The organism is Salipiger sp. PrR002 (assembly GCF_010500775.1).
In the GTDB taxonomy this organism is placed as follows: Bacteria; Pseudomonadota; Alphaproteobacteria; order Rhodobacterales; family Rhodobacteraceae; genus Salipiger.
Genome location: NZ_JAAGOU010000001.1, coordinates 335,154 through 389,439, shown reverse-complemented (window position 1 = coordinate 389,439; position 54,286 = coordinate 335,154). Strand labels below are relative to the sequence as shown.

The 54,286-nt window shown below is 66.2% G+C and carries 59 protein-coding genes (2 of these 59 only partly in view); 35 read left to right on the top strand and 24 right to left on the bottom strand.

Annotated features, from left to right (window positions below; all coding sequences use genetic code 11):
• The 3 genes in view from G0A00_RS01915 to G0A00_RS01905 are tightly spaced (at most 8 nt apart) and all read left to right on the top strand, a layout consistent with a single transcriptional unit that may run on beyond the window.
• Positions 1-1,123, top strand: partial view of a bifunctional 2-C-methyl-D-erythritol 4-phosphate cytidylyltransferase/2-C-methyl-D-erythritol 2,4-cyclodiphosphate synthase gene (locus G0A00_RS01915; protein WP_164181619.1) — the 3' portion only. It extends 59 nt beyond the left edge of the window; 1,123 of the gene's 1,182 nt are visible here — the last part of the coding sequence; the start codon falls outside the window, past its left edge; its stop codon occupies positions 1,121-1,123.
• Positions 1,120-1,605: a phosphatidylglycerophosphatase A gene (locus G0A00_RS01910; RefSeq protein ID WP_164181617.1), complete on the top strand. Its 486-nt coding sequence runs from the start codon at positions 1,120-1,122 to the stop codon at positions 1,603-1,605. Before G0A00_RS01915 ends, G0A00_RS01910 begins: the two co-directional genes overlap by 4 nt.
• Positions 1,606-1,613: 8 nt before the next feature.
• Positions 1,614-2,087 (top strand): CinA family protein, encoded by a 474-nt coding sequence (locus G0A00_RS01905; RefSeq protein ID WP_164181615.1) that lies wholly within the window; start codon positions 1,614-1,616, stop codon positions 2,085-2,087.
• A gap of 28 nt (positions 2,088-2,115) precedes the next feature.
• Here G0A00_RS01905 and G0A00_RS01900 read toward each other — a convergent pair whose 3' ends face one another.
• Positions 2,116-2,562 carry a type II toxin-antitoxin system RatA family toxin gene (locus G0A00_RS01900; RefSeq protein WP_066100406.1) on the bottom strand — a complete coding sequence of 149 codons (447 nt, stop codon included), beginning with the start codon at positions 2,560-2,562 and terminating at the stop codon, positions 2,116-2,118.
• Between the two features lie 70 nt (positions 2,563-2,632).
• Here G0A00_RS01900 and hpt point away from each other — a divergent pair, with 70 nt between their 5' ends.
• The 4 genes from hpt (at position 2,633) to G0A00_RS01880 (ending at position 4,982) form a co-directional block, all read left to right on the top strand.
• Positions 2,633-3,199: a hypoxanthine phosphoribosyltransferase gene (hpt, locus tag G0A00_RS01895; protein ID WP_164181613.1), complete on the top strand. Its 567-nt coding sequence runs from the start codon at positions 2,633-2,635 to the stop codon at positions 3,197-3,199.
• Positions 3,196-3,381 carry a hypothetical protein gene (locus tag G0A00_RS01890; protein WP_164181611.1) on the top strand — a complete coding sequence of 62 codons (186 nt, stop codon included), beginning with the start codon at positions 3,196-3,198 and terminating at the stop codon, positions 3,379-3,381. The genes hpt and G0A00_RS01890 overlap by 4 nt, the downstream gene beginning before the upstream one ends.
• 242 nt (positions 3,382-3,623) lie before the next feature.
• Complete coding sequence (locus tag G0A00_RS01885; protein ID WP_164181609.1) at positions 3,624-4,082, top strand: cytochrome c; 459 nt, start codon at positions 3,624-3,626, stop codon at positions 4,080-4,082.
• A gap of 3 nt (positions 4,083-4,085) precedes the next feature.
• Complete coding sequence (locus tag G0A00_RS01880; RefSeq protein WP_164181607.1) at positions 4,086-4,982, top strand: cytochrome c; 897 nt, start codon at positions 4,086-4,088, stop codon at positions 4,980-4,982.
• A gap of 102 nt (positions 4,983-5,084) precedes the next feature.
• Here G0A00_RS01880 and G0A00_RS01875 read toward each other — a convergent pair whose 3' ends face one another.
• The 4 genes from G0A00_RS01875 to G0A00_RS01860 form a co-directional block, all read right to left on the bottom strand.
• Positions 5,085-6,041 carry an MBL fold metallo-hydrolase gene (locus G0A00_RS01875; RefSeq protein WP_164181605.1) on the bottom strand — a complete coding sequence of 319 codons (957 nt, stop codon included), beginning with the start codon at positions 6,039-6,041 and terminating at the stop codon, positions 5,085-5,087.
• Between the two features lie 169 nt (positions 6,042-6,210).
• A complete protein-coding gene (locus G0A00_RS01870) occupies positions 6,211-7,248 on the bottom strand; it encodes a YeeE/YedE family protein (protein ID WP_164181603.1) in 1,038 nt (345 codons plus the stop codon).
• A 42-nt stretch (positions 7,249-7,290) separates the two neighbouring features.
• Positions 7,291-7,638 carry a helix-turn-helix transcriptional regulator gene (locus tag G0A00_RS01865; RefSeq protein WP_235953040.1) on the bottom strand — a complete coding sequence of 116 codons (348 nt, stop codon included), beginning with the start codon at positions 7,636-7,638 and terminating at the stop codon, positions 7,291-7,293.
• A 5-nt stretch (positions 7,639-7,643) separates the two neighbouring features.
• Positions 7,644-8,003: a hypothetical protein gene (locus G0A00_RS01860; RefSeq protein ID WP_164181599.1), complete on the bottom strand. Its 360-nt coding sequence runs from the start codon at positions 8,001-8,003 to the stop codon at positions 7,644-7,646.
• 86 nt (positions 8,004-8,089) lie between these two features.
• On the opposite strand from G0A00_RS01860, the gene G0A00_RS01855 reads away from it, so the two are divergent.
• The 14 genes from G0A00_RS01855 (at position 8,090) to gluQRS (ending at position 20,478) form a co-directional block, all read left to right on the top strand.
• On the top strand, positions 8,090-8,824 hold the full coding sequence (locus G0A00_RS01855) for a cytochrome c biogenesis CcdA family protein (protein WP_164181597.1): 735 nt from the start codon (positions 8,090-8,092) through the stop codon (positions 8,822-8,824).
• A 71-nt stretch (positions 8,825-8,895) separates the two neighbouring features.
• The gene (locus tag G0A00_RS01850) at positions 8,896-9,456 is read left to right on the top strand and encodes a thioredoxin family protein (protein ID WP_235953046.1); all 561 of its coding nucleotides are present in this window, start codon (positions 8,896-8,898) and stop codon (positions 9,454-9,456) included.
• Positions 9,457-9,657: 201 nt separating this feature from the next.
• On the top strand, positions 9,658-10,137 hold the full coding sequence (gene soxX, locus G0A00_RS01845; RefSeq protein ID WP_164181594.1) for a sulfur oxidation c-type cytochrome SoxX: 480 nt from the start codon (positions 9,658-9,660) through the stop codon (positions 10,135-10,137).
• Positions 10,138-10,150: 13 nt separating this feature from the next.
• On the top strand, positions 10,151-10,567 hold the full coding sequence (soxY, locus tag G0A00_RS01840; RefSeq protein ID WP_066100438.1) for a thiosulfate oxidation carrier protein SoxY: 417 nt from the start codon (positions 10,151-10,153) through the stop codon (positions 10,565-10,567).
• 15 nt (positions 10,568-10,582) lie between these two features.
• Positions 10,583-10,912, top strand: a complete 330-nt coding sequence (soxZ, locus tag G0A00_RS01835) for a thiosulfate oxidation carrier complex protein SoxZ (protein WP_066100441.1) — start codon at positions 10,583-10,585, stop codon at positions 10,910-10,912.
• Positions 10,913-10,999: 87 nt separating this feature from the next.
• Positions 11,000-11,854: a sulfur oxidation c-type cytochrome SoxA gene (soxA, locus tag G0A00_RS01830; RefSeq protein WP_164181593.1), complete on the top strand. Its 855-nt coding sequence runs from the start codon at positions 11,000-11,002 to the stop codon at positions 11,852-11,854.
• A gap of 82 nt (positions 11,855-11,936) precedes the next feature.
• The gene (soxB, locus tag G0A00_RS01825; protein ID WP_164181592.1) at positions 11,937-13,634 is read left to right on the top strand and encodes a thiosulfohydrolase SoxB; all 1,698 of its coding nucleotides are present in this window, start codon (positions 11,937-11,939) and stop codon (positions 13,632-13,634) included.
• Positions 13,635-13,666: 32 nt separating this feature from the next.
• The gene (gene soxC / locus G0A00_RS01820; RefSeq protein ID WP_066100447.1) at positions 13,667-14,923 is read left to right on the top strand and encodes a sulfite dehydrogenase; all 1,257 of its coding nucleotides are present in this window, start codon (positions 13,667-13,669) and stop codon (positions 14,921-14,923) included.
• Positions 14,907-16,136, top strand: a complete 1,230-nt coding sequence (locus G0A00_RS01815; RefSeq protein WP_164181591.1) for a c-type cytochrome — start codon at positions 14,907-14,909, stop codon at positions 16,134-16,136. The genes soxC and G0A00_RS01815 overlap by 17 nt, the downstream gene beginning before the upstream one ends.
• 172 nt (positions 16,137-16,308) lie before the next feature.
• On the top strand, positions 16,309-16,740 hold the full coding sequence (locus G0A00_RS01810) for a DUF302 domain-containing protein (protein WP_203595230.1): 432 nt from the start codon (positions 16,309-16,311) through the stop codon (positions 16,738-16,740).
• 2 nt (positions 16,741-16,742) lie between these two features.
• Entirely contained in the window at positions 16,743-17,957 is a 1,215-nt protein-coding gene (gene hemA / locus G0A00_RS01805; protein WP_164181590.1) for a 5-aminolevulinate synthase, read from the top strand.
• A 73-nt stretch (positions 17,958-18,030) separates the two neighbouring features.
• A complete protein-coding gene (gene trmFO / locus G0A00_RS01800; RefSeq protein ID WP_164181589.1) occupies positions 18,031-19,383 on the top strand; it encodes a methylenetetrahydrofolate--tRNA-(uracil(54)-C(5))-methyltransferase (FADH(2)-oxidizing) TrmFO in 1,353 nt (450 codons plus the stop codon).
• Entirely contained in the window at positions 19,380-19,601 is a 222-nt protein-coding gene (locus G0A00_RS01795; protein WP_066100458.1) for a hypothetical protein, read from the top strand. Before trmFO ends, G0A00_RS01795 begins: the two co-directional genes overlap by 4 nt.
• A 1-nt stretch (position 19,602) precedes the next feature.
• Complete coding sequence (gene gluQRS / locus G0A00_RS01790; protein WP_164181588.1) at positions 19,603-20,478, top strand: tRNA glutamyl-Q(34) synthetase GluQRS; 876 nt, start codon at positions 19,603-19,605, stop codon at positions 20,476-20,478.
• A gap of 153 nt (positions 20,479-20,631) precedes the next feature.
• Here the strand turns inward: gluQRS and hisI are convergent, their stop codons facing one another.
• Complete coding sequence (gene hisI, locus G0A00_RS01785; protein ID WP_164181587.1) at positions 20,632-20,997, bottom strand: phosphoribosyl-AMP cyclohydrolase; 366 nt, start codon at positions 20,995-20,997, stop codon at positions 20,632-20,634.
• 69 nt (positions 20,998-21,066) lie between these two features.
• Between hisI and G0A00_RS01780 the strand changes: the two genes are divergently transcribed.
• A complete protein-coding gene (locus tag G0A00_RS01780) occupies positions 21,067-21,531 on the top strand; it encodes an iron-sulfur cluster assembly scaffold protein (RefSeq protein WP_164181585.1) in 465 nt (154 codons plus the stop codon).
• Positions 21,532-21,766: 235 nt separating this feature from the next.
• Here the strand turns inward: G0A00_RS01780 and G0A00_RS01775 are convergent, their stop codons facing one another.
• From G0A00_RS01775 to G0A00_RS01755, 5 genes are all read right to left on the bottom strand, one after another.
• Positions 21,767-21,907, bottom strand: a complete 141-nt coding sequence (locus G0A00_RS01775; protein WP_157373905.1) for a hypothetical protein — start codon at positions 21,905-21,907, stop codon at positions 21,767-21,769.
• A 207-nt stretch (positions 21,908-22,114) separates the two neighbouring features.
• Positions 22,115-24,205 carry an ATP-dependent DNA helicase RecG gene (recG, locus tag G0A00_RS01770; RefSeq protein WP_164181582.1) on the bottom strand — a complete coding sequence of 697 codons (2,091 nt, stop codon included), beginning with the start codon at positions 24,203-24,205 and terminating at the stop codon, positions 22,115-22,117.
• Between the two features lie 22 nt (positions 24,206-24,227).
• Positions 24,228-26,513, bottom strand: a complete 2,286-nt coding sequence (gene ligA, locus G0A00_RS01765; protein ID WP_164181580.1) for an NAD-dependent DNA ligase LigA — start codon at positions 26,511-26,513, stop codon at positions 24,228-24,230.
• 63 nt (positions 26,514-26,576) lie between these two features.
• Positions 26,577-27,284, bottom strand: coding sequence for a response regulator transcription factor CtrA (gene ctrA, locus G0A00_RS01760; RefSeq protein WP_066100474.1), 708 nt, complete (start codon positions 27,282-27,284; stop codon positions 26,577-26,579).
• 223 nt (positions 27,285-27,507) lie between these two features.
• The gene (locus G0A00_RS01755; RefSeq protein ID WP_066100477.1) at positions 27,508-27,783 is read right to left on the bottom strand and encodes a DUF1153 domain-containing protein; all 276 of its coding nucleotides are present in this window, start codon (positions 27,781-27,783) and stop codon (positions 27,508-27,510) included.
• A 230-nt stretch (positions 27,784-28,013) separates the two neighbouring features.
• On the opposite strand from G0A00_RS01755, the gene mnmA reads away from it, so the two are divergent.
• Together mnmA and G0A00_RS01745 are read left to right on the top strand one after the other, a co-directional pair.
• The gene (gene mnmA / locus G0A00_RS01750; RefSeq protein ID WP_066100480.1) at positions 28,014-29,156 is read left to right on the top strand and encodes a tRNA 2-thiouridine(34) synthase MnmA; all 1,143 of its coding nucleotides are present in this window, start codon (positions 28,014-28,016) and stop codon (positions 29,154-29,156) included.
• Positions 29,157-29,228: 72 nt separating this feature from the next.
• Positions 29,229-29,561, top strand: a complete 333-nt coding sequence (locus tag G0A00_RS01745; protein WP_164181579.1) for a DUF1992 domain-containing protein — start codon at positions 29,229-29,231, stop codon at positions 29,559-29,561.
• Between the two features lie 45 nt (positions 29,562-29,606).
• Here the strand turns inward: G0A00_RS01745 and G0A00_RS01740 are convergent, their stop codons facing one another.
• The 5 genes from G0A00_RS01740 to G0A00_RS01720 form a co-directional block, all read right to left on the bottom strand.
• Positions 29,607-31,463 carry a bifunctional diguanylate cyclase/phosphodiesterase gene (locus G0A00_RS01740; RefSeq protein WP_164181577.1) on the bottom strand — a complete coding sequence of 619 codons (1,857 nt, stop codon included), beginning with the start codon at positions 31,461-31,463 and terminating at the stop codon, positions 29,607-29,609.
• Positions 31,464-31,676: 213 nt separating this feature from the next.
• Complete coding sequence (locus tag G0A00_RS01735) at positions 31,677-33,011, bottom strand: sigma-54 dependent transcriptional regulator (RefSeq protein WP_066100488.1); 1,335 nt, start codon at positions 33,009-33,011, stop codon at positions 31,677-31,679.
• A 70-nt stretch (positions 33,012-33,081) separates the two neighbouring features.
• Positions 33,082-34,845, bottom strand: a complete 1,764-nt coding sequence (locus G0A00_RS01730) for an ATP-binding protein (RefSeq protein ID WP_164181575.1) — start codon at positions 34,843-34,845, stop codon at positions 33,082-33,084.
• 46 nt (positions 34,846-34,891) lie between these two features.
• Complete coding sequence (purQ, locus tag G0A00_RS01725; RefSeq protein WP_164181573.1) at positions 34,892-35,560, bottom strand: phosphoribosylformylglycinamidine synthase subunit PurQ; 669 nt, start codon at positions 35,558-35,560, stop codon at positions 34,892-34,894.
• A 49-nt stretch (positions 35,561-35,609) separates the two neighbouring features.
• Positions 35,610-36,647 (bottom strand): alcohol dehydrogenase catalytic domain-containing protein, encoded by a 1,038-nt coding sequence (locus G0A00_RS01720; protein WP_164181571.1) that lies wholly within the window; start codon positions 36,645-36,647, stop codon positions 35,610-35,612.
• A gap of 282 nt (positions 36,648-36,929) precedes the next feature.
• On the opposite strand from G0A00_RS01720, the gene metA reads away from it, so the two are divergent.
• The 4 genes from metA to G0A00_RS01700 are packed head-to-tail and all read left to right on the top strand — an operon-like array spanning position 36,930 to position 40,371.
• Positions 36,930-37,889: a homoserine O-succinyltransferase gene (metA, locus tag G0A00_RS01715; RefSeq protein ID WP_066100497.1), complete on the top strand. Its 960-nt coding sequence runs from the start codon at positions 36,930-36,932 to the stop codon at positions 37,887-37,889.
• A gap of 3 nt (positions 37,890-37,892) precedes the next feature.
• Complete coding sequence (locus tag G0A00_RS01710; RefSeq protein ID WP_164181569.1) at positions 37,893-38,837, top strand: alpha/beta fold hydrolase; 945 nt, start codon at positions 37,893-37,895, stop codon at positions 38,835-38,837.
• Positions 38,838-38,891: 54 nt separating this feature from the next.
• Positions 38,892-39,761, top strand: coding sequence for a polyphosphate kinase 2 (gene ppk2 / locus G0A00_RS01705; protein ID WP_164181567.1), 870 nt, complete (start codon positions 38,892-38,894; stop codon positions 39,759-39,761).
• A complete protein-coding gene (locus tag G0A00_RS01700) occupies positions 39,754-40,371 on the top strand; it encodes a TetR/AcrR family transcriptional regulator (protein WP_164181565.1) in 618 nt (205 codons plus the stop codon). Before ppk2 ends, G0A00_RS01700 begins: the two co-directional genes overlap by 8 nt.
• A 31-nt stretch (positions 40,372-40,402) precedes the next feature.
• Here the strand turns inward: G0A00_RS01700 and G0A00_RS01695 are convergent, their stop codons facing one another.
• The 5 genes from G0A00_RS01695 to G0A00_RS01675 form a co-directional block, all read right to left on the bottom strand.
• A complete protein-coding gene (locus G0A00_RS01695) occupies positions 40,403-41,548 on the bottom strand; it encodes a glycosyltransferase (RefSeq protein ID WP_164181563.1) in 1,146 nt (381 codons plus the stop codon).
• 35 nt (positions 41,549-41,583) lie between these two features.
• Positions 41,584-42,504: a hypothetical protein gene (locus G0A00_RS01690; RefSeq protein ID WP_164181561.1), complete on the bottom strand. Its 921-nt coding sequence runs from the start codon at positions 42,502-42,504 to the stop codon at positions 41,584-41,586.
• An 87-nt stretch (positions 42,505-42,591) separates the two neighbouring features.
• Positions 42,592-43,080 (bottom strand): 30S ribosomal protein S9, encoded by a 489-nt coding sequence (rpsI, locus tag G0A00_RS01685; protein WP_066100516.1) that lies wholly within the window; start codon positions 43,078-43,080, stop codon positions 42,592-42,594.
• 2 nt (positions 43,081-43,082) lie between these two features.
• Positions 43,083-43,541, bottom strand: a complete 459-nt coding sequence (gene rplM, locus G0A00_RS01680) for a 50S ribosomal protein L13 (RefSeq protein WP_066100519.1) — start codon at positions 43,539-43,541, stop codon at positions 43,083-43,085.
• Positions 43,542-43,720: 179 nt separating this feature from the next.
• Positions 43,721-45,148: a PLP-dependent aminotransferase family protein gene (locus G0A00_RS01675; protein WP_164181559.1), complete on the bottom strand. Its 1,428-nt coding sequence runs from the start codon at positions 45,146-45,148 to the stop codon at positions 43,721-43,723.
• 70 nt (positions 45,149-45,218) lie between these two features.
• On the opposite strand from G0A00_RS01675, the gene G0A00_RS01670 reads away from it, so the two are divergent.
• The gene (locus G0A00_RS01670; RefSeq protein WP_066100525.1) at positions 45,219-45,446 is read left to right on the top strand and encodes a DUF1127 domain-containing protein; all 228 of its coding nucleotides are present in this window, start codon (positions 45,219-45,221) and stop codon (positions 45,444-45,446) included.
• A 202-nt stretch (positions 45,447-45,648) separates the two neighbouring features.
• On the opposite strand, the gene aroB is transcribed toward G0A00_RS01670, so the two are convergent.
• Both aroB and G0A00_RS01660 read right to left on the bottom strand, forming a co-directional pair.
• A complete protein-coding gene (aroB, locus tag G0A00_RS01665) occupies positions 45,649-46,779 on the bottom strand; it encodes a 3-dehydroquinate synthase (RefSeq protein WP_164181558.1) in 1,131 nt (376 codons plus the stop codon).
• Positions 46,776-47,351 carry a shikimate kinase gene (locus tag G0A00_RS01660; protein ID WP_066106534.1) on the bottom strand — a complete coding sequence of 192 codons (576 nt, stop codon included), beginning with the start codon at positions 47,349-47,351 and terminating at the stop codon, positions 46,776-46,778. Before G0A00_RS01660 ends, aroB begins: the two co-directional genes overlap by 4 nt.
• Positions 47,352-47,445: 94 nt before the next feature.
• On the opposite strand from G0A00_RS01660, the gene G0A00_RS26320 reads away from it, so the two are divergent.
• The 3 genes from G0A00_RS26320 to G0A00_RS01650 are packed head-to-tail and all read left to right on the top strand — an operon-like array spanning position 47,446 to position 50,175.
• Positions 47,446-47,595: a hypothetical protein gene (locus G0A00_RS26320; RefSeq protein ID WP_193789503.1), complete on the top strand. Its 150-nt coding sequence runs from the start codon at positions 47,446-47,448 to the stop codon at positions 47,593-47,595.
• The gene (locus G0A00_RS01655; protein ID WP_164181557.1) at positions 47,585-49,252 is read left to right on the top strand and encodes a hypothetical protein; all 1,668 of its coding nucleotides are present in this window, start codon (positions 47,585-47,587) and stop codon (positions 49,250-49,252) included. Before G0A00_RS26320 ends, G0A00_RS01655 begins: the two co-directional genes overlap by 11 nt.
• Positions 49,249-50,175 (top strand): site-specific tyrosine recombinase XerD, encoded by a 927-nt coding sequence (locus tag G0A00_RS01650; protein ID WP_164181556.1) that lies wholly within the window; start codon positions 49,249-49,251, stop codon positions 50,173-50,175. The genes G0A00_RS01655 and G0A00_RS01650 overlap by 4 nt, the downstream gene beginning before the upstream one ends.
• 72 nt (positions 50,176-50,247) lie before the next feature.
• Here G0A00_RS01650 and pyrH read toward each other — a convergent pair whose 3' ends face one another.
• On the bottom strand, positions 50,248-50,973 hold the full coding sequence (gene pyrH / locus G0A00_RS01645) for a UMP kinase (RefSeq protein ID WP_066100535.1): 726 nt from the start codon (positions 50,971-50,973) through the stop codon (positions 50,248-50,250).
• A 99-nt stretch (positions 50,974-51,072) separates the two neighbouring features.
• On the opposite strand from pyrH, the gene miaA reads away from it, so the two are divergent.
• From miaA to G0A00_RS01630, 3 genes are all read left to right on the top strand, one after another.
• On the top strand, positions 51,073-51,966 hold the full coding sequence (miaA, locus tag G0A00_RS01640) for a tRNA (adenosine(37)-N6)-dimethylallyltransferase MiaA (protein ID WP_164181554.1): 894 nt from the start codon (positions 51,073-51,075) through the stop codon (positions 51,964-51,966).
• Positions 51,963-52,829 (top strand): helix-turn-helix domain-containing protein, encoded by an 867-nt coding sequence (locus tag G0A00_RS01635; RefSeq protein WP_164181553.1) that lies wholly within the window; start codon positions 51,963-51,965, stop codon positions 52,827-52,829. The genes miaA and G0A00_RS01635 overlap by 4 nt, the downstream gene beginning before the upstream one ends.
• Positions 52,830-52,940: 111 nt before the next feature.
• On the top strand, positions 52,941-54,286 hold the 5' portion of the coding sequence (locus G0A00_RS01630) for an ABC transporter substrate-binding protein (RefSeq protein ID WP_164181552.1). The gene runs 325 nt beyond the window's last position; only the first 1,346 of its 1,671 coding nucleotides appear in the window; it begins with the start codon at positions 52,941-52,943; its stop codon lies beyond the right edge, outside the window.

The following is a 54,286-nucleotide window of genomic DNA, read 5'->3' as shown; positions in this document are numbered from 1 at the left end:
CGGTGGCGGGCTGCCAAAGCAATGGCGCGACATTGCGGCGCGCCCGGTTGCGCGCTGGACGCTCGAGGCCTTTGCCGCGCGCTGCCCGATCGTGCTCGTGGTGCACCCCGACGACCGCGCGCGGGCCGAGTCGGTCTGCGAAGGCCTGCCGGTCACATTGGTGAGTGGCGCTGCGGACCGCGCGGGCTCTGTGCGCGCCGGGCTCGAGGCGCTGGCCGCCGCCCCGCCGCGCAAAGTCCTCATCCACGATGTCGCCCGGCCCTGCGTCTCGCCGCAGATCATCGACGCCGTGCTGGCCGCGCTCGACAGCGCCCCGGGCGCCGCGCCCGCGCTGCCGGTCACCGATGCGCTTTGGACCGGCGCGGGCGGCGAAGTCACCGGCACGCAGGACCGCAGCGGCCTTTTCCGCGCTCAGACCCCGCAGGGCTTTCACTACGCCGCCATCCGCGCCGCGCATGCGGCGCATCCCGGCGGTGCCGCCGATGACGTCGAGGTGGCGCGCGCTACCGGTATGGCGGTGCGCATCGTTCCCGGCGAAGAGCGCAACCTCAAGATCACCGGCCCCGAGGATTTTGCCCGGGCCGAAACCTATCTGCTGTCCGCCACGGACAGCGCCAAAGACCCCCTCAAGCAGGAGACCGCCATGGATATCCGCCTCGGCAATGGCTACGACGTGCACCGTTTCGGCGAGGGAGACCATGTGGTGCTCTGCGGTGTGAAAGTGCCGCATGGGCGCGGCCTGCAGGGTCATTCCGACGCCGACGTCGGCATGCATGCGGTCACCGATGCGCTTTACGGCGCGCTCGCCGAGGGCGACATCGGCCGTCACTTCCCGCCCAGCGATCCGCAGTGGAAAGGCGCCGCGTCAGAGATTTTCCTGCGCCATGCGGTCGATCTGGCGCGCGCCAAGGGCTACACAATCTCCAACATCGACCTGACGCTGATCTGCGAGCGCCCCAAGATCGGCCCCCATGCCGCCGCCATGATGGCCGAGATGGGCCGGATCATGGAGCTTTCGCAGGACCGCGTCTCGGTCAAGGCGACCACCTCCGAACGGCTGGGCTTCACCGGCCGCGAGGAAGGCATCGCCGCCATCGCAACCGCTACGCTGGTGAAGCCATGAGACTGATCGCAACCTTCTTCTACACCGGGCTACTGCGCCCCGCGCCGGGCACTTGGGGCTCGCTTGCCGCCCTGCCCGCCGCCTATCTTCTGCTGGTGCTGGGCGGCTTCTGGCTGCTGCTCGCCGCCACGGTGCTGGCCTTTGTGCTGGGCTATATCGCCACGCAAAAGCTGACCGCAGGCGGCGAGGATGAGGATCCGTCGTGGATCGTCATCGACGAGGTGGTCGGCCAGTGGATCGCGCTCTATCCCGTGGCCTATGGCGCCATGATGATGGGCGCGGAGTTCTGGCGGCTCTGGCCGGGCTGGGTCTCGGCGTTTTTCCTGTTCCGCCTGTTCGACATCTGGAAGCCTTCGCTGGTGGGCTGGGCTGACCGTCGCGGCGACGCCATGGGCGTGATGCTCGACGATGTGATCGCCGGGATCTTCGCCGCCATCGTCACCATCATCCTTGCCGGCATCGCGCACGGCTTTCTGATGTGAGGCCGCCCATGACCGAAGACCTGTCCAAAGACATCCTCGCCCGCGCCATGGCCGCCGGCCAGCGCGTCACCGCCGCCGAAAGCTGCACCGGCGGCATGGTCGCTGCGGCGATCACTGATATCGCGGGCTCTTCGAACATCTTCGACCGGGGATTCGTGACCTATTCCAACGCCGCAAAGCAGGACATGCTGGGCGTTCAGGCGGCCACGCTCGAAGCGCATGGGGCCGTGTCGGAAGAGGTTGCTGCCGAAATGGCGAAAGGCGCGCGCAGCGCCGCAGGGGCCGATCTGGCGGTGGCGATCTCGGGCATCGCGGGCCCCGGCGGGTCCGAGCATAAGCCCGAGGGCCGCGTCTGCTTTGGCCTTGCCAGCGCGGGCGGTGTCAGCACCGAGACGGTGGAGTTCGGCGCACTTGGCCGCGCGGGCGTGCGCGCCGCCGCCACGCGCCACGCGCTGCAGCTGCTGCTGGACGCCCTGCCCTGAAGCGCGCACGCCCTGATCGCCGGGCGGCTCAGCCGTAAAGCTCTGCCGCCCGCCGCTCGAAGGCACGCACGATGCGCTGCATCGCCTCATAGAAGAACATCCCGGCGGCGCTCTGCAGCAGCCGGTTCTTGAACTCGAAATCCACGAAGAAATGCACGTCGACGCCGCCCTCAGGCGCGTCCTCGAAATGCCATTTCGAGATCATGTGCTTGAACGGACCGTCGAGATACTCGGTGTCGATCTTCTTGTCGTCGGGCCAGAGCGTCACACGGCTGCCAAAGCGTTCGCGGAACACTTTGAAGCTGATCACCAGATCGGCCAGCATCACCTCATGATCACCCATATCGTCGCGCGAACGGATCCGCGCCGCTGCCGTCCAAGGCAGAAACTTCGGATAGTTCGCGACATCCGCCACGAGGTCATACATCTGCTGCGCCGTGTACGGCAGGCGCTTCGTCTCGGAGTGGGTCGGCATGTCGCCCCTTTATCGCGTGACAATGTCCGCACATTTCCTATGCTGCGCGCGGATTTTCAAGGGGAGAACCATGGCAGAGAAGCCATATGTCGTAGACCAGATGATTTCGGCCAAAACCATCGCGGCGCGGATCGAAGATCTGGCACGCGAAATCGAAGCCGAATTTTCCGACACCGAAAAGCTGGTGGTCGTGGGCCTGCTGCGCGGCAGCTTCGTGTTCATCGCCGATCTGGTGCGCGAGCTTGATCTGGCGGTGGAAGTGGATTTCCTCGAAGCCTCCTCTTACGGCGACGGCATGGAATCGAGCCGCGAGGTGCGCATCCTCAAGGACCTGCGCTCGCCGATCGAGGGGCGCGACGTTCTGGTGGTCGAGGACATCGTCGACACCGGCTTTACGCTCAGCCATGTGATCCAGCTGATGCAGAGCCGCAAGCCGCGCAAACTGCGCACCATCGCGCTGCTCGACAAACCCGCACGGCGCGAGGTGCAGCTGACCGCAGATTGGATAGGATTTGAGATTCCTGACGAATTTATCGTGGGTTACGGCATCGACTTCGCGCAAAGGAATAGGAACCTTCCGTTCATCGGCAAGGTGCGGTTCCCCGAAGACGGCGACGCGGACACAAACGGCGCATGAACCAGATGTGGCTCTTGCGGATGGCGCGCTGGCTGCGCCATCCTCCCTCACCGAAACGGGTGAAACTGGTGCTTGCCGTGCTCGCCGCATGTCTTGCGCTTTACGCCGTCGAGCGGTGGATCGGCTGGCCCGACGCATTGACCGCCGAGCGGATGCGGGCGCCCATGCGGGTCAGCCAGTAACAGCGCGCGATAAAGTTACCTAGGGTAAGCTATGCTCTTTCACCAAGCGAGCTTCGCCAAACAAGTCACTATAATTATACGGAAAACACTCACCGCACCCCACCTCCTGATGCAGGCGGATCGCGGTTGCCCGGCACCTCCCCGGAACCTGACAAGGCTTGATCGCACCCGGCGCTCCGCTACCCTCTGACGCGCAAGTGTTTTGAAGGACAGCCCGCTTTCGGGAGGAAAGGGAGTATCCAATGAAGACCACGATTGCCGCCCTCGCCGCGCTCGCCACTTTGGGCAGCGCCGCCGCCGCCACCGCGCAGGATTTGCCCGGGCCGGTCAAGGCACGTCAGGGCCAGTTCCGGATCATGGCGATCAATCTCGGCATGCTTGGCGACATGGCCCAAGGCAAGACCGCCTATGACGCCGATGCCGCGCAGAAGGCCGCCGACTCGCTGGTCGGCGTGTCGATGATTGACGAAGCGCCGCTCTTCGCCGAGGGCACCTCGGAGATGGACATCGACGGCACCCGCGCCAAGGCGGAGATCTGGGACAGCTGGGACGATTTCGCCAGCAAGTGGAGCGGCTTCGGCGAAGCAGCCGCCAATATGCAGCAGGTCGCGGCGACAGGTCAGGAGGCGCTCGGCCCTGCGATGGGGCAACTTGGCGGCGCCTGCAAGGCGTGCCACGACACTTACCGCGCGCCCGAGTAAGCCATGCGCCGCCTTCTGGGCTTTTCCGCTCTGGCAGCGCTGGTCGCCGCCGGAGCCCTCTGGCTGATCAGCGCCCCCGATGTCCTCCCCGAGGGCGAATTTGCTGGCGACGCCGCCGGTGATCCCGCGCGCGGCGAGAGTATCTTCACCGCCGCGGGCTGCGCCTCGTGCCACCATGCGCCCGAGAGCGAGGACAAGCTCGTTCTGGCGGGCGGCCAGCGTTTCGCGTCAGACTTCGGCACGTTCATCGCGCCGAACATTTCCCCCGACCCGGTGCAGGGCATCGGCGCGTGGTCGCTGCACGACTTTGCCAACGCGTTGCTGCGCGGTGTCTCGCCCGAGGGTCAGCATTATTACCCCGCGTTTCCCTATGGCGCCTACATCCGCATGCAGCCGCAGGACGTGGCGAACCTCTGGAGCTACATCCAATCCCTGCCCGCCTCGCAGGAACCGAGCCAGCCACATGAGGTGGGCTTTCCCTTCAATATCCGGCGCGGGCTTGGACTGTGGAAGCAGCTTTACCTCGATCCCTCTTGGGTGATGGCCGATGCTGGGACCGAGGAGCTTGCGCGCGGGCGCTATCTGGTCGAGGCACTGGCCCATTGCGGCGAATGCCACACGCCGCGCGATGGCTTTGGCGGGCTGCAGCGCGAGGCTTGGCTGACCGGCGCACCGAACCCCTCTGGCGAGGGCTCGATCCCCGCGCTGACGCCGGACGAGCTGAGCTGGGATGCCGCGTCCATCGCCTACTACCTCGAAACCGGCTTCACCCCCGATTACGACAGCGCCGGCGGCCATATGGTCGCGGTGGTGGAGAATTTCGCCAAGCTGCCCGCCGAGGACCGCGCGGCGGTGGCGGCCTATGTGAAGGCGCTGCCGGAGGGCGGCGCGATGGAGTGAGCCTTTGGCCCTCTTCTGCGGCGCGGCGCCCTGTGTGGGGCGCGGCGCCATGCGTATTTGGAAAGAGAAGAAGCGGGGGACGGCGCGCTTTTTCCCCCGGCGTCAGGCAGGGATGAAGCGGTAGCCGTCCTGCGTTTTCTCGGCGCGCCCCATGCCGCCCTGCGACAGGTGGAAGCCGATCAGCAGCATCTGCTCCTGCGCCAGCCGGTCCATCAGCGCGCTGCGGGTCTGCGCACCGCGCGCCGGGTCCTGATCTGAGTTGGCCTCCCAGCCGGGCCGCGCAAAGGCGACATGATCATTGCCGATGGCATCGCCGATGACCATCGCCGCCTCGCTGCCCGATCTTAGCTCGAAACTCATATGACCCGGCGTGTGGCCCGGCGTCAGCATCGCACCTACGCCGGGCAGGATTTCCTCGCCGTCGCCGAAGCGTTCGATACGGTCCTCGATCACCTCCATGCGGCGCCGGGCGCCGACGGCGAAGGCCTGCCGCTCGGTGCCGATGGTGCGCGCGGTCTCGGGGTCCCACCAGTAGTCCCATTCCTGCTGCCCCATGAGGTAGCGCGCCTGCGGGAACACCAGATCGTCAAAATCGTCGAGCAGCCCCCAGAGGTGATCCGGATGGGCGTGGGTGAAGACGACGGCGGTCACCTCTTCCGGGGCCACGCCCGCGGCGTCGAGACTGTCGAGCAGAAGGCCCGCGCTCTCCATGAAGGTGGAGCCGGACCCCACGTCGAAGAGCACGGTCTGCGTCTCGTCCTGCCAGAGGGTGACATTGCATTCGGGCGTCACCCGCACCGGGTCAACCTGATGCGCCGCGAGGATCTGCGCCAGTTCCTCCTCGGGCATCCCGGCAAAGAGGAACGACCCCGGCAGCACGAGATTGCCGTCGCTCACCGTGGTCAGCCGGGCCGATCCTATGGCGGTTTCGGCGACGAGCCGCTGCGGCAGCAAAGGCGCGAGGCTGGCGGCGGCGGCGCCGCGTAGCAGCTGCCTGCGCGACAAGGCGTCGGGCAGCCTGTAAGGCGACGATAGGGGGCGGGCTGGTGAGCGGAACATGTGATCTCCTCCAATTCACATATTCGCATTCTATGGTGCGACTGCCCGCCCGTGAAGAGAAGACTTTCATTGCGGCCAACGGCACCGCACCCGCAGCTTCTTCTCTTTAAAAATACGCATGTCGCAGCGCCTGCCACGGATCGCCGCGCCCGAGGGACAGCCCGCCCGCTCACTCGGCGGGTGCGAATCCGACGATGAGTTGCCGCAGCCCGAAGGCCGCTCCGGCGAAGATCGACAGCAGCGCCACCGGCGCGCTGAAGGTGAGCAGGGAGAAGGCACTGAGCCCCTGCCCGACGCTGCAGCCCGCCGCGAGCACCGCGCCCGGCCCCATCAGTGCCGCGCCAAGGATCTGCCGCTTCAGCTCGCGCGGGTCCTCGCAGGCCTCCCAGCGGAAGTGGCCCTTGCGCCATGAGCCGAGGAAGGCGCCAAGCAGCACTCCGGTGACCGAGCCCACGGCAAAGCCCGGCGCCGCTGCCGAGGCGGTCATCAGCCACAGCAGGCTCTCTCCCAAGGGCCGGGCAAAGGAGTGGCTCTCGACGCGCAGCGCGCCAAAGCTTGCGGTGGCGGCCCATTGCGTGCCGAGCCAGCCGGAGGTGATCGCAAGGCCGACCAGCACGCCCCAGCCGATGAACCGCGGCGCGCGGGTCATGCCGCCGCCGCTGAGTGCCGCGGCAATCAACGCGCTGCCGACCAGCCCCCCGGTCAGCAGCGGCGCGCCGGTCAGTTGGAACAGCGCCTGCGGGCCTTCGGGCGGATATTCGGGAAAGACCGCGACGCGCAGGAAGGCCAGCGGCCCGGAGATGGTGATATAGGCGGTGAGCCCCATCACCACGACAATGACCAACGAACGCAGATCGCCGCCGCCCAGCCGGGCCAGCGCGCCGTAGCCGCAGTTGCCCGAAAGCGCCATGCCGTAGCCGAAGACCAGCCCGCCGATCACCGTCGCGGGCAAGGACCATTGGCGTGACAGAAAGAAGGTTTGCGCAGGATCGATCCAGCCTGCCGCCAGCGCCACATGCGCGCAAAGGATGGCCGTGCCGATGGCCACACCCCACATGCGCAGGCGCCGACTGTCCGAGGAATAGAGCGCGTCCTCGATCGCGCCGAGGGTGCAGAACCGCCCCAGCCGGGCCGCGAGCCCGAGGACGATTCCCCCAAATAGGCCAGCAAGCGCCGCAATCGCGGCGCCATCACCAAAGTCGAACATGCCGTCCGCCGCTCCCTTCCGACCGGCGGCAGTCGCCCCCGGTTACTCCTCTCGACAGAACAGGTCGTATATGACCTCCATGATCTTCTTCGGCCGATCGTCCGTCAAGGAGTAGTAGATCGTCTTGCCCTCCCGGCGCGGCGTGACCAGCCCCTCGAGCCGCAGCCGCGACAGCTGCTGCGACACCGCCGACTGGCGGGCGGAGAGCAGGTCTTCGAGTTCTGTCACCGATTTCTCGCCCGAGGCCAAATGACACAGGATCATCATCCGCCCCCCGTGGCTCATCGCCTTGAGAAGGTTCGAGGCCGCTTCGGCCTTTTCCATGAACCGGTCCATTTCCGGCTCGCTCATACCCTCGTCAAACACGGGGAGCGGGGCTGCATTCGACATCGGCGTCATCCGTCTATCGTCGGGGAGGATGGGAGGTCCTCTAGGAGGCGGCCCAGAAGGGCCCAGAAAAAGTCTTCACCAGGATAGCCTTCGATTCGCCCAGTTTCCATCCCGTCGCGCAGCAAGACGAAGGTCGGGGTGAAGACCACCGGCCGTTTGAGCGCAACGTCATCCGGGATCGCGCGAAACTCGACACGGGCCAGCGGCGCGACCCGAGATTCCTGCGTTTTCGGGTAGATCGGGCCAATCTGCGCCTCCCACGCCTCGCAATAGGCACATCCATCCTGCCGCACCATCATCAGCACGGTCTCGGCGGAGACGCGCATTGGCAGCAGCAAAAGAGCGAGGATCACGAGATAGCGCATCGAAACCTTTCCAGCATGATTGACGGGCAGCATATCACATACGTAACGTAATATGCGAATATGTACTTTGGGAGGGGTGCAGCCGAATGTTCGATGTCACATTTCTGGGCGCTTTTGTGGCCGGGCTGCTGTCTTTCCTGTCCCCCTGCATCCTGCCGATGGTGCCGTTCTACCTGTCCTATCTCGCCGGACAGGGCGTGCATGTGGTGGCGGAGACGGGAAAGGTGCCCGAGGGGCTTCGGCGGCGGGCGATCACCGGCGCGCTGTTCTTTGCGCTGGGGGTGATCACGGTTTTTGTCGGCCTTGGTGCCACGGCAACGCTCTTTGGGCAGCTGGTACGCGAATGGTTCGGCGTGCTGCGCTGGATCGCGGCGGGGATTATCATTCTGATGGGGCTGCATTTTCTTGGCGTGCTGAAGATCGGCTTTCTCTACCGTCAGGTGCGGGCCGACGCGCAGAATGCCACCGGGCTCTTCGGAGCTTTCGTGATCGGCCTCGCCTTCGCCTTCGGCTGGACGCCCTGTGTCGGCCCGGTGCTGGCGGCGATTCTGTTCACCGCCGCCGGGCAGGACACCGCCCAACATGGCGCTCTGCTGCTGCTGACCTATGGCGCCGGGATGACCCTGCCCTTCGTGCTGGCGGCGGCCTTCATCGGGCCGTTCCTGCGCTTCATGGCGCGATTCAGGCGCCACCTTGGCCGCGTCGAAAAGGCGATGGGCCTGCTGCTGATCCTGTTCGGCGTGCTGATCGCCACGGGCAGCCTCAACCTCATCGCCGCTTGGATGATCGAACATATTCCCTGGTTCACCAGCATCGGCTGAAACGCCGCTGACCCAGGGCCAACATCGGAAGGAGGAGACCGATGAGACGACCACGATCCCTACCCGCGCTCATGACCGCCGCGCTGCTGGCCTGCGGCGCCGCCCTGCCCGGCCTCGCCGCCGAACTTGGCGACGACGGGCTGCATAAGGCGCCTTGGATGCATGACACCTTCAAGGATCTGTCCGACGATCTTGCCGAGGCCAATGCCGAGGGCAAGCGGCTGATGATTCTCGTCGAGCAGCGCGGCTGCATCTATTGCACCAAGATGCACGCTGAGGTGTTTCCGCAGCCGGATATCGAGAAGATGCTGAGCGAGGATTACTTCGTCATCCAGATCAACATGTTCGGCGACGTCGAAGTGACCGATTTCGACGGCACCACCCTGCCCGAGAAAGACATGGTGCGGCGCTGGAGCCTGCTCTTCACCCCGACGCTGATGTTCCTGCCCGAAGAGGTCGAGGGCACCCCGGCGAACGAAGCTGCCGTGGCCACACTGCCCGGTGCCTTCTCTACGGGGACCACGGGCGATCTGCTCACATGGGTGCTGGAGAAAGGCTATGACGGCGACGAGCCCTTCCAGAAATACCACGCCCGGATGATCGAAGAGCGGCGCCCGCAAGCCTCTGACTAGACGCGGAAACTGCGCCAGAGCGAGGCGAACGGTCAGAGGGGCAGTCAGGCGCAATTAGGGCCAACCTCTTGATTTTTCTGCGTTGCGGCGATCGCAATGGCGGGAACGCTTAATCATATCTTAAAATTCACGGCTATGAATTTGTTGTTGCGTATCCCCCACAGTGTGCCGTAGCATTCAACCCATGGAAGGGGAGGAGACATGAAAACCACGGTCGCAATCGCGTCCGTCATCGGGATAGTTGCATCTGCCGCATTGGCAGACCCCACGGCCCCCGCTGACGTGAGTTTCACAGACTACGGCGAAATCGAAAGCTCGCTGACCGGCACCCCCGGAGACCCGGCAAACGGTGCGGTGGTCATGACCACACGGTCGAAGGGCAATTGCGTCGCCTGCCACGAGATCACCGCGCTCAACGACGCGCCGTTCCACGGCGAGGTCGGCCCGGTGCTCGACGGTGTCGGCGGATACCGCTCCGAGGCGGAGCTGCGCGGCATCGTGGCGAACGCCAAGAAGATGTTCGAGGGCACGGTTATGCCCGCATTCTACAAAAGCAGTGGCTTCATCCGGCCCGGCGACGGCTACACCGGCAAGGCTGCACAGGGTGACCTGCCCCCGATCCTGTCCGCGCAGGAGATCGAGGACGTGGTGGCCTTCCTGATGACCCTGCAGGACAGCTGAGAGAGGAGACAGCATGCAGCTGACACGAAGAGACACTCTGGGCCTTGCCCTCGGCGCGCTGGCGCTGAGCGTTCTGCCCTACCGCGCCAACGCCTCGGTCGACGACATGATCGCCGAGTTCACCGGCGGCGCCGACATGGCCGACAGCGGCATCGATCTCACCGCGCCTGAAATCGCAGAGAACGGCAACACCGTGCCGATCACCGTCGATGCTCCCGGCGCGTCCGAGATCCTCGTGCTGGCGGCCGGCAACCCGACGCCCGCCGTCGCCACCTTCGCCTTCGGCCCGCTCGCGGCCTCGCGCATGGCCTCCACCCGCATCCGGCTTGCCGGCACGCAGGATGTGATCGCCATCGCGAAAATGGAGGATGGAAGCTTTGCCCGCGCCGCCAAGACCGTGAAGGTCACCATCGGCGGCTGCGGCGGATAAGGAGGAGCAAGAGTTATGGCATCCGGAGTCAGACCCCGCGTCAAAGTGCCGAAGACCGCATCGGCGGGCGAGGCGATCACCATCAAGGTGCTGATCAGCCACCCGATGGAAAGCGGCCAGCGCAAAGACAGCGACGGCAACATCATCCCGCGCTCGATCATCAATCGCTTCACCTGCGATTTCAACGGCCAGAACGTCATCGACGTGACGATGGAACCGGCGATCTCGACCAACCCGTATTTCGAGTTCGAGGCCACCGTGCCCGAGGCTGGCGAGTTCACCTTCACATGGCTCGACGACGACGGCTCGACCTACACCGAGACCAAGGCGATCGCCATCGAATGACGCGCGTCGGGCGCGCGGTTGAGGAGCCGCGCCGCCCGAAGCCCCACCCGCCCCGCAGGGGATGGGTCAACTGGAGGGAGGAGTATCATGATACGCAAGGCGACCGCGCTGACCGCGCTCGCCCTGCTGGCGGCACCGCTGGTGGTGCAGGCCGGCGGGCCCGATGACGACGAGCTTGTCATCAACGGCGAAATCGAGATCACCACGAAGGCCCCCGCCCCCGAGTTCATCTCGGACGCGATGGACGAGGTGATGTCGGGCTGGCACTTCCGCTCGGACGAGACGCAGGCGCTCGAGCTGGATGATTTCGACAATCCCGGAATGATCTTCGTCGACGACGCGCGCGAACAATGGGCGATGGTCGAAGGCAGCGAAGGCAAGAGCTGCGCCTCCTGCCACGGCGAGCCCGAGGATATGGCTGGCGTCAAGGCCACCTATCCCAAGTGGAACGACGAGACCGAAGAGGTGCGCACGCTGCAGATGCAGGTCAACGGCTGCCGCACCGAGCGTATGGGCGCCGAGGCGTGGAAATACGACGGCAAGGACGCGATCAATATGGTGGCGCTGCTCTCGGCGGTCTCGCGCGGGATGCCGGTCAACGTGGCCATCGACGGTCCGGTCGAGGCGACGTGGGAGCTTGGCAAAGAGCTCTACTACACGCGCACCGGCCAGCTGGAGCTGAGCTGCGCCAACTGCCACGAGCAGAACTACGGCAATTACATCCGCGCCGACCATCTCAGCCAGGGCCAGATCAACGCCTTCCCGGCGTACCGGCTGAAGAACGCGCAGCTCAACGGGGTGCATTCGCGCTTCAAGGGCTGCGTGCGCGACACCCGCGCGGAAACCTATGCCCCCGGCAGCCCCGAGTTCGTGGCTCTCGAGCTTTATGTCGCCTCGCGCGGCAATGGCCTGTCGGTCGAAGGCCCGTCGGTCCGCAACTGATCCCTGCCCCGCGCGACAGGCTCGCGCGGGGTTTCTCGCTTCTAACAAATTCACGCATTCGAATGCGTAAGAGGAAAGCCAGATGATCTCCAGACGCGACTTCCTTCAGGTCTCCATGGCTGCGGCTGCGGCCTATGGGGGCTCCGGCTTTGGCAACTGGGCCCGGCTCGCCGCGCAACAGCAGCTGACGCAGGACGATCTTCTGGCCATGCCCGCCTTTGGGAATGTCTCGCTGATCCATATCACCGACATCCACGCCCAGCTGAAGCCGATCTACTTCCGCGAGCCCTCGGTGAATATCGGCGTCGGCCCGAACCGCGGCGAGGTGCCCCATCTCACCGGCGCCGACTTCCGCAAGATGTACGGGATCGCGGATGGCTCGCCATCGCATTACGCCCTCTCCTCTGGCGATTTCTCCGCGCTGGCCAAGGCCTATGGCCGCGTCGGCGGTATGGACCGTGTCGCCACCGTGGTGAAGCAGATCCGTTCCGAGCGTCCCGATGCGCTGCTGCTGGATGGCGGCGACACATGGCACGGCAGCTACACCTGCTATCAGACCGCCGGGCAGGACTGCGTAAACGTGATGAACCTGCTCAAGCCCGACGCGATGACCTTCCACTGGGAGTTCACCCTCGGCTCGGACCGGGTGCGCGAGATCGTCGAAGGGCTGCCCTTCGCCGCGCTTGGCCAGAATATCTTTGACGCCGAATGGGACGAACCGGCGGAGCTGTTCCAGCCCTATAAGTTCTTCGAGCGCGGCGGCGTAAAGATCGCGGTCATCGGTCAGGCCTTCCCCTATATGCCGATCGCCAACCCCTCTTGGATGTTCCCCGAGTATTCCTTTGGCATCCGCGACGAGCGCATGCAGGAGATGGTCGACGAGGTGCGGGCGGACGGCGCCGAACTGGTGGTGGTGCTGAGCCACAATGGTTTCGACGTCGACAAGAAGATGGCCGAGAAAGTCACCGGCATCGACGTGCTGCTCTCGGGCCATACCCATGACGCGCTGCCCGAACCGGTGCTGGTGGGCGAGACGATCATCATCGCCTCGGGCTCGAACGGCAAATTCGTCTCCCGCGTCGATCTGGATGTGCGCGACGGGCGAATGATGGGGTTCCGTCACAAGCTGATCCCGATCTTCTCGGATGTGATCGCCCCCGACGCCGAGATGACCGCGCTGATCGACGCCCAGCGCGCGCCCTATGCCGACAAGCTTTCCGAGGTCATCGGCCACACCGACACCACGCTCTACCGCCGCGGCAATTTCAACGGCACATGGGACGATCTGATCTGCGATGCGCTGCTCGCCCAGCGCGACGCGCAGATCGCCATGTCGCCCGGCGTGCGCTGGGGGCCGTCGCTGGTGGCGGGCGATCCGATCACCCGCGAAGACATCTGGAACGTCACCTCGATGACCTACCCCGAGGCCTACCGCTCGGAGATGACCGGCGAGTTTCTCAAGGTCATTCTCGAAGACGTGGCCGACAACATCTTCAACCCCGATCCCTATTACCAGCAAGGCGGCGACATGGTCCGCGTCGGCGGGCTTGGCTATCGCATCGACGTCACCGCCCCGGTCGGCGAGCGCGTCTCGGAGATGACGCTGCTGAAGACCGGCGAGGTCATCGACCCGGCGAAATCTTACGTCGTCGCGGGCTGGGCCAGCGTCAACGAAGGCACCGAGGGCCCGCCGATCTGGGACGTGGTGGAAAGCCATATCCGCAGCCTCGGGCGCGTCACGCTCGACGAGAACAATTCCGTCGACGTGGTGGGTGCCTGATGGCCGGTGCAAAAGACTTCAAGGAGGAGAGAATGAGCGAACCGAAGACCTCGCGCCGTGCCTTCCTGCAGGGGGCCGCCACCGTGGCGGTCACCGCAGGCGCCGCCCGCGCCGCGGATGGCCCCGACCCGCTGATCACAGAGGTGCAACCTTGGGCGCAGGGGTTCGGCGACGGCGTCGATGCCACGCCCTACGGCATGCCGATCCGTTTCGAGGAAGATGTGGTGCGCCGCAACGTGCCATGGCTGACCGCCGATCCGATCAGCTCGATCAACTTCACGCCGATCCACGCGCTCGATGGCACGATCACCCCACAGGGCTGCGCCTTCGAGCGGCACCACTCCGGCGCGATCGAACTGCGCAAGGAAGATTACCGGCTGATGATCAACGGTCTGGTCGATCAGCCGCTGGTGTTCACCTATGAGGATCTGGAACGCTTCCCGCGTGAGAACCACGTGTATTTCTGTGAATGCGCCGCGAACACCGGCATGGAATGGGCGGGCGCGCAGCTCAATGGCGCGCAGTTCACCCATGGCATGATCCACAACATGGAATACACCGGCGTGCCGCTGCGCACCCTGCTGCAAGAAGCCGGTCTTCCCGCCACGACGGACAAATGGGTCTATGTCGAGGGCGCGGACGCCTCCTCCAACGGTCGCTCGATCCCGATGGAGAAGGCGCTCGACGATGTGCTTGTCGCCTTCAAGGCCAATGGCGAGGCGCTGCGCAAGGAGCATGGCTATCCGGTGCGCCTTGTGGTGCCCGGCTGGGAAGGCAACATGTGGGTGAAATGGCTGCGCCGCATCGAGGTGATGGACGGCCCCGTGGAGAGCCGCGAGGAGACATCGAAGTACACCGACACGCTGGCCGATGGCACCTCGCGCAAATGGACATGGGTGATGGACGCGAAATCGGTCATCACCTCGCCCAGCCCGCAGGCGCCCATCAAGCACGGTCATGGCCCCTTGGTGATCACCGGCCTTGCGTGGTCCGGTCACGGCAAGATCACCCGCGTCGACGTCTCCACCGACGGCGGCAAGAACTGGCAGACCGCCCGCCTCGCCCGCGAGGGGGAGAACAAGGCGCTCACCCGCTTCTACCTCGACACCGAGTGGAGCGGCGAGGAGATGTTCCTGCAATCCCGCGCGATGGATGAGACGGGCTATGTGCAGCCCACCAAGACGCAGCTGCGCGACGTCCGGGGCGAGAACTCCGTCTACCACAACAATTGCATTCAGACTTGGTGGGTGAAGCCCACGGGGGAGGCCGAGAATGTCGAAGTCTCTTAAGCTTTACGGCAGCGTTTTTGGCGGCATCGCGGTCACCCTGACCTTTGCGATCAACATGGCAGACCGTTTCGTGGCCGACATGCCGGAAAGCCCGCGCCACACCATTCCGCTGGCCAAGGCCCCCGAGCCCGCGCCCGCGCCTTCGGGCACGCTGGTGGCCGCCGCCCATGCGGATGAGGCCCCCAAGGACTCCAAGCTGGGCATTGGGCGCCCGGCCTTGCCCGAGGAAGTTGCCGCATGGAACCTCGACGTCTCGCCCGATGGCACCGGCCTGCCGCCCGGCAGCGGCTCGGTCGAGGATGGCGAGATGCTGTTCTCCGAGAATTGCGCCTCCTGCCACGGTGAGTTTGCCGAAGGCTCGGGCAACTGGCCCAAGCTGGCGGGCGGCGAGGACACGCTCGCCAACAAGGACCCGGTGAAGACCGTGGGCAGCTACTGGCCGCATCTGTCGACCGTCTGGGACTATGTGCACCGCTCTATGCCCTTCGGCAACGCGCAGTCGCTGGCCCCTGATGAGGTCTATGCGATCACCGCCTATATCCTCTATTCGAATTACATCGTCGAAGATGACTTCGTGCTCTCGGATGAGAATTTCTCGGAGGTGGTGCTGCCCAATACGGACGGCTTCATCATCGACGACCGTGCCGAGACGGAATACCCGCAGTGGCGGACCGAGCCTTGCATGTCGGACTGCAAGGAGAGCGTCGAAATCACCATGCAGGCCACGGTGCTCGATGTGACCCCCGACAAGGGCGCGGATGAAGAGGCCTCGGCCACCGGGGACGCCCCGAAGGAGGAAGCCGCCGAAGAGGTCCAGATGGCCGCCGCGGAGACCTCCGCCGAGGCAGAGAGCCCCGCAGCCGAGCCCGCGCCTGCCGCAGCCGCTCCCGATCCGGAGCTTGTCGCCGAGGGCGAGAAGATCTTCCGCAAGTGCCAAGCCTGTCACGCGGTCGGTGATGACGCAAAAAACAAGTCCGGCCCGGTGCTGAACGGCGTCGTTGGCGCCACCGTCGGCCATGTCGAGGACTTCCGCTACTCGAAGACCTTCGAGGCGGCGCATGAGGCGGGCGACACATGGACCCATGATCGCCTGACCGAGTTCCTCACCAAGCCGCGCGACGCGATGAAAGGCACCAAGATGTCCTTCGCCGGGTTGCGCAAGCAAGAAGAGATCGACGCGGTCATCGCCTATCTGTCGACCTTCAGCCAGTGACCCATGACCGGCCCGCGTATGGCGTGGGCCGGTTTTCCCGGCTTCCATGCCCCTCTTCCATGCTCCTGCGGCCAAGGTGAGGGTCCTAGCGCAAGGCATGGTAGGCTGGATCAGCCCCCATTCCGCCGGGAGGAGCCGAGCAAGGCAGCGGGGCAAACCAAGGGAGGAAACCATGCTGAAAACTTTGGCCATACTTGCGGCGAGCGCCCTGCCCCTGCCCGCGCTGGCGCAGGAGATCGTCACCCATGAGTTCGACGGCAGCTTCGAGGACGCCACCTTCGCGCTCGAGAACGCCATCATCGGCGAAGGGCTGGTGGTCGATCACGTCAGCCATGTGGGCGAGATGCTGGCCCGCACCGCCGAGGACGTCGGTTCTGACGTCCAGCTCTTCGATGGCGCCGACGTGTACCTGTTTTGTTCCGCAACCACCTCGCGCGAGGTGATGGAGGCGGACCCGGCCAATATCGCCTTCTGCCCCTATTCGATCTACGCCGCCGCGCGCGAGGGCGTCACCACCATCGGCTACCGCAGCTACGAGGCTGACAGCATGGCCCCGGTCAACGAGCTGCTCGAACGCATCGCCACGACCGCCACGGAGTTCTGAATATGTATGAGGCCCTTTTCCGCGACCAGCTCACCCGGCTCAAGGAAGATGGCAACTACCGCCATTTCGCCGAGCTGGAACGCCACAGTGGCGATTTCCCCGCGGCAACCCATCACGGCGAAGGGCGCGAGGTCACGGTCTGGTGCTCGAACGATTATCTTGGCATGGGCCAGCACCCGAAGGTTCTGGCGGCAATGCATGGCGCGCTTGACGCTTGCGGCGCCGGGGCTGGCGGCACCCGCAATATCTCGGGCACCACGCATGAGCATGTGCTGCTCGAGGCAGAGCTCGCCGATCTGCACGGTACGGACGCGGCGCTGCTCTTCACCTCGGGCTATGTGTCGAACTGGGCCGCGCTGGGAACGCTGGGCGCGCGCATTCCGGGGCTGGTGATCCTGTCGGATGCGCTCAACCACGCCTCGATGATCGAAGGCATCCGCCACTCCAAGGCGCAGCGGATCATCTGGAACCACAATGACCTCGAAGACCTCGAGCGTCACCTCGCTGCGCTGCCCCTCGAGCAGCCCAAGCTGATCGCCTTTGAGAGCGTCTATTCCATGGATGGCGACATCGCCCCCATTGCCGAGATCTGCGACCTTGCCGAGCGCTACAACGCGATGACCTATCTCGACGAGGTGCATGCGGTCGGCCTTTATGGTCCGCGTGGCGGCGGCGTGGCCGAGCGCGAGGGGCTGATGCACCGCATCGACGTGATCCAAGGCACGCTCGGCAAGGCTTACGGCGTGATGGGCGGCTATATCGCCGCCTCCGCCGCCACCTGCGATTTCATCCGCAGCTTTGCCTCGGGTTTCATCTTCACCACCGCGCTGCCGCCCGCCGTGGCCGCAGGTGCCCGCGCCGCCGTGGCGCATCTCAAGACCTCGACCGCCGAGCGCGAGGCGCAGCGCGCCGCCGTGGCGCAGGTTCGCGCCGCGCTTGACCGGATCGGCATTCCGCATCTGCAGAACCCCAGCCACATCATCCCGGTGATGGTCGGCTGCCCGCAGAAATGCCGCTACATCTCGGACCGGCTGCTGCAGGAGCATGGCATCTACATCCAGCCGATCAACTATCCCACCGTGCCGCGCGGCACCGAACGGCTGCGCATCACCCCCTCGCCGGTGCATGACGCGGCGCAGATCGCCCATCTCACCGAGGCGCTGGAGGCGCTCTGGACCGAATGCCAGCTGGCCCGCCAGCCCATGGCGGCGCAATAGATCGGCGCGATTTTCGCACTCCGGCGTCCCGCGCCCCCTTAACACGGGGGCGCGGATCGCCTATCTGCCCCGCATGAGCAAAACTCTTCATATCGTGGGCGGCGGCATGGCCGGGTCCGAGGCCGCCTGGCAGGCGGCGCGGCTGGGTGTCGACGTGGTCATTCACGAGATGCGGCCGAAGGTGGAAACCTTCGCCCATCGCACCGGCAATCTGGCCGAGATGGTCTGTTCCAACTCCTTCCGCTCGGATGACGACGAGCAGAACGCCGTCGGTCTCCTGCATTGGGAGATGCGGCAGGCGGGCTCGCTGATCATGCAAAGCGCCGATGAGCATCGGCTGCCTGCTGGCGGCGCGCTGGCGGTGGACCGCGACCCGTTCTCGGAAACGGTGACCGCCAAGCTGCGCGCCCTGCCCAACGTCTCGGTCAGCGATGAAGAGATCACCGAACTGCCCGATGACGGCCATTGGATCTTCGCCACCGGCCCGCTGACCTCTGGCGCACTCGGCAAGGCGCTGCAGGCCGAGACCGGCAGCGAAGCGCTGGCCTTCTTCGACGCCATTGCCCCCATCGTCTATTTCGACACGATCGACATGGACACGGCGTGGCTGCAGAGCCGCTACGACAAGGGCGAGACCGAAGAAGAGCAAAAGGCCTATATCAACTGCCCCATGAACAAGGAGCAGTATGAGGGCTTCATCGACGCGCTGCTGGCCGCCGAAAAAACCGAGTTCCACGAGGGCGAGACCGCCGGTTACTTCGACGGCTGCCTGCCGATCGAGGTGATGGCCGAGCGTGGTCGCGAGACGCTGCGCCACGGGCCGATGAAGCCGGTCGGCCTGACCAACCCCCATAATCCCGAGGAAAAAGCCTACGCCGTGGTGCAACTGCGCCGCGACAATGCGCTTGGCACGCTCTACAACATCGTCGGCTTCCAGACGAAGATGAAATACGGCGCGCAGACCGAGGTCTTCCGCCGCATTCCGGGGCTTCAGAACGCCAGCTTTGCGCGTCTGGGGGGCATCCACCGCAACACCTTCCTCAACTCGCCGACGCTGCTCGACGCGCAGATGCGCTTCAAGAGCCGTCCGAACCTGCGTTTCGCCGGGCAGATCACCGGCGTCGAAGGCTATGTGGAAAGCGCCTCGATGGGGCTCGTCGCGGGCCGCATGGCCGCCGCCGAGATCCTCGGCCAGCCGGTCGCCGATGTGCCACAGGACAGCGCCCATGGCGCGCTGATCCACCACATCACCGGCGGCGCCGAGGCCAAGACCTTCCAGCCGATGAACGTGAACTTCGGCCTGTTCCGCCCGCTTGAAGGGCTGCGCGGCGGTCGCCGTGGCCGCAAGGACCGCTACAAGGCCTATACCGACCGCGCCAAGGGCGTCTGGCAGGACTGGCTCGCTTCGCAGGAGGTGCCCGCATGAACTATGTGCTCGCCCTGCTGCTGCCGCCGCTGTCGATCCTGCTGACCGGGCGTCCGATCCTGTCGATCGTGGTCTTTCTGGTCTGGGTGCCGGCGATCATCTTCTCGGGCGGGTTGACCCATCCGATGTTCATCCTGCTGGCCTGGGTGCTGATCTATCAGTCCGGCGAGGAACGCCGCACCCGCCGCATCGAAAAGGCCTATCGCCGCGAGGATTGATGTGCGCACGCGCTTTGCCCCCTCGCCCACCGGCCCGCTGCACCTCGGCCACGCCTATTCGGCGCTGCTGGCGGCGGGTATGGCGCGGGCGGCGGATGGCGCGTTTCTGTTGCGCATCGAAGACATCGACAGCACCCGTTCGCGCCCCCATTGGGAGGCGCAAATCCTTGAGGACCTGCAGTGGCTCGGCCTCACGTGGGACGAACCGCCAATGCGCCAGTCGGATCGGCTGCCGGCCTATGAGGCGGCGCTCGACGATCTCTGGGCACGCGAGCTGATCTACCCCTGCCATTGCAGCCGCCGCGACATTCAGGCCGCCGCCTCAGCGCCGCAGGAGGGCGCAGAGCCCGCCTATGGCCCCGACGGCCTCGTCTATCCCGGCACCTGCTGCGACCTGCTCGCGCCCGGCTATGGCGCCACGCCCCGCCCCCACGGCGAAGCGCTGCGGCTGAACATGCGCAAGGCGCTGGCGCAGATCGACGCGCCGCTTGGATTCGAGGAAACCGGCGCCGGTCCCGCCGGAGAGACCGGCCCGATCGTCGTTGCGCCCGAAGTGCTGATCCACGGCATCGGCGATGTGGTACTGTCCCGCCGGGACTTTCCCGGGTCCTACCATCTGTCGGTGGTGCTGGACGACGCGGTGCAGGGCATCACCCATGTCGTGCGCGGGCGCGATCTCTTCGAGGCGACGGCGATCCACGTGGTGCTGCAGCACCTGCTTAAGCTGACGACGCCGATCTATCACCACCACGATTTGATCCGCGACGCGCAGGGCAAACGGCTGGCAAAGCGCGACGACGCGCGCGCCATCGCCACCTACCGCGACAGCGGCGCAACACCCGAGGACATCAGGCACATGGTGGGGCTGGAGCGCTAAGTGGCTCCGCTCTTGGGCTTTCAGGGGCTCCGCAGCTGTGACGTGTAAGGGGCTCCGCCCCTCGGCGCTGCGCGCCTCACCCCGGCGTATTTGGAAAGAGAAGAAAGACCCTAGGCTTTCATTGTTCTGCAAATACGCAAATAGCGGCGCGTCTCAGCCCTCGCTCACCGGGGTCATGATCTCCACTTCCTCGCCGCCCCGCAGCGCGGTGTAAAAGCAGCTGCGGCGGTTGGTGTGGCAGGCGGGGCCGGTCTGGTCGACCACGGCGAGCAGGCAATCACGGTCGCAATCCACGCGCAGTTCGACCAGCTTTTGAACGTGGCCCGAACTTTCGCCCTTCACCCAGAAGCACTGGCGCGAGCGCGACCAATAGGTGACGCGGCCCGTGGCCAGCGTGCGGGCCACCGCATCGGCGTTCATCCAAGCCATCATCAGCACCTCGCCCGTGCCCTCCTGCTGTGCGATGCAGGGGATCAGACCGTTTGCGTCATAGACCAAAGTCGCAGGATCGAAGCTCATGGTGAAATTCCTTTTTGCAGCCGCCGGGCGCGCACCCTATCTATGGGGGGCGAGCCGAAAGGGAAACCCATGTCCGCAGACACTTCCGCAGAAACCGACCTGATCAAGCTTTACTCCACGCGTATCCTTGCGCTGGCGGCGGATATCCCGCGGACCGAGCGGCTGCCGCATCCCGACGCCACGGTGAAGAAGCGCTCGCCGCTCTGCGGCTCGACGGTGACGGTGGATCTTTCGCTGCAAGACGGTAAGGTCAGCGACTACGGGCAGGACGTGAAGGCCTGCGCCTTGGGTCAGGCGGCGGCCTCGGTGGTTGGCGAGGCGATCATCGGCTGCACGCCCGACGAATTGGCCGCCGCGCGCGACGCGCTGCGCGCCATGCTCAAGGAAGACGGCCCCACCCCGCCCGCGCCCTTTGATGGGCTGGAGGTGCTGCGCCCGGCCAGCGCCTATAAGAACCGCCATGCCTCGATCATGCTGGCGCTCGAAGCCGCGACCGAGGCCGCCAATGAGGTGGCGGCGAAACAGCGCGCGTGATCGCCGCGCGCTGAGACCTTCCTTTCCCGCGCCCTCCATTCTCCGATCCAGATAAAAAAACCGCCGCTCTCCCTGGGTGGAAGGCGGCGGCAGTGGCGTGTCTTGGTGGATCCGGAACAGACCGTGGCAGCGCGTCCGGGGATCAGGCGACCCGGATGGGGAAACAGGCGCACGCATCGAGGGACAGGGATGCGCCGGCTGCCGGATACAAGACCGCAGGCAGAAATCTAAAACGTCAGAGCAGCGGCAGATGCAGCGCGCCCACGAGAATGACGACGAGCGACAGCGCGCCGATCATGTCCCCCACCAGCGAGGGGCTGGACATCTGGGATTTGAACTGGGCGCGGGTCACTGTGGTGCGGATCATGGCAATCATCTCGGCTCTCCCTGTGAGCGTGTTCTCATCATGTTCTCTGTTGCTCTTTTGTTCTCATAGCGCCCGAGTCGTGTAAAGAACTTTTTGAGAACATTTGCGAACACTGCGGAACGCGAGGCCGGAACAGCGCCGTCGCCCGTGCGCAGAATACCCACGCACGGGCTGAATACCCATTCAGAAACAGTGATTTAGAAGAGAGCGAAGCGCTCAGCCGACCGAGATCAGCCCGATCGCCTCATCCTGCCGCATCAGCCAGAGCAGCAGCCGGGCGGCGCGCCCGCGTTCGGAGGTAAGCCCCGGATCCTCGGCCAGCAGCTTGCGCGCGTCGCTCTGTGCCATGGCCATCAGCCCCGATTGCGCCTCGAGGTCGGCGACCTTGAAGCGCGGCAGACCCGATTGCGCCGTGCCGATGAGATCCCCGGCGCCGCGCATCTGCAGATCGACCTCGGAGATGCGGAAGCCGTCCTCGGTCTCGCGCAGCGTGGTGAGCCGTTTCGAGCCGCTCTCGCCCAGCGGCGGCTGATACATGAGCAGGCAGGTCGAGGCCGCCTCGCCGCGCCCGACCCGGCCGCGCAGCTGGTGCAGCTGCGCCAGTCCGAAAATCTCGGCACGTTCGATCACCATGATCGAGGCATTGGGCACGTTCACCCCGACCTCGATCACCGTGGTGGCGACCAGCACCTTGGTCTCCCCGGCGACGAAGCGCGCCATGGCGGCGTCTTTCTCGGCGGGCGGCATCTGGCCGTGCACCAGCCCCACCACGCCCTCGCCCAGCTGCGCGCGCAGGCGCTTGAAACGCTCTTCGGCGGCGGTGAGATCCGAGACCTCGCTTTCCTCGACCAGCGGGCAGACCCAATAGGCCTGCCGCCCCTCGGAGACCGCCTTGCGCAGATGCTCGACCACCTCGCCGATGCGCTCGGTGGAGACCAGCGCGGTCTGCACCGGTTTGCGCCCCGGCGGTTTCTCGTCGAGCACCGAAACATCCATGTCGCCATATTGCGCCAGCGCGAGGCTGCGCGGGATCGGTGTGGCGGTCATCACCAGCACGTCGGCGCCCTGCCCCTTGCGGCCCAGTTCCAGCCGCTGGCGCACACCGAAGCGGTGTTGCTCGTCGACGATGGCAAGCCGCAGGTCGCGGAACACCACATCCTCCTGAAACACCGCATGGGTGCCGACGAGGATGTGGATATTGCCCTCGGCCAGCGCGGCGAGCTTGGCCTTGCGCTCGGCGCCCTTGTCGCGCCCGGTGAGGATTTCCACCACCACGCCCGCGCTTTCGGCCAGCGGCTGCAGGCCTTCGAGGTGCTGGCGGGCGAGAATCTCGGTCGGCGCCATCATCACGCCCTGCGCGCCGCTTTCCACCGCGATCAGCAGCGCCATGAAGGCCACCAGCGTCTTGCCCGCGCCCACATCGCCCTGCAGCAGGCGGTTCATGCGGGTCTCATCCGCCATGTCGGTGGCGATTTCATCCATCGCGCGCAGCTGCGCGCCGGTGGGCCGATAGGGCAGCGCCGCAAGCACGCGGCGGCGCAGATGGCCATCGCCCATGGTGGGATGCCCCTTGCCGCGGCGGCGGTTGATCCGCGCCAGCGCCAGCGTCAGCTGGTGCGCCAAAAGCTCGTCATAGGCGAGGCGCGCGCGCGCCGGGGCCGAGGGGCTGAGCGCGTCCATCCCATCGGGCGCATGGGCGGCCGCGAGCGCGTCGTGCCAGTCGGGCCAGCCCTCGCGGTCCTTCAGCGGGCCGTCGATCCATTCGGGCATTTGGGGCGCGCGCGTCATGGCATCGCGGATGGCGCGGGCCATGAGCTTTTGCGTGACCCCGGAGGTCAGCGGGTAGACCGGCTCGAAATCGGGCAGCGTATGCGCCTCGTCGAGCGGCAGGATGTGGTCGGGGTGGACCATCTGCGCCATGCCGTCGAAGATCTCGACCTTGCCCGAGACCAGCCGACGCGAGCCTTCTGGCAGCACACGGGTGAGATAATCGGCGCGGCCATGGAAGAACACCAGCTGGAACGGCCCCTCGCCATCCTCGACCTGAATGCGGTAGGGGCGCCCCTTCACCGCAGGGGCCATGTGGCGCAGCACCTGCACCTCGACCGTCACCGTGCCGGGCAGCACCGCCTCCTGCACCGAGCCGCGCGGACGCCGGTCGATCACCGCATGCGGCAGGGTCAGCAGCAGGTCGCGCGGGGCGTGCACGTCGAGCCCCTCAAAGGCCTGCGCGGTCTTCGGGCCGACGCCGTCCAGCGTCTTGAGCTCGGCAAACAGCGGCCAGAGCGGTTCCGGGCGCTGGCTCATGCGGCGCTCCTCATCTGCACTCTCACCCCCCGATCAGCGCCAGCCATGCATCCTCGTCCATGATCTCGATGCCAAGCTCGCGGGCCTTGGTCTCTTTGCTGCCAGCGCCGGGACCCGCCACGAGAATGTCGGTCTTTTTCGACACCGAGCCCGAGACCTTGGCGCCAAGCGCCTCGGCGCGGGCCTTGGCCTCGGCGCGGGTCATTTTCTCCAGCGTGCCGGTGAACACCACGGTCTTGCCCGCGACGGGGCTGCCTTCGGTCGCCGGACGCTCGGCGTCCTGAATGTCGAGATGCGCCACCAGCCGGTCGATCGAGGCGCGCTCGGCCTCTTGGTTCATCGACGTGACCAGCGAGATCGCCACCGTGGCGCCGATGCCGTCGATGCCCACCAGATCGTTCCACGCGGATTTCGCCTCGGCGGGCACTGTCGGCTCTTCGGCCCAGACCGCGTCCTGCGTTTCCTTGATCCGCGCGCGGCGGCCCTCGGCGGCGGCGGCCTTGCGCTCGTCTTCCACCGCGGCCTCGGCCTTGCGATAGCGCTCGGCGGCGGGCAGCGCGGCATCCACCGCCTCGATCATCGCGGACCAGCTGAGGTAGTGCTTGGCCAGATCGCCCGCGACCACCTCGCCCACGTGGCGCATGCCGAGCGCGAAGAGCACGCGTTTCAGCTCGATTTTGCGGCGCTCGTCGATGGCATCGAAGAGGTTGCTGGCGCTCTTGTCGCCCCAGCCCTCGCGGTTCTTCAGCTGCTGCATGCCCGCGCCATAGCGCGCCTTCAGCTCGAAGATATCCGCCGGTTCCTTGACCCAGCCGTCGCGGTAGAACTGCTCGACCTGCTTGGCGCCCAGCCCGTCGATGTCGAAGGCGGCGCGCGAGACGAAATGCTTGAGCTTCTCCACCGCCTGCGCCGGGCAGATCAGACCGCCGGTGCAGCGGCGCACGGCGTCGCCCTCCTCGCGGATCGCCTCGGAGCCGCATTCGGGGCAGACATGCGGAAACGCGTAGGGCTGCGCATCCTCGGGGCGTTTGCCGAGATCGACATCGGCCACCTTGGGGATCACGTCGCCCGCGCGGTAAACCTGCACCCAGTCGCCGGTGCGGATGTCCTTGGCGTTGCCCTCCGCGTCGGGGCGGATCACCTCACCCTTGGCATCGCGCCCGGCGATGTAATCCTCGTTGTGCAGCGTCGCGTTGGACACGACGACGCCTCCCACCGTCACCGGCGTCAGCCGCGCCACCGGGCTGAGCGCGCCGGTGCGCCCCACCTGAATGTCGATCCCCTCGAGCCGGGTCCACGCCAGTTCCGCCGGGAATTTATGCGCGATCGCCCAGCGCGGCGTGGTGGACCGGAAACCCAGCCGCCCCTGCAGGGCAAGGTCGTTGACCTTGTAGACCACGCCGTCGATGTCATAGCCGAGCGTGGCCCGCTGCTCCTCGATCTGGCGGTAATGAGCGATCATCTCGTCCGGCCCGTCGCACAGCTGCGTCAGCGGGTTGGTCTGAAAGCCCAGCGCCCGCAAACGTTCGATGGCGCCCATCTGCGTCTCGGCCAGCGGCTCCGACAGTTCGCCCCAGGCGTAGGCGAAGAATTTCAGCGGGCGGGCGCGGGTGATCTCGGCATCAAGCTGGCGCAGCGAGCCCGCGGCGGCATTGCGCGGGTTGGCGAAGGATTTGCCGCCGCGCGCCGCTTGCCGCTCGTTGAGGGCAGCAAAATCGGCGTGGCTCATATAGACCTCGCCGCGCACTTCGAGCACCTCGGGCAAATTCCCGGCGGCACCGTCAAGCTGCTGCGGGATGTCGTCGATGGTGCGGGCGTTGGCGGTGACATTTTCGCCTTCGGTGCCATCGCCGCGCGTGGCGGCCTGCACCAGAGTGCCATTCTCGTAGCGCAGCGAGAGCGAGAGCCCGTCGATCTTGGGCTCGGCGGTGTAGGTCAGCTCGGCAAATTGCGACATGCCGAGATAGCGCCGGATGCGCCCGTCGAAATCCTTGACCTCTTCCGCCTCGAAGGCATTGCCCAGCGACATCATGCGCACCGCGTGGCGCACCTTCGAGAAGCCTTCGGCCAGCGGCGCGCCGACCTGCTCGCTGGGGCTGTCCTCGCGTTTGAGCGCGGGGAAGCGGTCTTCGATGGCGATGTTGCGCTGTTTCAGCGCGTCATATTCGGCGTCCGAGATCTCGGGCGCATCTTCGGTGTGATAGGCGACATTCGCCTGCGACAGGCTTTCGGCGAGCCGCGCCAGTTCGTCGCGCGCCTCCGCTTCCGTCAGATCGCCAACCGGTTTGTCCGCCACTTTCTGGGCCATTGCCGTATCCCTTGATCACGCCGTTCGAAGGACGTGATAGGGCGCGGGGCGAGGCGCGTCCAGTCAGCCGTTGACCGCCATGGCGCCAAGCGGCGGCTCGGGATCGCGCAGCACGTAGCCCCGGCCCCAGACCGTCTCGATGTAGTTCTCATCCCCCGTCGCTTCGGAGAGTTTCTTGCGCAGCTTGCAGATGAACACGTCGATGATCTTGAGCTCGGGTTCGTCCATGCCGCCATAGAGATGGTTGAGGAACATCTCTTTGGTGAGCGTGGTGCCTTTGCGCAGGGAAAGCAGTTCGAGCATCTGGTATTCCTTGCCGGTCAGATGCACCGGGCGTTCGGCCACGGTCACCGTCTTGGCGTCGAGGTTCACCGACACTTTGCCAGTGCGGATGATCGACTGCGAATGCCCCTTCGAGCGGCGGATGATCGCATGGATTCGCGCCACCAATTCGTCGCGGTGGAAAGGCTTGGTCAGATAGTCGTCAGCGCCAAAGCCGAAGCCTTTGATCTTGTTCTCGGTGTCATCGGCCCCCGAGAGGATCAGGATCGGCGTATTGATCCGTGCGAGGCGCAGCTGCCGCAGAACCTCATGCCCGTGAATGTCGGGCAGGTTCAGATCGAGCAGGATCAGATCGTAGTCATAGAGCTTTGCCAGATCGATCCCCTCTTCCCCGAGATCGGTGGCATAGACGTTCAGATTGGCATGGTTCAGCATCAGCTCGATGCTTTTCGATGTGGTTGGATCGTCTTCAACCAGAAGGATTCGCATGGCTGTCTCCGCTTCTCTTTTACCCCTGGGACCGAGCCTGTCCCAAATTAGTTAACGGTTCTTTACTGCGACCCCGTGTGTTGTTCCGCAGTCTAGGGAAGCACTGGGTCAATTCAACTTAGGAACGAAACCCAAATGGATAGTTCTCCTAACCGAACGTGCCACTCAGCTTCAAGCTGCGCGGCTCTCCTTTCCCGTGTTCCGTCAAAACGACGCAGCGGCACTACTCCCGGAACCGCTGAATGAGCGTTGCCTTGAGCGCCTCTTCCCCGTGGGAGGACACGGCCCTCAGCCATTCCTCCAGTTCCTCGCTGCTGAGCGCGTAGTATTCCATCGCTTGCGCCTGTGTGAGCAGACCATGACGCACGGCGCGCACCACGGCAGCCTTGCGGGAGGCGACCCAGCGCCGCGTTTCCTGCGGTGGAAGGTCCGCACGGGTCATGATCGAGCCGTCCGGCAAGGTCACCGCGCGGGGGCCGTCGATCTTCTTGAGGTACATCTTCGTCGTCCCTGCTCTTCCACGTTCCGCCCTCGTGCCTTCCCTGCTTCCCCGGCCTGCTTCCCCAGCCTGCTTCCCCCGTCGGCTCTGAGCCTTTGCCGCCGTCAATGCGCCCACCCGAGCTATGGGGGTGACGCATATTGGGCTTGCGTGATTTAACGCTGTCTAAAACGCGCCCTTGTTAGTATGACGCATTTTCCTATATTCCCCCGGACTCCCGGAGATTTGTGATGGCCCTCGATACCCAGACCCTGAACTCGCTTGGATTCGCGAAACCGCCCGCCGAAACGCGGGTGGTCGTTGCCATGTCCGGCGGCGTGGACAGCTCTGTCGTCGCCGCCATGCTGGCCGAAGAAGGCTATGACGTGGTTGGCGTGACGCTGCAGCTTTACGATCACGGCGCGGCGCTGGCCAAAAAGGGCGCCTGCTGCGCTGGCATCGACATCCATGATGCCCGCCGCGTGGCCGAGCAGATGGGCTTTCCGCATTACGTTCTGGACTATGAGAACATCTTCAAAGATGCGGTGATCGACGAGTTCGCCGAGAGCTATCTTGGCGGCGCCACGCCCGTGCCCTGCATCCGCTGCAACGAGCGGGTGAAGTTCAAGGACCTGCTCGAGACCGCGAAAGACCTCGACGCCGATTGCATGGCCACGGGCCACTACATCCAGCGGATGGTCGGCGGCGAAGGGCCGGAACTGCATTCGGCGGCAGATGCCAACCGCGATCAGAGCTACTTCCTCTTCTCCACCACGCCCGAGCAGCTGTCGTATCTGCGCTTCCCGCTGGGCCACCTGAAGAGCAAGGCCGAGACTCGCGAGCTGGCGGCCAAATACGGGCTGTCGGTGGCCGACAAGCCCGACAGTCAGGACATCTGCTTTGTGCCCGATGGCAATTATGCCTCGGTGATCGAGAAGCTGCGCCCCGGTGCCGCCGAGCCGGGCGAGATCGTCCATGCGGACGGGCGCAAGCTGGGCACCCACAAGGGGGTGATCCACTACACCATCGGCCAGCGCCGCGGGCTTGGCATCGGTGGGCTGGAAGAGCCGCTCTATGTGGTCAAGCTCGACGTGGACAAACAGCAGGTCATCGTGGGCCCGAAAGAAATGCTGGCGACCCGCAAGGTGCCGGTGCGCGAGATCAACTGGCTTGGCGACGAGCCCTTCACCAGCCGCGACGAGTGGCACCTGAAGGTGAAGGTCCGCTCCACCCGCCCGCCGCGGGATGCGATCATCCGTCCGATCTCGGACACCGAGGCCGAGGTCGAACTGCTGACCCCCGAGGAAGGCGTGAGCCCCGGTCAGGCCTGCGTGTTCTACGCCCCCGAAAGCAGCCGCATCTATGGCGGCGGCTGGATCTGGCGCGGCTACTGATCCCCCGCAGCAGCGCGCTTGCGCCTTATGCAATGAAGGCCCATTCTTTCACGCGAAAGGGTGGGCCTTTGCATGTCTTGGCTGAGCCGTCTGACCGAACGCCGGATTCTGAAATCCCTCGCCGAGGGCAAGCTGCAGGGCCTCGAAGGTGAGGGCCGTCCGCTGCCCGACCGCAGCGGCGAGGCGCATCTCGATCCCGGCGAAGCCATGGGCTTTCGCATCATGGCCGAGGCCGGTGCGCTGCCCGAGGAGATCACCCTGAAAAAGCAGGTCGCTCTGCAGCGTCAGGCGCTTGCCGCGCTCACCGGGCCCGAGGAGCGTCGGGCCGCCATGGCGCGACTGGCCGAGCTCGAGATGAAGCAGGCGATGGCCGAAGAGGCCCGGCGCCGCTTCTTGCGTGACTGACTGGTGTGACTGACAGGCGTGAATAACTGGCGTCTCTGGCCGGGGCTAGGCTTCGACGCCGCTCAGCGGATAGACCGACGGTGCCGAGGCGAGTTCCTCTATGCTCAGCGGCGCGGAAATCAGATGACCCTGCCCCGCATCGCAGCCCATGGCGCGCAGGTAGCTGAGCTGTCCCGGCGTCTCGATCCCCTCGGCCACCACACGGAACCCGAAGCGGCGCGCCATGCTCAGGATCGCGTCGACCACGGCGCGGTCGCGCGGGCGCGCGCTCAGGCCTTGCACGAACTGGCAGTCGATCTTCAGCATGTCGATCGGCCATGTGCCCAAGTGGCGCAGGCTGCCATAGCCGGTGCCGAAATCGTCGAGGGCGATCTTGGCACCGCGCGCCCGCAGATCACGGAGCGCCTCGAACACATTGCCGCCGGTCTCGCCCAGCATCACCGTCTCGGGCACCTCGATCACCAGCGCCTCCCAGCTCAGACCGAAATCCGCCAGCAGCCGCGCGAGATCGTCGGCAAAACTGCGGTTGCACAGATCAAAACGGGTGACATTGATCCCGATGCGCAGCGGCTGGCCTTCGGCGCGGCAGCGCTGCGGCAGGCGGCTCAGCCATTCGGTGGCCTGCCCGATCATGCTGCGCGTCAACTGCTCGGCAAGCACCGGGCTTTCGAAGATCGGCGAGAAAAGCTCGGGCCCCACCATATCACCGCCGGGCGCCTGCCAGCGCGCCAGCACCTCGTAGCCGGTGCAGACCCCGGTGGCCAGATCGACCACAGGGTGAAACACCGGGCGCACCTCGCCAGCAGCGAGAGCGCCCGAGAAATTGCGCATCAGTTCACGCAGGCTGAACCGCAGGTGCCGTCGCGGGTCGAACAGCATCTCGGCGCCGCGCCCGGCCCGTTTCGCCGCATAGAGCGCCGTATCGGCCAGTTCGAAGAGCGTGTCATAGGTTTCCGCCTGCCTTGGAAACAGCGCCGCGCCGATGCTGACGCCGCCGACCTCGGGCTTACCCAAACTCTCGCCAAGCCCCTGAAGCGCGGCCTGACAGCGGCGCAATGCGCTCGCCAGAGCGGGCTCGGGATCGCTCGGCAGCCGCAACAGCGCGGCAAACTCATCGCCGCCGATGCGCCCGATCCGCGCGTTTGCGGGCAGGCTGCTGCTCAGCGCGCCGGCGATGGCCCGCAGGTAGATGTCGCCGAACTGGTGGCCATGCAGATCGTTGATGTCCTTGAAGTGATCCACGTCGAACAGCACCAGCGCCTGCGCGCCGCGCCCGGCGTCAAGATCATCGCGCACCCCCGCCTCGAAGGAGGTGGCATTTTCCAGCCCGGTGAGAGGGTCCTTGCGCAGACGCTGCTGCAGATGCGCCGCATGGCGACCCAGCGCCGCCATGTCGCGCGCCATGGCCAGCTTGCCGCGACGCTCGGCCAGCAGCGACGCCAGAAGCGCGGTGAAATGAAGCGCGGCCTGTTCAGCCTCGTCCGCGCCGCTGCGCGCGGCGTCAAAGCCCAGCAGGATGTCCCCCAGCACAAGCCCGCAGGGGCCGGTGAAGCTGCGCTGCACGAAGCGATAGCAGGTCCCCTCGACCTCCTGCAGCGTGGTGTTCGCCGTGTCTTGCGCAGTCCCCAGAGCGGGTGCGGACCGTCCCAGTGTCGCGGAGCTCGCAAGCGGCTGCACCCGAGCCTGTGCCATCTGCTGCATATGATCGGCCAATGCACCGCTCAGCGGCGCGGCCAGACATATGGCGCGCGGGCCGACGATTTCCGCAGGCAGGTCGATACGACAGGCCACGGCCCCGGTCAGCGGCAGCGCCGCCGCGCCAAGACGATCAAGCACCGCGTCCAGCTCCGACGCCGGAAGCCCGGCCTCGGCGCCAAGCGCCATATCCGGCAGAGTGTTCATATCCGCTCCCCTCCTGCTTGTTCAAAACTTGTTAACCAAATGGGATCACACCGGCAGCGCAGAGGCCGCTGAATGCAGAAAAACCTCCCGGATGGACCGGGAGGTTTCTTTAGGTTTTAGCGAAAAGCTTAATAAGCCGTTAACAGAGGCACCCTATCGAAGGGTCAAGCCGCACACCGAAGGCTGCGGCCTTCCCTTGATCAAGGGCCCTGCTCAGAGGTAATCCGAGCGCTGCAGGCCGTATTTGGCCATCTTCTCGTTCAGCGTGCGGCGCGGCAGGCACAGCTCATCCATCACCGAAGAGATCGAGCCCTTGTGGCGGCGCATGGTGTTGTCGATCAGCATCCGCTCGAAGGCTTCGACGTATTCTTTCAACGGCTTGCCCTCGGTGGTCATCACCGGCTGCATGTCCTCGTGATCGTTCATCAGCAGCGAGGCGATGGTGCCCGTGCCGCGCCGCGATTGCAGCACCGCGCGCTCTGCGAGGTTGATCAACTGGCGCACGTTGCCCGGCCACGGCGCCTGCAAGAGCTGCGCCGCCTCCTGCGCCGAGACCTGCGGCGCGTCGCAGCCGTATTCGTCCGAGAACTGCTCGGAGAAGCGGGTGAACAGCGTCAGAATGTCCTCGCCGCGCTGGCGCAGCGGCGGCACCGTGATCTTCAGCGCCGCGAGGCGGTAGTAAAGATCGGGGCGCAGCGCGGTCTCGCAGGTGCGGCCTTCGTCCTGCAGGTTGCAGATGGCGACGATGCGGGTCTCGGGCGGGGTGCCCTGATCGTTGATCACCGACAGCAGCCGCGCTTGCGAGGCGTCCGACAGGCTCTCGATGTCTTCCAGCACCAGCGTGCCGCCGCGCGCCTCCTCGATCGCCGGCAGGCGGGTGTCCTCGGGCTGCATCGGGCCGAAGAGGCGGCGCATCAGCGCGTCCTCATCCATCGCGGCGCAGGAGATCAGCACGAACTTCTTACCCGCGCGCGATCCCACCGCGTGCAGCGCGTGGGCGATCAGCGTCTTGCCGGTGCCGGTTTCGCCGTCGATCAGCACATGGCCATCGGCCTGCCCCAGATCGAGCACATCCTCGCGCAGCCGCTCCATGGCGGGGCTCTGGCCGATGAGCTTGCTCATCAGCTGGCCGCCGTCCGACAACTCGCGCCGCAGCACCCGGTTGTCGAGCGTCAGGCGGCGGGCGTTGGTGGCCTTTTTCGCCAGTTCCGACATGCGATCGGGATTGAAGGGCTTTTCGAGGAAATCGTAGGCCCCGATGCGCATCGCCTCGACCGCCATCGGCACATCGCCGTGGCCGGTGATCATGATGACGGGCAGCGCGCTGTCATTGCCCATGAGCTTGCGCAGCAGCTGGATGCCATCCATGCCCGGCATGCGAATGTCAGAGATCACGATCCCCGGATAATCGGCACCGACCGCGCCGAGCGCCTCTTCGGCGCTGGAATAGGTCTCTGTGTCATAGCCCGACAGGGCCAGCCATTGGCTGATCGACTGGCGCATGTCCTTTTCATCGTCGACGATGGCGATCTTCATGGCTTTGGTCATTCGGTCTGGTCGCCTTTTGTTGTGGTCTTCTTACGCGTTACGCGGTGTCATACTCGTCATGGCGCGCGGCTCACTCGGCCGCCGCGTGGCTCTGGTTCAAGATAGGCAATTGCATCTCGAAAACAGCCCCACCCTCGGTTCCGTTCCGAGCGGTGAGACGGCCGCCCAGATCGGCGACGATCCCCGAAGAGATCGCAAGGCCGAGGCCGGTGCCGTCGCCGGGCTGTTTGGTGGTGTAGAAAGGCTCGAACAGCGCATCGAGATCCTCGATGCCGTGGCCGTTATCGCGCACGCTCAGCGTCGCGGTCTCGCCGCTGGCGAGGATGATCTCGATCTCGGGGTTGGCCACGGATTTCGTTGCGTCGATGGCGTTGCGCAGCAGGTTCACCAGAACCTGCTCAATCCGCATCCGGTCGCCCATCACCCGCACCGGCACATCGGGCAGGATCTTCGAGATCCGCACCCGCCGCGCCTTGAGTTGCGGCTCCATCATCGACAGCGACGAGGCCAGCGCCTCGCCCATGTCGACGGGCACGAAATTGGCCTGCCCCTTGCGGGCATAGCTTTTCAGCTGGCGGGTGATCGCGCCCATGCGCTCAATGAGATCATCAATGCGCGAAAAGGCGGTCAGCGCCTCCTCGGGGCGGTTGCGGTTGAGCAGCAGTCGCGCCCCGGCAAGATAGGTCTTCATCGCTGCCAGCGGCTGGTTCAGCTCGTGGCTCACCGCGGCGGACATCTCGCCAAGCGCGGCGAGCTTCGAGCTTTGCTCCAGCGTCTGCTCGGCGCTGGCGAGATCCTTCTGCACCTTCTCGCGCTCGGCGATCTCGCGCTGCAGCCGGGCGTTGAGCGCGCGCAGCTCGACGCTCTCGCGCTGGAACAAGGCCATGCGCAGCGCGGTCTTGCGCGACAGCGCGTAGAAGGCCAGCGCCGCCAGCAGCGCAAAGGCCATGATCTCCAGCGCCAGCACCGCGTTCACCTTCTCGCGCACCGAGGCGTAGGTGGTGAAAGTCGCCATGGTCCAGCCGCGGAACGGGATACGCCCGTCGATCCGCATCACCGCCTCGCCGCGCAGATAGGCGTCAGCAGGCAGCGCGGTCCAATCGGCGGTGGCCTTGATGGCGCGCTCTATGGCGTTCTCGGCGGGCTGGCGGGCCAGCGCCTCATCCATGGTGAGCCCGCGCCAGCGCGGCTCGGTCGCCAGAATGATGTGGCCTTCGGAATCGAGCACGGCGACAGCATCGGTGATCCCGGCCCATGCGCGTTCGAACTTGGCCAGATCGACCTCGACCACGATCACCCCGATGGCGGAATTCTGGCTTTCGACCCGGCGCGAATAGGTGAAGGCATAGCCGCCCGCCTCGCGCTCCTGCACGGTAAAGACGGTGGTGTTGGCGCGCAGCGCGTCGACGTAATAGGCCTCGCCCCGATGGTTCTGCCCCAGCCGGTTGCGGTCGGTCGCCGCCACGGTGCGCCCGTCGCGATCGAGCAGCATCAGCGAGGCGGCGCCGATCTCATCCACGTAAGAGATCAGGCGCTGCGTCGACTGGCTGAAGTCATTGGAATTGAGCGCGCCGATCAGCGCCGGATCGCGCGCCAGAAGCTGCGGCACGATGGCGTTGCGGCGCAGTTCGGAAAGGATGTTGCCGGAGTAGAGCGCCAGCCGCAGCTCGGCGCGGTTGCGCGTCGAGGCGGTGGAGCGGTCGGTCAGCAGGACGTTGGTGATCCACACCGTGCTGACCGCCAGAACCAGCAGTACAATCAAGGCAGCCCGCACCCGCCAGCTAAGCGGGCCCGAGCGCCTGCGGTCTTTTTGATCGTTGGCGGGCTCCGACATGGCGCCCAATTTACGCGCCGCGTGCCGCCTTCTCAAGCGTTGCCGGTCAAGCCTCGGCCAGCGCGGCGGTCAAATGGGCGAAAAGACGCGCACCGTCCTCATTGCCCTGCGACGGATCGCAGGCCCGCTCGGGGTGCGGCATCATCCCGAGAACACGGCGGTTTTCCGAAAGAATGCCCGCGATATCCCGGTCCGAGCCATTGGGGTTGTCGGTGTAGCGGAAGGCCACGCGGCCCTCGCCTTCGAGCCTGTCCAGAGTCGCGGCATCGGCGGTGTAATTGCCGTCGTGATGCGCGATCGGGATGCCGATCCGCTCGCCCGCCTCATAGCCACGGGTAAAGATCGACTGGCTTTCCGCCACCTCAAGGCCGATGGTGCGGCAGATGTACTTGAGGTTTGCGTTGCGCAGCAGCGCGCCCGGCAGCAGCCCGGTCTCGGTGAGGATCTGAAAGCCGTTGCAGACTCCAAAGACGTAGCCGCCGCGCTCGGCATGGGCCTTCACATCGCGGCAGATCGGCGAGTTGGCGGCAATGGCGCCGCAGCGCAGGTAGTCGCCGTAGGAAAAGCCGCCCGGCAGGCCGACGATGTCGACGCCATCGGGCAGCGCAGTGTCCTTGTGCCAGACCATCTCGACCTGCAGCCCGGCCTGTTCGAAGGCCATCTTGAGATCACGATCGCAGTTCGATCCGGGGAAGACGATGACGGCGGCTTTCATGGGCACTCTCCTGAACGGCCTTGCGACGCGCTGCGGCGCCGCCCCCGCGTCAGCGGGTGAAATCGGTGATCACGGCCACACCCGGAGGCGTTGGCCCGTTGAACGCCGCCAGTTCCGCCCCGGCCTGGCTGAGGGGAATCTCGCGCGCGATAAGCGGGCTCATATCCACCTTTCCGCGCGTAATCAATCCAAGCAGCGACGGATAGCGATGCGAGGGCATGCCGCGGGTGCCGTAAAGCGCCAGATTGGCCATATAGACGGCGTTCATGTCCACCTCCTGCACCGCGTGATGCCCCACAGGCATGCCCACCTGCACGTGCCGCCCCAAGGGCCGCAGGCAGCGGATCGAGGCGTTGACGGTCTGCGGGATGCCCAGTGCCTCGACGCTCACATGCGCGCCGCCGCCGGTGATCTCCTTGATCTTCGCCGCCGCGTCCTCCTCGGCGGCGTTCACCGCCGCATCCATGCCCAGCGACAGCGCGTGATCCAGCTTTTCCTGCACCACATCGACGACCACCACATGCGCCCCCAGCGCGCGGCCGAGGATGGCGGCAGAAAGCCCGATACCACCGGTGCCATGCACCGCCAGCCACTCGCCGCCCTGCAGCGCCGCGCGCCCGGTGAGCGCATGCCACGCGGTGGTCACCCGGCAGCCAAGTCCCGCGGCCAATGTGGGCGACATGCCCTCAGGGAGCCGCGCGAGATTGAAGTCGCGCGGCACGGCGACATATTCGGCAAAAGCGCCCGGCTCGATGAACCCCGGCAGGCGCTGGTCAAAACAGGTGTGCTGCTGCCCCTCGCGGCACTGCGGACAGGTGCCGCAGGCGAGGATGAAGGGCGCCACCAGCTTGTCGCCGACCTGCCATTGCGAGGCGGGTCCTGCCTCGACCACCTCGCCGCAATATTCATGGCCCTGAATCTGCCCCGGCTTCACCCGCGGATGCTCGCCCGACCAGCCGTGCCAGTCCGAGCGGCAGACCCCGCAGGCCAGCACCTTCAGCACCACGCCATCTTCGGGACAGGCCGGCATCGGCACCTCCTCGATCGACAGGTCGGCGTTGTATTCTCTCAGGACAGCGGCGCGCATGAATGATCTCCTCCAAAACTGCGATCACAGAACGACAGGCCACGCGAAAACACAAGCCCCTCGAAGGCGGTACCGTCCGGCCTGCCTCCGGCGGGGATATTTGTATCTAGACGAAGCGCAGACCGTCCCCCTTCGTCTAGATGAAAATATCCCGGGGGAGCCCGCGCAGCGGGCGGGGGCAGAGCCCCCTCTCTTGCCGCGCCGCAGGCCCTTCCCCGCGCCCCTCTTGAGCAAACGCCCCTGCGGCGATACATCTGCGCAACTGACCAAAGGATAAACTCCATGCCGATCAAGCTGCCCGAAGACCTTCCCGCCTATAACGTGCTCTCGCGCGAGGGCGTGATGGTCATGTCCGAGGACAGCGCGTCTCGGCAGGACATCCGGCCGCTGCGCATCGCGCTGCTCAACCTCATGCCCAAGAAGATCCAGACCGAGAACCAGTTCGCGCGCCTCATCGGGGCGACGCCGCTGCAGATCGAGTTTTCGCTGATCCGCATGAGCGAGCATCAGACCAAGAACACCGCCGCCGAACATATGGAAGCCTTTTACCGGCCGTTCTCGGAGGTCGAGGCCTCGGGCGAGAAGTTCGACGGGCTGATCATCACCGGCGCGCCGATCGAGCATCTCGAGTTCACCGATGTCACCTATTGGGACGAGCTCAAGCGGGTCTTCGAGTGGAGCCAGACCCATGTGCACGCCACCTTCGGCGTCTGCTGGGGCGGCATGGCGATGATCAACTATTTCCACGGCATCAAGAAGCACATCCTCGATCACAAGGCCTTCGGCTGCGTGCGCCATCAGAACCTCGCCCCCGCCTCGCCCTTCCTGCGCGGCTTCTCGGATGACATGGTGATGCCGGTGTCGCGCTGGACCGAGATGCGCCGCGACGAGATCGAGGCGGCGGGCCTGCCGGTGCTGATCCACTCGCCGGAAACCGGCCCGGCGCTGGTCGAGGACAAGGCGCATCGCGCGCTCTATATCTTCAACCACCTCGAGTATGACAGCACCACGCTGAAGGACGAGTATGACCGCGACGTCGAGGCGGGCAAGCCGATCAACGTGCCAGCGAATTACTACCCCAGCGATGATCCGAGCCAGAAGCCGCTGAACCGCTGGCGCAGCCACGCGCATCTGCTGTTCACCAATTGGATCTCCGAGATCTACATGACCACGCCGTTCGACGTTGCGCGAATCGGCAGCGAGTCCACCGACTGGCGCGCCGCTGCCAAGGTCGGGGCCTGAGCCATGTGGCAGATGCTGCTGCCCGCCCTGCTGCTGACACTGGCCGGCTGCGGGCTGACCAGCAGCAAGGCGGGCCGCGAGGCCAGCGGCGCCGAGGCGGCCTTCCCGCCCGAGGGGCAGTTCCTGCAGGTCGGCGACCGCCGGGTGCACTACGTGGAAAAGGGCAGCGGCCCGCCGCTGGTTCTGATCCATGGCGCCAGCGGCAATCTGCGTGACTGGACCTTTGACGCGGTCGAGCGGCTGAGCCCGCGCTATCGCGTCATCGCCTTTGACCGCCCGGGCCTTGGCTACACCGAGGCCGAGGCGGATGGCGACAGTATCTTCGAGCAGGCGGCGCTGCTGTCGTCCGCTGCCGGGCAACTCGGCGCGGCGCGGCCCATCGTGCTTGGCCAGTCCTATGGCGGCGCCGTGGCGCTGGCCTGGGCGGCGAACCATCCCGAGAGCGTGTCCGCGCTGGTGCTGCTGGGCGCCGCCTCGCAGCCTTGGGAGGGCGGGCTGCCGCTCTTTTATCAGATCACCGCCGGGCCGCTCGCGCCGCTCGCCAATCCCGCCATTGCCGCTTTCGCGCCCGACAGCGCCGTGCAGGATGCCATCGAGGATGTGTTCCTGCCCAACCCGGTGCCCGCGGGCTATGCCGCGCATATCGGCGCGCCGCTGACCCTGCGCCGCGAGAGCCTTGCGGCCAACGCCCGCCAGCGCGCCAGCCTCAAGGCCGAGATCCGCGCCCTCGCCCCGCGCTACCCGGCGCTCGATCTGCCGGTAGAGCTGGTCCACGGCGAGGCCGACACCACGGTGGGCTTGCAGATCCATTCGGTGCCGACGGCGGCGCAGATCCCGCGCGCCAACCTCGTCACCCTGCCCGGCGTCGGCCATATGCCCCAGCATGTCAGCCCCGCGCAGATGGACGCCGCCATCGCCCGCGCCGCCGCGCGCGCGGGTTTGCGCTGACCGGCGCTTGGCCCCATATTGATGAAGACGACGCAATCAGAAGGACCTAGCCCCGTGTCCCTGCCCTTCGACGGCGCGATCAGCGCGTTCTTCGAGAAGAAGGCTCCCAAGGAGGTGCGACAGGCCATCCGCCGCGCCGACAAGGATGACATCCTCTCGCACAGCTATCCCTATTCCGAAGAGATGAAGGGCAAGAGCTACGACAAGCAGATGAAAGCGCTGCAGGTCGAGCTGATGAAGCTGCAGCGCCATGTGAAGGCCAGCGGCGATCGCATCGCCATTCTGTTCGAGGGCCGTGACGCCGCGGGCAAGGGCGGCACGATCAAACGCTTCCGCGAAAACCTCAACCCGCGCGGCGCGCGCGTGGTGGCGCTGTCGAAACCCTCGGACACCGAGGCGACGCAATGGTATCTGCAGCGCTACATCGACCATCTGCCCGCGGGCGGCGAGATCGTCTTCTTCGACCGTAGCTGGTACAACCGCGGCGTGGTCGAGCATGTCTTTGGCTTCTGCACCGAGGCGCAACGCGAGCATTTCTTTGCGCAGGTGCCGGATTTTGAGAAGATGCTGGTCGAGGAAGGCATCAAGCTGTTCAAGTTCTGGCTCAACGTCGGACAGGCCGAGCAGCTGCGCCGCTTCCTTGCACGAGAGCAGGACCCGCTGAAACAATGGAAACTGTCGTCGATCGACGTCGAGGGGCTGAAGCTCTGGGACGAATATGGCGCGGCGATCCGCGAGACGCTCTCGCGCACACACACCGCCGCCGCGCCCTGGACGGTGATCCGCTCGGACGACAAGAAGCGCGCCCGCATCGCCGCCATCCGCCACGTGCTGAGCCATCTCGATTACGACAACAAGGATGAGGCCGCCGTTGGCGTGCCCGACGCGAAGATCGCCGGGGGTCCCGAAGTCTGGGATGGGTAAACGCGGCTATCACCATGGCAACCTGCGGCAGGCGCTGGTCGAGGCCGCGCTGGAGCTGATCGAGGAAAAGGGCCCCACGGGCTTTACCCTGTCGGAGGCGGCAAAACGCGCCGGGGTCACGCCTGCCGCGGTCTACCGGCATTTCTCGGGCCGTGAGGATCTGATCGCCGAGGCGGCGCGGCAGGGCTATGAGATCTTCGGCGATCTCATGCAATACGCCTATGACAGCGGCCAGCCCTCGGCGCTGGCGGCCTTCGAGGCCACGGGCCGCGCCTATCTCGCCTTCGCCCGCCGCCATCCCGGCCACTACATCTCGATGTTTGAAAGCGGTATCTCGGTGAACCATTCGCCCGAGCTGGCCGCCGCCTCGCGCCATGCCCGCGGCGTGCTGGAGAAGGCCGCGAGCGATCTGTCGCAGCACATCCCCCCCGAGAAGCGCCCGCCCGCGGCGATGTTCTCGGCGCATGTCTGGGCGCTGAGCCACGGCGTCGTCGAGCTGTTCGCGCGCAACTCGCCGGGCACCCAGTCGCCCTTCCCTGCGGACGAGCTGCTGGAGACCGGCATCGGCATCTATCTGCGTGGCCTCGGCCTCATTCCGCCTGACAGCTAAGGCGCGCTCAGCGCGCCCTCTGCGGCGCTGTTCAACGCCCCAGCGTGCGGCGAATCTCGGCTTCCAGCTTTTTCAGCAGCTCGGCGTTGTCGTAATCGGCGATGGCGATGCGCCGCGCCTCTTCGCCCATCTGGCGCTTTTGTTCGGGCGGCAGCGCAACCGCGCGGGCCACGGCCTCGGTGTAGCCTGCCTCATCGTGCTCTTCGACAAGATAGCCGGTCTGCCCCTCGCGCACCGCCTCTGGGATGCCGGCATGGCGGGTCGAGACCACCACGCAGCCCGCGGCCATGGCCTCTTGGATCGAGGTCGGCAGCCCTTCGGTATTGCCGTTCCGCGCGGTGACCGAATGCTGAACAAAGACCTCGGTGCGTTCGAGATGCGCGCGCACCTCTTCGTGCGGCAGCGCGCCGGGCAGCGACACCCGATCCTGCAGCCCCAACTCGGACACCAGCGCCTTGGCGGGCTCATAAAGCTCGCCGTCGCCGATCATCGTCAGCTGCGCCTGCGGGTTGCGTTGGGCGGCCTCGGCAAAGGCGCGGATGGTCATCAGCGGCGTCTTCTTTTCGACGAAACGCCCCACCGCAAGGCAGGACCCCGGCAGCTTCTCGCCCGGCACGAAGCGCCGCACGTCCACGCCCGAGGGGATGACCACCGAATTGGGATGGCTGACACCGACCGAGGCGAGATTGTCGAGCAGGAACTGCGACACCGAGAACACCCCGGCCAGCCGCGGCATCATCTTTTTGTAGGCGCGCTGCACATGCGGATGGCGAATGCGCGACGAGGCATCCGAGCCGCGGAAATAGCAGAACACCGGAATACCGGCCGCGTTGGCGATGGGGGCGATGGCCACGCCCTGCGGGCCGAATTCGGACAGGATCATGTCCGGCTTGTGCCGCGCCAGAAAGCGCAAAGCGCCGCGCCGCGCCGAGCCATAGGGCATGCGGCTGGAGCCGTGGCGCAGGTGGTTGAGGCCGCGCGCAAAGGGACGGATGAGCTTGTCAGTGGCGGGACGGTCTTCGGGCGACATCTCGAAAAAGCGCCCGTCTTCAGGGGTTTCTTCGGTCAGCCGGTCAGCGATCACGCAGGTCGCGCCGCCAAACAGGTGCTGGATGTGGCGGTTGACGAAGGTCTGCCCCGGAGACAGGTAGGTTCCGACGACGATGCAGGATTTCATGCCAGGGCGCTCCTTGGTTCATGGCGCGTCCGCGCTCAGTAAAATTCTTCCACGACGTTGGCCAGCTGATTTGCAATCGCCTCGGGCCGCACCGCTTCGGCCATCGCGGCCATACGCGCACGCGCCTCTGTCCAGACCGGACCGCCAAACGCATCGCGCGCCCGTTCCAGCACCGCCGGAGCCTCGCCGCAATCGAAAAAGAACGGATAATCCGCGCCAAGAAACCGCTCGGCGTCCTCGGTGTCACGGCTGGCCAGCACCACGGCTCCCAGCGCCGCGGCGGTAAAGCCCTTGAGGAAAGGCTTGAAGGCGCCCTCCTGTCCGGCCCGAAAGCGGCGCGCACAGAAATGCAGGTTGTACTCCGGCAGGCGCGGCAGCGCCGCTTCGAACTCGGCCCGCGTGCTGGCGGGCAATTGCGTGACCTCCGCCGCGATTTCCGGCGGCACTTCGGTGTTTAGCGGATCGCCCAGATAGAGCGCCGCGAACTGCGCCTGCTGCGCCTGCGGCAAGCGATAAATCTCGGGATCCACATGGTGATGCACCAGCCGCACGCGTCCGGCCAGCTCGGGCCGGGCCGAGAGCGCATCTTGCTGGGTGAAGGAACAGCTAAGGTGCAGGTCGGCACCGGCAAAGCGCATCCGGTCCTGCGGCTCGTCGACATGGTCGAAACACAGACCCCGTCCCCACCAGCGCAGCAGATGCGCCGCGCGGGACGACAGTTTGCGCACTGCGGTCTTCGAGATCACATAGACCGCATCGCGCGGCAGCGACAGCACCCAGCGTTCTTGTGCGGCAAAACCGTCGGCGCGTTCGGGCATCTCGATCAGCCCCGCCTCGATGCGCGCAGAGGCATGCTGCGCCAGCATTTCACGCAGTTGGAAGGCGCGCATCACCGTGCTGCCGGTGTCACGCTTGCGGCGCGTATAGACAAAGTAGACGCGATATGGACGTGCCATGGCTCCTCCTCCGCAAACATGCCCGCAGAAACAAGAAATCGCGCCGACACAAGGCCGGCGCGATCCAAATCGTCCGAAGGCTGAAAATCAGCGCTTCGAGAACTGGAAGCTGCGGCGTGCCTTGCGGCGGCCGAACTTCTTACGCTCGACGACGCGGCTGTCGCGGGTCAGGAAGCCTGCGGCTTTCAGAGCGCCACGCAGCGACGGATCGTAAAGCTGCAGTGCTTTCGAGATGCCGTGCTTGACCGCACCGGCCTGACCCGAAAGACCGCCACCTTTCACGGTCGCGTAAACGTCGAACTGGTCTTCCACACCGGCAACGGTGAAGGGCTGACGCAGGATCATCTGCAGCACGGGACGTGCGAAGTATTTCGCCTGTTCCTTGCCGTTCACCACGACCTTGCCCGAGCCCGGCTTGATCCAGACGCGTGCAACAGCGTCCTTCCGCTTGCCGGTGGCATAGGAGCGGCCCAGCTCGTCACGAACGGGCTCACGCGGGGCTTCGACGGTTTCGGGCGCAGCTTCGATGCCTGCAGCGGTGCCCAGCTCTTCCAGAGAGTTGATCTGTTCGGCCATGATTACACCCGGGTGTTTTTCTTGTTCATCGACTTGACGTCCAGCACTTCGGGCGATTGCGCCTCGTGCGGGTGCGCCGCGCCTGCGTAGATGCGCAGGTTGGTCATTTGCTGACGCGACAGGCGGTTGCCCGGAAGCATGCGCTTGACGGCCTGGAACACCACACGCTCGGGGTGTGCACCCTCGAGGATCTGGGCCTTCGTGCGGGACTTGATGCCGCCCGGGTGGCCGGTGTGCCAGTAGAAGTTTTCTTCACGCTTCTTGCCGGTCATCTGCACCTTGTCGGCGTTGATGACGATGACATTGTCGCCCATGTCCATGTGCGGGGTGAAGGTGGCTTTGTGCTTGCCACGCAGACGCATGGCAACGATCGAGGCGAGACGGCCGAGAACGACGCCTTCCGCGTCGATCACGATCCATTTCTTCTCGATGTCTGCCGGAGTCGCAGAGAAGGTTTTCATCGTGGTTGCCCTTGAGCTTGTTCAAAAAGGAGCCACGGCGGGCCCCGAATTCCGATGGGCGGGTTATAAGCATGCCCGCGACACAGTCAAGCGCCACCTTTCCGCATTAATCGTTAAAAAACAATAACTTGAAAAAACGGTATCTAAATACCCCACAAATATTCAGCCCCCACCCCCGCTCAGACGAGGATTTGCTCGGGCGGATCGTCCAGCAGCCTGCGCAGCTTCAGGATCGCGGCCTCGAACTCGGGCAGCGGCACCTGCCCGTTCATGCCGATGCGCACCGCATGCGGCGCGAAGGCGTCGCGCAGGGCGAACTCCTCGGCGGCCCGCACCTGCACCCCCTCGGCTTCCGCCGCCATGCAGAAGGCGGCGGCGCGCCAGCCCGCCGGAAGCCGCAGCCAGACGAAAGGCGCCTCCTCGTTCCACGTGATATCATGGCCGCCAAGGAAATTCACCGCGCTGCGCACATAGAGCGCGTTGCGCTCGCGCACGGCCCGGACGATCTCGCGGGTCTCGCGGCGGCTCAGCAGATCGGTCACCAGATCGGCCAGCGGCAGCGCAAGGCCGAAGAACCCGTATTCCGCCGCCCGGCGCAGATCGCCGCGCCGCGCCCGTGGGGCAATGACGAAGCCGACCCGCAGGCTCGGCGTCAGCGTCTTGGAGATCGACGAGACGAACCAGCCCTGTTCCGGCAACATCGCGCGATAGGTCTCGCAGCGCGCCTCGCCCAGAAAGGTGCTGTCGTCCTCCAGCACGTGCAGCCCGCAACTGCGGGCGACTGTGGCGATCTCGCGCCGCCGCGCGGGCGGCGTCACATGGGTGGTGGGGTTGTGCATCGCCGGCGAGGTGCAGAGCAGCTGCGCCTCATGTTTGCGTGCCAGTTCCGCCAGCGCATCGGGCCGCAGCCCCTGCGCGTCCATCGGCACCGGCACCGGCTCGGCGCGCAACAGCTCGGCGGCGCGGCGGAAGCCGGGATAGCACAGCTCCTCCACCAGAACGACGGGACGGCGCCCGCGCAGCACCGCCTGCATCACCAGCGAGATGCCGTTCTGCGCTCCATGGCTGAGCACCACATCCTCGTGATGCACCTGCCCCATGGGCACATCCGCCAGCCAGTTCAGCGCCGCCTGACGCGCCGGAGCAAAGGCGCGGCTGGTGGGATAGTCCATCAGACCGGGCGAAGGCCGCGCCGAGATCCGGGCCAGCGCCTCGCGCACCAGCGCCACCTGCCCCAGATCCGGAATGCGCCCGGTGAAGAGACTCACCATCGCATCGCCGCTGGGGGTCACCTCGCGCGGGCCGCTCTCGATCAGCAGCGGCGGCGCGGTCTCCGGCGCGCCGCGCACGAAGGTGCCGCGTCCCACTTCCGCCACCAGTACGGACTCGTCGGTGAGGATTGTATAGGCCCGCGCCACGGTCCCCGGGGTCATCCCCAGCCGCCATCCAAGCTCCCGCACCGGCGGAAGCCGCGTGCCCGCGGCAAGCTTCCCCTGCGTGATCCCATCCCGCAATGCACCTGCCAGCATTCGATATTTCGGAGCCGACGCCTGATTTTCGAACAGTTCGAAAATTGTATCGGTAACAATGTTTTTCTCGACGCTCATTGGGGCACAATGTATCAATGATCGCATGAGATCAAGATAATTGTACCGATACAAAACTGGAGATACACCGATGGCACATGCCGCCCACGCCCCGCTTCTTGCCTATCTCGACGCGCAGCGCCCGCTGCCGCCGTTTGCGGCCATTGCGCTGCGCGTTGCGGTGGTGACCGCGAAATGGTCCGAGCGCCGCCACACCCGCCGTGCGCTGCTCGAGCTCGATGACCATCTTCTGCGTGACGTCGGATTGGAACGGACCGCCGCCCTCCGGGAGGCGCGCCGCAAGTTCTGGCAGGGCTGATCCCCGGACCTGACGGAACCTCTTCCACTTGGCGCGAGGCACCCCCTCGCGCCATTTTTGTGTCTGGCGCCAAGCGCCCGCCCGCCGCAAAGGCGGCAAAGGATCACCATGCGTATTTTTAAAGAGAAGAAGCCCGAGGATGAGCAAGACTCCCCGGGCTTCTTCTCTTTTTAAATACGCCTTATAGGCGCGGCGGCGCCGTTCAGCGGGCGGCCAGCCCATCGCGCAGCACGCCCAGCACCGCCTCGCGCGGCACATCGGCGGTGACGAAAGCCTGCCCGATGCCGCGGGCGAGGATGAAGCGAATGGCGCCGTCGAGCACCTTTTTATCCTGCCCCATGAGATCAAAGAGCGCCTCGGCCCCCGGCAGGTCGCCGGGAATATCGCTGAGGTCGCGCTTCATGCCCATCGAGGCCAGATGCGCCCGCAGCCGCGACGGGTCCTCCTGCGGGCAAAGCCCGAGGCGGGCCGAAAGCTCGAAGGCCAGCGCGCAGCCGATCGCCACACCCTCGCCATGCAGCAGCCGGTCCGAATAGCCGGTGGCTGCCTCCAGCGCGTGGCAGAAGGTGTGCCCGAGGTTGAGCAGCGCGCGATCGCCCTGCTCGGTCTCGTCGCGCACCACGATTTCGGCCTTCATCTCCACCGAGCGGCTCACCGCATGCGCCAGCACCTGCGGATCGCGTGCCACCAGCCCGGCGGCATTGTCCTCGAGCCAATGGAAGAAGGTCGCATCGCCGAGCAGCCCGTATTTCACCACCTCGCCGTAGCCCGCGAGGAAGTCGCGCGGCGCCAGCGTGGCGAGCACGTCGATGTCGGCCAGCACCAGCGAGGGCTGGTGGAAGGCGCCGATCAGGTTCTTGCCCGCGGGCGAGTTGATGCCGGTCTTGCCGCCGACCGAACTGTCGACCTGCGCCAGCAGCGAGGTCGGGATCTGCACGAAGCGCACGCCCCGGCGCAGGATCGCCGCGGAGAACCCCACCAGATCGCCGATCACCCCGCCCCCGAGCGCCACCACCACGTCGCGCCGCTCGACCTTCTGGGCCAGCAGCCATTCGGTGACATGCTCCAGTTCGCGCCAGCATTTGGTCGCCTCGCCGGGCGTCAGGCTCAGCGCCTCGCAGGCGATGCCTTCGGCGGCGAGCCCCGCCTTCAGCGCCGGCAGATGCGCCGCGGCGACGGTCTCGTCGCTGACCACCACAACGCGTTTGCGGCTGCCCAGCAGCGGCGCGATCTCGGCCCCGGCCCGCGCCAGCAGCCCGGCGCCGATGCGCACGTCATAGGCGCGCGCGCCAAGGTCCACATGTACCGTTCCCGAAAGAGCCGCATCACTCATCCGCTGCATTCCTCCAATACGTCGGGCCGCGTTTTCAGCGTCTCGATCACTTTCAGCGCCATACTGTCCACCGACAGCCCATGCTCCGAGGTCACCGCCAGATCGGCCAGCGCATAGATCGGCACGCGGCGCTCATAGATCTCGGTCAGCGTGGCCAGCGGGTCGGGCGTGCGCAGCAGCGGACGCGTGTCCTTGTGGCGCACCCGGCCCCAGAGCACCTTGAGATCGGCATCGAGCCAGACCGCGACGCCCTTTTCGGTGATCATCCGGCGGTTCGCCTCGGCCATATAGGCCCCGCCCCCGGTCGACAGCACCGCCGGGCGGGCGTCGAGCAGACGCTCGATCACCTGACTTTCCTTGCGCCGAAAGAACGCCTCGCCGTCGCGGGCGAAGATCTCGGCAATCGTCATATTCGCCGCTTTCTCGATTTCGGCATCCGAATCGCGAAACGGCACGTTCAGGGCAGAGGCGAGCGCCCGGCCAACGGCCGATTTTCCTGCTCCCATCATGCCCACCAGCACAACTGTCTTTTTCAACTTCGGGTGCAATCCCCTTGTTTCTCGGCCATGCATCGCCAATTCTGCCTCCTGAGGCCGTGAATGACGTGTCGTTGCCGAAAAGGCTAGGTATAAGTGACAAAAAACATGAGGCAGGACTAACGAGCATATGGGACGACTCCTCAAACCCCTTTTCTTCCTTCTCGTCCTCGCGGCGATCGCGCTGGTGGCTTACGCCTATGTGGGCCCCTACTTCGGCGCGGATTTCTCGCCGCCCCAGACGGAAATTCGCCAGCCCGTGGAGCTTGATGCGAACTAGGCTACTTCTGAGCGCCCTGCTTCTGGGCGCCCCGACGCTCGGCGCTGCCGAGGCCCCGCTTGCTGCCATCGACTGGCTCAAGCCCGGCCCGGCTGTGTCTGGCGTTCCCGGTGTAAGCGCCGCGATGCCGCTGCCAGAGGCGCCCGCGACCGGCACTCTGCGCGTGCCGCATCCGCTGCCCGAGCGCGGGACCTCAGGCCGTGCCTTTCCCGGACGCAGCTCGCCCCCCGGTTCGTCCTTTGGCGCGCTGCCCAAGGATGAGCCGCCAGTGGCGCGCTCCGGCACCTCCCCCGCGGTCGAGAGCGCGACGCTCGATGCGCCCTCCGCCGAGGCGGCGGGGCTGCTGTCGACGGCGATGACCGGCCTGCCGCGCTCGCTCTGGTCCGGGTCCGAGGCGGCGCAACTGGCACCGCTCATCGCCCGTGTGGAACCTGCGGTGCCCGCGCTTTCCGCGCAGATGCTGACGCTGCTTCTGGCCGAGGCCGACGCGCCGCAGGGCAAACCGTCGCTGCTGGTGGCGCGCATCGACCGGCTGATCGAGGAAGGCGCGGTGGATGCCGCGCTGGCGCTGGTCGAACAGGCTGGCGGCGCCTCGTCGCCCGAGATCTTCCGGCGCTGGCTCGACCTCGCGCTGATCGCCGGGGATGATTCTCCGCCCTGCGCCACGCTGATGCGCCAGCCCTATCTGTCGGACGATATCCCCACGCGAATCTATTGCGACGCGCGGATCGGCAATTGGGAACATTCGGTCACCGTCTTCGGCAGCGCCGAGGCGCTTGGGCAAATCGATGGGCGCGATGCCGAGCTTCTGGCCCGTCACCTCGATCCCGAACTGGTCGATGCCTCTGCGCCGCTCAACCCGCCCGCGCGCCCGACGCCGCTGGAGTTTCGCCTGTTCGAAAGCATCGGAGAGGCGCTGCCGACGCAGCCGCTGCCGCGGATGTTCGCCGCCGCCGATCTGTCGGGCAACCGCGGCTGGCGCGCGCAGATCCTGTCGGCCGAGCGGCTGGCGCGGCGCGGCACGCTGTCGGGCAACCGGCTTTTGGGCATTTACACCGACCGCGAGCCCGCCGCCTCTGGCGGGGTTTGGGACCGGGTGTCCTCGGTTCAGGATCTGGAGGCCGCGCTGGAGGGCCGCCGCACCGACCTCATTGGCCCCGCGCTGATCGCCGCATGGCCGCAGATGCGCAGCGCCGGGCTGCTGGTGCCCTTTGCCGAACTTTACGCCCCGCGCCTGAGCGGGCTCGCCCTTGAGGGCCGCGCCGCCGGGCTGGCCCGGCGCGCCGCGCTGCTCTCGCCCGACTATGAGGCCGCCGCGCGCGCGCTGGCTCCGCAGTCCGGGCTGATGGAAACCGTTGCCGCCGTCGCGAAGGGCGACACGCCCGAAGCAATGCCGCGCAGCCCCGCCGCGCAGGCGGTGGCCGAAGCCTGGCGCCCCGATGCAGAGGTGCCGCCCGAGCTTGAGGCGCTGCTGCAAGAGGGCAAGCTGGGCGAGACCGTGCTGCGCGCCATCGCCCTCTTTGGGTCCGGCGCCGAGGGCAATCACGCCGATCTGACCGGCGCGCTGGCGACGCTGCGCCGCGTCGGACTCGAAGACACGGCGCGCCGCGCCGCGATCCAGCAACTCATCCTCGCGGACGAAGGAGCCCCGCTGTGAGCGCGACGAACTGGGTTTCGGCGTTCCTCGAAGCGCAGGCCGCCGAACGCGGCGCCGCCGACAACACGCGCTCGGCCTATGCCCGCGATCTGGCGGATTTCACCGCGTGGCTCGCCGCCCGTGGCCGCGATCTGGCCAGCGCCGAGCGCGCTGATGTCGAGCAATATCTGATCGCCTGCGAGGCCGACGGGCTCGCGGTGTCGACTCGCGCGCGGCGGCTGTCGTCGATCAAGCAGCTCTACCGTTTCGCCTTTGAAGAAGGGCTGCGGGGCGACAACCCGGCGGTGCAGATCTCTGGCCCCGGTCGTCCGAAGCGCCTGCCAAAGACGCTCAGCACCGAAGAAGTGGACCGGCTGCTCGACGCTTCCGAGACCCATGGCCGCACCGCCGACGACCGGCTGCGCAACGCGTGCCTGATGCAACTGCTCTATGCCACCGGGATGCGGGTGAGCGAGCTTGTGACGCTGCCGCTCTCGGCGGCGCGGGGCGATCCGCGGATGCTGCTGATCCGCGGCAAGGGCGGCAAGGAACGAATGGTGCCGCTCTCGGCCCCCGCGCGCGAGGCGCTGGCCATCTGGCTCGAACGCCGCGACGCCCGCGAGGCGCTGGCGAAGGCGGAAGGCAAGCCCGCGTCGGGCTTTCTCTTTGCCTCGCGCGGCAAGGCCGGGCATCTGACCCGCCATGCGTTCTACGTGATGATCAAGGATATCGCGGTTGCCGCCGGGGTGTCCCCGGCGAAGGTGACGCCGCACACGCTGCGCCACGCCTTCGCGACGCATCTTCTGGCCAATGGCGCTGACCTGCGCGCCATCCAGACCTTCCTCGGCCACGCCGATGTGGCGACCACCGAGATCTACACCCATGTTCTGGAAGAGCGCCTGCGCGATCTGGTGATGGACCACCACCCGCTGGCAAGAGACTGATCCCCCCACCTTCGTCTAGACGAAAATATCCCGGGGGTGCGGGGGCAGCGCCCCCGCCTCAGCCCTGCAAGATTAAGCGTGCACCTCGGTATAGGTGCCCTCGCCCGCCAGAATGCCCCGGAACCCGCCCGGCTCGTTCAGCGAGAAGACGATCAGCGGCATCTTGTTGTCACGCGCCAGCGCGATCGCCGAGGCATCCATGACCTTCAGGTTGTCGCGCAGCACATCATCATAGGTGATGCGATCATAGCGCTTGGCCTCGGGGTTGGTCTTGGGGTCGCTGTCGTAGATGCCATCCACCTGTTTGCCCATGAAGATCGCCTCACAGGCCATCTCGTTGGCGCGCAGCGCCGAGGCGGTGTCGGTGGTGAAATAAGGGTTGCCGGTGCCCGCAGCGAAAATGCAGACCCGCTTCTTCTCGAGGTGGCGCACGGCGCGGCGGCGGATGTAGGGCTCGGCCACCTCGTCCATGCGGATTGCCGAGATCACCCGGGTGAACACGCCCAGCTCTTCCAGCGCCGACTGCATCGCCAGCGCGTTCATCACCGTGGCCAGCATGCCCATATAATCGGCGGTGGTCCGCTCCATCCCCTGTGCCGAGCCAGCGAGGCCGCGGAAGATGTTGCCGCCGCCGATCACCATGCAGATCTCTACACCCATATCGTGAACGGATTTTACCTCGCGGGCGATCCGTTCGACGGTCTGCGGGTTGAGGCCGTAGCCCCTGTCGCCCATAAGCGCCTCACCCGAGATTTTCAGCATCACACGTTTGAAGGTGGTCTGGGGCTGCTCGGTCATGTTGCGCTCCGTCTGTGCAGGATCCAAATTCCGGCTATATGTGACGGAAAATCCCCCGGCCTGCAATGCCGTGCGCCGGATCAATGACAAGGAGCACCGGTGTCAGATCTGGTGAAAAAATTCGCGCCCGATCCGGAACTGCCGGTGCTGATCGCAGGCCCTACGGCCAGCGGCAAATCCGCCCTCGCGCTGGAGATTGCCGAAACCGCCGGGGGCGTGGTGATCAACGCCGATGCCATACAGGTCTTTGACGACTGGCGCGTGCTCACCGCGCGCCCGCCCGCCGAGGATGAAGCCCGCGCGCCGCATCTGCTCTATGGCCATGTTCCGGGCAGCCGGGCCTATTCCGTGGGCGATTGGCTGCGCGATCTGCAGCCGCTGCTGGCCGGGGCACGGCCGATTATCACCGGCGGCACGGGGCTTTATTTTTCGGCGCTGACCGAGGGACTGGCGGCGATTCCCGAAACCCCGCCAGAGATTCGCGCCCGCGCCATTGCGCGGCTGGAGGCGGGCGAGCTGGCCGCGATGGTCGCCGAACTCGACCCCGAGACCCGCGCCCGGATCGACACCTGCAACCCGATGCGGGTGCAGCGCGCGTGGGAGGTGCTGAGCGCCACCGGGCGCGGCATCGCCGCATGGCAGGCCGAGACACCGCCACCGCTTTTGCCGCTGGCGCAGGCGCAGCCCATCGTCTTTGACGCCCCCAAAGAGTGGCTCAACGACCGCATCGCCCGCCGCTTCACGCTGATGGTCGAGGGCGGCGCGCTTGACGAGGCGCGCGCTAACCTTGCCAGCTGGCGGCCCGATCTGCCCTCGGCCAAGGCCATCGGGGCCGCCGAGTTGATTGCCCATCTGCGCGGAGAGATGAGCCTCGAGGACGCCTGCGAGCGCGCGACGATCCTCACCCGGCAGTTCGCCAAGCGCCAGCGCACGTGGTTCCGCGCGCGGATGAAATCCTGGCCCGCCTACAGCCCGGATGGAGCCTCGGCATGAGCCCGCAATCGCTCCTACAGTCGCCGGAAGGCACGGTGCGGCTGCTGTCGCCCGGACAGCAACCGGCGTGGCGCTATGGCCTCTTGCACGACCGCGACGAGATCACCCTGCTGTGGCTCACCCGCGGACAGGGCAAGATCACCCTTGATGGCCGCCGCCGCGGGCTTGGCACGCATAACGCCGTGTTCATTCCGCCGCGGGCGCTCTTCGCGCTTGATCTGGCACCGCAGAGCCTTGCGCTCATCCTGCATGCGCCCGCACCGCAGCCCGGCGGCGCGCAGTTTCCGGACGCGCCGCTGCACCTTCGGGTGCGCGAGGCACTGGCGCAGGCGGAACTGACCTCGGTGCTGGAGACGATCCAGCGCGAGATCACGCAGGCGCGGCCCTTCATGGATGAGGCGCTGGACGCGCAACTGCGGCTCGCCGCGGTCTGGCTGCGCCGCCAGAGCGCGCAAGGCAGCAGCGACCAGCCCGAGGAAACCGCGGCGCAGCGCCTTGCGCAGGCCTATTCGCATTCGGTGGTGGCGCGCTTCCGCAGCCCCGACGGTCCCGGCGACATGGCCGCCGAACTGGGCGTCACCGGCACGCATCTCACCCGCGCCTGCCGCGCCGCCTGCGGGCGCTCGGCGCAGCGCATGCTCTCCGAGCGCAAATTGCACGAGGCGCATCGCCTGCTGGCAGAGCCCGAGCCCGCCATCGCCAATATCGCCGCCTCGCTGGGCTTTGCCAGCGCGGCCTATTTCTCGCGCTTCATCCGCAAGCAGACCGGCCAGACACCCAGCGACCTGCGCGCCGGGGTGCCTCCTGTGCGCCGCACGCCGATGAGCGGGCGCCCCGGAGCGCGCGCCATCCGCCGCTTCTGACCGGAATTGAGACCGCCCGCCGGGGCGTTAGATGATTGACGCGCCGCCGCATTTGAGGCGCAATAGCGCGGCATAGAGATGCGGCAGACGATCGTTGAAGGGGAGACGACAATGAGCCGAGCACGCAGCGTGCCGTGGATTCATCCCGCCACGCAGCAGGAGTTGCGCGATTTCCGGCGCGGCCGCGTGTCCCGGCGCGAGTTTCTGACCCGCGTGACCGCGCTTGGCACCTCGGCGCTGGCGGCGCGCGCGATGATCGGCGCGGCACATGCCGAAGAGGACGGCAGCACCACCCCCTCGGGCCACACGCTGCGCATCCAGATGGAGGTGCGCCCGCTCAAGGACCCGCGCCGCTACGATTGGTCCGAGATCGCCAATGTCTCGCGCGGGTGGCTGGAATATCTCGTCGAATACAGCCGCGATGGCAGTCTGCGCGGCATGCTGCTGGACAGTTGGGAGGCCAGCGAGGATGCCACCAGCTATCTTCTGAACATCCGCCCCGGCGTGACATGGACCACCGGCGAGCCTTTCACCTCTGCCGATGTGGCGCGTCTCATGGCCTATTGGTGCGACCGCAGCGTCGAGGGCAATTCTATGGCGGGCCGCCTTGCCGCGCTGCTTGATCCGCAGACAGAGCAACTGGCCGAAACCGCCGTCGAGGTGATCGACGATCTGACCCTGCGGCTGCATCTGGCCTACCCCGATGTGGCGCTGATGGTCGGGCTGTCGGATTATCCCGCCGCCTGCGTGCACGAAAGCCACGACCCCGAAACCATGCTCTCGAACCCCATCGGCACCGGCCCCTATCTGCCCGAGGCCGTCGTGCCCAACGAGCGCGCCGCGCTGGTGCGCAACCACGCGCACAACTGGTGGGGAGAGCAGGCCGAGGGCTGGGGCGGCGCCACGCTCGAGCGGATCGAGTTCATCGACTATGGCACCGATCCCGCCGCTTGGCTTCAGGCGGCGCAAAATGACGAGATCGACATGCTCTACGAGAATGTCGGGGCCTTCATCGAACGCGCGGACACATTGGGCTGGGAGCGTTCCGAAGTGGTCACCGGCGCGACGGTGGTGCTGCGGGGCAATCAGAACGCGCTGGTGGACGGACGCGCGGTCTATGCCGAGCCCAAGATGCGCAAGGCGCTGCAACTGGCGATCAGCAATGAGATTGCGCTGGAGCTTGGCCACGAAGGGCTGGGCACGCTGGCCGAGAACCACCATGTGGCCCCGGTGCACCCCGATTACGCCGAGGTTGGCCCCACCGAATACGACCCGACCCGCGCCCTGCCGCTGGCCGAAGAGGCCGGGCTTGCGGATGTGGAGCACGAGTTGGTGACGCTGGACGATGGCCTCACGCGGCGCACTGGCGACGCTTGTAGCGCCATGCTGCGCGATGCGGGGCTGAAGGTGAGCCGCAAGGTGCTGCCCGGCTCCGCCTTCTGGCAGGCGTGGAAGGA

Bases quoted from the DNA above. Each gene is read 5' to 3' on its own strand.
- G0A00_RS01890 (WP_164181611.1), top strand. From the start codon at position 3,196: ATGAACCAGATGTGGCTCTTGCGGATGGCGCGCTGGCTGCGCCATCCT.
- rpsI (WP_066100516.1), bottom strand. From the start codon at position 43,080: ATGGCCGAACAGATCAACTCTCTGGAAGAGCTGGGCACCGCTGCAGGC.
- G0A00_RS01690 (WP_164181561.1), bottom strand. From the start codon at position 42,504: ATGGCACGTCCATATCGCGTCTACTTTGTCTATACGCGCCGCAAGCGT.
- soxY (WP_066100438.1), top strand. From the start codon at position 10,151: ATGCAGCTGACACGAAGAGACACTCTGGGCCTTGCCCTCGGCGCGCTG.
- hisI (WP_164181587.1), bottom strand. From the start codon at position 20,997: ATGAGCTTCGATCCTGCGACTTTGGTCTATGACGCAAACGGTCTGATC.
- soxX (WP_164181594.1), top strand. From the start codon at position 9,658: ATGAAAACCACGGTCGCAATCGCGTCCGTCATCGGGATAGTTGCATCT.
- ctrA (WP_066100474.1), bottom strand. From the start codon at position 27,284: ATGCGAATCCTTCTGGTTGAAGACGATCCAACCACATCGAAAAGCATC.
- rplM (WP_066100519.1), bottom strand. From the start codon at position 43,541: ATGAAAACCTTCTCTGCGACTCCGGCAGACATCGAGAAGAAATGGATC.
- soxB (WP_164181592.1), top strand. From the start codon at position 11,937: ATGATCTCCAGACGCGACTTCCTTCAGGTCTCCATGGCTGCGGCTGCG.
- purQ (WP_164181573.1), bottom strand. From the start codon at position 35,560: ATGAAAGCCGCCGTCATCGTCTTCCCCGGATCGAACTGCGATCGTGAT.
- G0A00_RS01735 (WP_066100488.1), bottom strand. From the start codon at position 33,011: ATGACCAAAGCCATGAAGATCGCCATCGTCGACGATGAAAAGGACATG.
- G0A00_RS01910 (WP_164181617.1), top strand. From the start codon at position 1,120: ATGAGACTGATCGCAACCTTCTTCTACACCGGGCTACTGCGCCCCGCG.
- G0A00_RS01885 (WP_164181609.1), top strand. From the start codon at position 3,624: ATGAAGACCACGATTGCCGCCCTCGCCGCGCTCGCCACTTTGGGCAGC.
- G0A00_RS01695 (WP_164181563.1), bottom strand. From the start codon at position 41,548: ATGAAATCCTGCATCGTCGTCGGAACCTACCTGTCTCCGGGGCAGACC.
- G0A00_RS01655 (WP_164181557.1), top strand. From the start codon at position 47,585: ATGCGAACTAGGCTACTTCTGAGCGCCCTGCTTCTGGGCGCCCCGACG.
- G0A00_RS01815 (WP_164181591.1), top strand. From the start codon at position 14,907: ATGTCGAAGTCTCTTAAGCTTTACGGCAGCGTTTTTGGCGGCATCGCG.
- trmFO (WP_164181589.1), top strand. From the start codon at position 18,031: ATGAGCAAAACTCTTCATATCGTGGGCGGCGGCATGGCCGGGTCCGAG.
- G0A00_RS01780 (WP_164181585.1), top strand. From the start codon at position 21,067: ATGTCCGCAGACACTTCCGCAGAAACCGACCTGATCAAGCTTTACTCC.
- hemA (WP_164181590.1), top strand. From the start codon at position 16,743: ATGTATGAGGCCCTTTTCCGCGACCAGCTCACCCGGCTCAAGGAAGAT.
- G0A00_RS01775 (WP_157373905.1), bottom strand. From the start codon at position 21,907: ATGATTGCCATGATCCGCACCACAGTGACCCGCGCCCAGTTCAAATCC.
- G0A00_RS01850 (WP_235953046.1), top strand. From the start codon at position 8,896: ATGACCGCCGCGCTGCTGGCCTGCGGCGCCGCCCTGCCCGGCCTCGCC.
- G0A00_RS01720 (WP_164181571.1), bottom strand. From the start codon at position 36,647: ATGCGCGCCGCTGTCCTGAGAGAATACAACGCCGACCTGTCGATCGAG.
- G0A00_RS01740 (WP_164181577.1), bottom strand. From the start codon at position 31,463: ATGAACACTCTGCCGGATATGGCGCTTGGCGCCGAGGCCGGGCTTCCG.
- G0A00_RS01700 (WP_164181565.1), top strand. From the start codon at position 39,754: ATGGGTAAACGCGGCTATCACCATGGCAACCTGCGGCAGGCGCTGGTC.
- G0A00_RS01635 (WP_164181553.1), top strand. From the start codon at position 51,963: ATGAGCCCGCAATCGCTCCTACAGTCGCCGGAAGGCACGGTGCGGCTG.
- G0A00_RS01880 (WP_164181607.1), top strand. From the start codon at position 4,086: ATGCGCCGCCTTCTGGGCTTTTCCGCTCTGGCAGCGCTGGTCGCCGCC.
- G0A00_RS01855 (WP_164181597.1), top strand. From the start codon at position 8,090: ATGTTCGATGTCACATTTCTGGGCGCTTTTGTGGCCGGGCTGCTGTCT.
- G0A00_RS01795 (WP_066100458.1), top strand. From the start codon at position 19,380: ATGAACTATGTGCTCGCCCTGCTGCTGCCGCCGCTGTCGATCCTGCTG.
- ligA (WP_164181580.1), bottom strand. From the start codon at position 26,513: ATGGCCCAGAAAGTGGCGGACAAACCGGTTGGCGATCTGACGGAAGCG.
- G0A00_RS01660 (WP_066106534.1), bottom strand. From the start codon at position 47,351: ATGCATGGCCGAGAAACAAGGGGATTGCACCCGAAGTTGAAAAAGACA.
- G0A00_RS01865 (WP_235953040.1), bottom strand. From the start codon at position 7,638: ATGTCGAATGCAGCCCCGCTCCCCGTGTTTGACGAGGGTATGAGCGAG.
- G0A00_RS01710 (WP_164181569.1), top strand. From the start codon at position 37,893: ATGTGGCAGATGCTGCTGCCCGCCCTGCTGCTGACACTGGCCGGCTGC.
- G0A00_RS01860 (WP_164181599.1), bottom strand. From the start codon at position 8,003: ATGCGCTATCTCGTGATCCTCGCTCTTTTGCTGCTGCCAATGCGCGTC.
- soxZ (WP_066100441.1), top strand. From the start codon at position 10,583: ATGGCATCCGGAGTCAGACCCCGCGTCAAAGTGCCGAAGACCGCATCG.
- G0A00_RS01675 (WP_164181559.1), bottom strand. From the start codon at position 45,148: ATGAGCGTCGAGAAAAACATTGTTACCGATACAATTTTCGAACTGTTC.
- pyrH (WP_066100535.1), bottom strand. From the start codon at position 50,973: ATGACCGAGCAGCCCCAGACCACCTTCAAACGTGTGATGCTGAAAATC.
- G0A00_RS01730 (WP_164181575.1), bottom strand. From the start codon at position 34,845: ATGTCGGAGCCCGCCAACGATCAAAAAGACCGCAGGCGCTCGGGCCCG.
- aroB (WP_164181558.1), bottom strand. From the start codon at position 46,779: ATGAGTGATGCGGCTCTTTCGGGAACGGTACATGTGGACCTTGGCGCG.
- metA (WP_066100497.1), top strand. From the start codon at position 36,930: ATGCCGATCAAGCTGCCCGAAGACCTTCCCGCCTATAACGTGCTCTCG.
- G0A00_RS01900 (WP_066100406.1), bottom strand. From the start codon at position 2,562: ATGCCGACCCACTCCGAGACGAAGCGCCTGCCGTACACGGCGCAGCAG.
- G0A00_RS01745 (WP_164181579.1), top strand. From the start codon at position 29,229: ATGTCTTGGCTGAGCCGTCTGACCGAACGCCGGATTCTGAAATCCCTC.
- G0A00_RS01670 (WP_066100525.1), top strand. From the start codon at position 45,219: ATGGCACATGCCGCCCACGCCCCGCTTCTTGCCTATCTCGACGCGCAG.
- G0A00_RS01875 (WP_164181605.1), bottom strand. From the start codon at position 6,041: ATGTTCCGCTCACCAGCCCGCCCCCTATCGTCGCCTTACAGGCTGCCC.
- soxC (WP_066100447.1), top strand. From the start codon at position 13,667: ATGAGCGAACCGAAGACCTCGCGCCGTGCCTTCCTGCAGGGGGCCGCC.
- hpt (WP_164181613.1), top strand. From the start codon at position 2,633: ATGGCAGAGAAGCCATATGTCGTAGACCAGATGATTTCGGCCAAAACC.
- mnmA (WP_066100480.1), top strand. From the start codon at position 28,014: ATGGCCCTCGATACCCAGACCCTGAACTCGCTTGGATTCGCGAAACCG.
- G0A00_RS01870 (WP_164181603.1), bottom strand. From the start codon at position 7,248: ATGTTCGACTTTGGTGATGGCGCCGCGATTGCGGCGCTTGCTGGCCTA.
- G0A00_RS01755 (WP_066100477.1), bottom strand. From the start codon at position 27,783: ATGTACCTCAAGAAGATCGACGGCCCCCGCGCGGTGACCTTGCCGGAC.
- G0A00_RS26320 (WP_193789503.1), top strand. From the start codon at position 47,446: ATGGGACGACTCCTCAAACCCCTTTTCTTCCTTCTCGTCCTCGCGGCG.
- recG (WP_164181582.1), bottom strand. From the start codon at position 24,205: ATGAGCCAGCGCCCGGAACCGCTCTGGCCGCTGTTTGCCGAGCTCAAG.
- G0A00_RS01810 (WP_203595230.1), top strand. From the start codon at position 16,309: ATGCTGAAAACTTTGGCCATACTTGCGGCGAGCGCCCTGCCCCTGCCC.
- soxA (WP_164181593.1), top strand. From the start codon at position 11,000: ATGATACGCAAGGCGACCGCGCTGACCGCGCTCGCCCTGCTGGCGGCA.
- G0A00_RS01905 (WP_164181615.1), top strand. From the start codon at position 1,614: ATGACCGAAGACCTGTCCAAAGACATCCTCGCCCGCGCCATGGCCGCC.